The sequence below is a fragment of the Paenibacillus sp. FSL W7-1088 genome, assembly GCF_037969855.1.
In the GTDB taxonomy this organism is placed as follows: Bacteria; Bacillota; Bacilli; order Paenibacillales; family Paenibacillaceae; genus Paenibacillus.
The window spans coordinates 115,344-173,014 of sequence record NZ_CP150216.1; the positions used below are offsets into that span (position 1 = coordinate 115,344).

At 48.2% G+C, this 57,671-nt stretch carries 45 protein-coding genes, 10 tRNA genes, 3 rRNA genes and 1 other RNA gene (2 of these 59 cut by a window edge); 57 read left to right on the plus strand and 2 right to left on the minus strand.

Annotated elements, in window-relative coordinates:
- Positions 1-1,789, minus strand: partial view of a PBP1A family penicillin-binding protein gene (locus tag MKY42_RS00555; protein ID WP_339847970.1) — the 5' portion only. It extends 290 nt beyond the left edge of the window; the window shows 1,789 of its 2,079 coding nt (coding positions 1-1,789); its start codon is at positions 1,787-1,789; the stop codon falls past the left edge of the window.
- Between the two features lie 298 nt (positions 1,790-2,087).
- Here MKY42_RS00555 and speE point away from each other — a divergent pair, with 298 nt between their 5' ends.
- The 7 genes from speE to argS all read left to right on the plus strand — a co-directional run bounded on the left by speE (position 2,088) and on the right by argS (position 10,427).
- Positions 2,088-2,915 carry a polyamine aminopropyltransferase gene (gene speE, locus MKY42_RS00560; RefSeq protein WP_090905341.1) on the plus strand — a complete coding sequence of 276 codons (828 nt, stop codon included), beginning with the start codon at positions 2,088-2,090 and terminating at the stop codon, positions 2,913-2,915.
- 14 nt (positions 2,916-2,929) lie between these two features.
- A complete protein-coding gene (gene speB / locus MKY42_RS00565; RefSeq protein WP_062329643.1) occupies positions 2,930-3,799 on the plus strand; it encodes an agmatinase in 870 nt (289 codons plus the stop codon).
- Positions 3,800-4,875: 1,076 nt separating this feature from the next.
- Positions 4,876-6,063: a hypothetical protein gene (locus tag MKY42_RS00570; RefSeq protein WP_090905337.1), complete on the plus strand. Its 1,188-nt coding sequence runs from the start codon at positions 4,876-4,878 to the stop codon at positions 6,061-6,063.
- Positions 6,064-6,279: 216 nt separating this feature from the next.
- A complete protein-coding gene (locus MKY42_RS00575; protein WP_090905335.1) occupies positions 6,280-7,761 on the plus strand; it encodes an alpha-N-arabinofuranosidase in 1,482 nt (493 codons plus the stop codon).
- A 77-nt stretch (positions 7,762-7,838) separates the two neighbouring features.
- Complete coding sequence (locus MKY42_RS00580) at positions 7,839-8,060, plus strand: DUF6171 family protein (protein ID WP_339847975.1); 222 nt, start codon at positions 7,839-7,841, stop codon at positions 8,058-8,060.
- A 265-nt stretch (positions 8,061-8,325) separates the two neighbouring features.
- Positions 8,326-8,751 carry a DUF1934 domain-containing protein gene (locus MKY42_RS00585; RefSeq protein WP_063567645.1) on the plus strand — a complete coding sequence of 142 codons (426 nt, stop codon included), beginning with the start codon at positions 8,326-8,328 and terminating at the stop codon, positions 8,749-8,751.
- Entirely contained in the window at positions 8,748-10,427 is a 1,680-nt protein-coding gene (gene argS, locus MKY42_RS00590) for an arginine--tRNA ligase (protein ID WP_090905331.1), read from the plus strand. Before MKY42_RS00585 ends, argS begins: the two co-directional genes overlap by 4 nt.
- 244 nt (positions 10,428-10,671) lie before the next feature.
- Here argS and MKY42_RS00595 read toward each other — a convergent pair whose 3' ends face one another.
- A complete protein-coding gene (locus MKY42_RS00595; RefSeq protein ID WP_090905328.1) occupies positions 10,672-11,826 on the minus strand; it encodes a S8 family peptidase in 1,155 nt (384 codons plus the stop codon).
- Positions 11,827-12,290: 464 nt separating this feature from the next.
- Between MKY42_RS00595 and rpoE the strand changes: the two genes are divergently transcribed.
- The 50 genes from rpoE to MKY42_RS00845 form a co-directional block, all read left to right on the plus strand.
- Positions 12,291-12,866 carry a DNA-directed RNA polymerase subunit delta gene (gene rpoE / locus MKY42_RS00600; RefSeq protein WP_076292187.1) on the plus strand — a complete coding sequence of 192 codons (576 nt, stop codon included), beginning with the start codon at positions 12,291-12,293 and terminating at the stop codon, positions 12,864-12,866.
- 492 nt (positions 12,867-13,358) lie between these two features.
- Positions 13,359-14,963 (plus strand): CTP synthase, encoded by a 1,605-nt coding sequence (locus MKY42_RS00605; protein ID WP_090905326.1) that lies wholly within the window; start codon positions 13,359-13,361, stop codon positions 14,961-14,963.
- A 220-nt stretch (positions 14,964-15,183) separates the two neighbouring features.
- The gene (locus MKY42_RS00610; RefSeq protein WP_024628781.1) at positions 15,184-15,570 is read left to right on the plus strand and encodes a response regulator; all 387 of its coding nucleotides are present in this window, start codon (positions 15,184-15,186) and stop codon (positions 15,568-15,570) included.
- 260 nt (positions 15,571-15,830) lie between these two features.
- The gene (gene fba, locus MKY42_RS00615) at positions 15,831-16,685 is read left to right on the plus strand and encodes a class II fructose-1,6-bisphosphate aldolase (RefSeq protein WP_090905324.1); all 855 of its coding nucleotides are present in this window, start codon (positions 15,831-15,833) and stop codon (positions 16,683-16,685) included.
- Between the two features lie 149 nt (positions 16,686-16,834).
- Entirely contained in the window at positions 16,835-18,088 is a 1,254-nt protein-coding gene (locus MKY42_RS00620; RefSeq protein ID WP_063567653.1) for a UDP-N-acetylglucosamine 1-carboxyvinyltransferase, read from the plus strand.
- 469 nt (positions 18,089-18,557) lie between these two features.
- Positions 18,558-19,886 (plus strand): transcription termination factor Rho, encoded by a 1,329-nt coding sequence (gene rho / locus MKY42_RS00625; protein ID WP_090905320.1) that lies wholly within the window; start codon positions 18,558-18,560, stop codon positions 19,884-19,886.
- 98 nt (positions 19,887-19,984) lie between these two features.
- Positions 19,985-21,259, plus strand: coding sequence for a radical SAM protein (locus MKY42_RS00630; protein ID WP_339847989.1), 1,275 nt, complete (start codon positions 19,985-19,987; stop codon positions 21,257-21,259).
- A 103-nt stretch (positions 21,260-21,362) separates the two neighbouring features.
- Positions 21,363-21,560: a 50S ribosomal protein L31 gene (rpmE, locus tag MKY42_RS00635; RefSeq protein WP_024628775.1), complete on the plus strand. Its 198-nt coding sequence runs from the start codon at positions 21,363-21,365 to the stop codon at positions 21,558-21,560.
- 149 nt (positions 21,561-21,709) lie between these two features.
- Positions 21,710-21,977, plus strand: an RNA gene (gene ffs, locus MKY42_RS00640) — signal recognition particle sRNA large type.
- A 173-nt stretch (positions 21,978-22,150) separates the two neighbouring features.
- A complete protein-coding gene (gene dnaX / locus MKY42_RS00645; protein WP_090905316.1) occupies positions 22,151-23,911 on the plus strand; it encodes a DNA polymerase III subunit gamma/tau in 1,761 nt (586 codons plus the stop codon).
- Between the two features lie 48 nt (positions 23,912-23,959).
- A complete protein-coding gene (locus MKY42_RS00650) occupies positions 23,960-24,271 on the plus strand; it encodes a YbaB/EbfC family nucleoid-associated protein (protein ID WP_024628773.1) in 312 nt (103 codons plus the stop codon).
- 34 nt (positions 24,272-24,305) lie between these two features.
- The gene (recR, locus tag MKY42_RS00655; RefSeq protein ID WP_062329683.1) at positions 24,306-24,905 is read left to right on the plus strand and encodes a recombination mediator RecR; all 600 of its coding nucleotides are present in this window, start codon (positions 24,306-24,308) and stop codon (positions 24,903-24,905) included.
- A 285-nt stretch (positions 24,906-25,190) separates the two neighbouring features.
- Positions 25,191-25,466, plus strand: a complete 276-nt coding sequence (locus MKY42_RS00660) for a DUF2508 family protein (protein ID WP_256222566.1) — start codon at positions 25,191-25,193, stop codon at positions 25,464-25,466.
- A gap of 36 nt (positions 25,467-25,502) precedes the next feature.
- Entirely contained in the window at positions 25,503-25,772 is a 270-nt protein-coding gene (locus tag MKY42_RS00665; protein WP_090905314.1) for a pro-sigmaK processing inhibitor BofA family protein, read from the plus strand.
- Between the two features lie 362 nt (positions 25,773-26,134).
- Positions 26,135-27,686 (plus strand): 16S ribosomal RNA (locus tag MKY42_RS00670).
- Between the two features lie 102 nt (positions 27,687-27,788).
- Positions 27,789-27,905, plus strand: a 5S ribosomal RNA gene (rrf, locus tag MKY42_RS00675).
- Between the two features lie 37 nt (positions 27,906-27,942).
- Positions 27,943-28,019 (plus strand) — tRNA-Ile (locus MKY42_RS00680).
- 22 nt (positions 28,020-28,041) lie between these two features.
- A tRNA-Ala gene (locus tag MKY42_RS00685) sits at positions 28,042-28,117 on the plus strand.
- Positions 28,118-28,323: 206 nt separating this feature from the next.
- Positions 28,324-31,249 (plus strand): 23S ribosomal RNA (locus MKY42_RS00690).
- Together the 16S, 23S and 5S rRNA genes with 10 tRNA genes alongside form the textbook arrangement of a ribosomal RNA operon.
- Before the next feature lie 87 nt (positions 31,250-31,336).
- A tRNA-Ser gene (locus MKY42_RS00695) sits at positions 31,337-31,428 on the plus strand.
- A gap of 46 nt (positions 31,429-31,474) precedes the next feature.
- Positions 31,475-31,551, plus strand: a tRNA-Met gene (locus tag MKY42_RS00700).
- 9 nt (positions 31,552-31,560) lie between these two features.
- A tRNA-Val gene (locus MKY42_RS00705) sits at positions 31,561-31,636 on the plus strand.
- Positions 31,637-31,641: 5 nt separating this feature from the next.
- A tRNA-Thr gene (locus MKY42_RS00710) sits at positions 31,642-31,717 on the plus strand.
- Positions 31,718-31,726: 9 nt separating this feature from the next.
- Positions 31,727-31,804 (plus strand) — tRNA-Asp (locus MKY42_RS00715).
- A gap of 21 nt (positions 31,805-31,825) precedes the next feature.
- Positions 31,826-31,901: transfer RNA gene (locus MKY42_RS00720), tRNA-Phe, on the plus strand.
- Positions 31,902-31,910: 9 nt separating this feature from the next.
- Positions 31,911-31,996, plus strand: a tRNA-Tyr gene (locus MKY42_RS00725).
- Positions 31,997-32,003: 7 nt separating this feature from the next.
- Positions 32,004-32,076 (plus strand) — tRNA-Lys (locus MKY42_RS00730).
- Between the two features lie 163 nt (positions 32,077-32,239).
- The gene (locus MKY42_RS00735) at positions 32,240-33,436 is read left to right on the plus strand and encodes a helix-turn-helix domain-containing protein (protein ID WP_257031707.1); all 1,197 of its coding nucleotides are present in this window, start codon (positions 32,240-32,242) and stop codon (positions 33,434-33,436) included.
- 103 nt (positions 33,437-33,539) lie between these two features.
- Positions 33,540-34,664: a sn-glycerol-3-phosphate ABC transporter ATP-binding protein UgpC gene (gene ugpC / locus MKY42_RS00740; RefSeq protein WP_076292011.1), complete on the plus strand. Its 1,125-nt coding sequence runs from the start codon at positions 33,540-33,542 to the stop codon at positions 34,662-34,664.
- A 263-nt stretch (positions 34,665-34,927) separates the two neighbouring features.
- Positions 34,928-35,866, plus strand: coding sequence for an HPr(Ser) kinase/phosphatase (gene hprK, locus MKY42_RS00745; protein WP_063566521.1), 939 nt, complete (start codon positions 34,928-34,930; stop codon positions 35,864-35,866).
- A gap of 126 nt (positions 35,867-35,992) precedes the next feature.
- Positions 35,993-37,030, plus strand: coding sequence for a prolipoprotein diacylglyceryl transferase (lgt, locus tag MKY42_RS00750; protein WP_090904943.1), 1,038 nt, complete (start codon positions 35,993-35,995; stop codon positions 37,028-37,030).
- Positions 37,031-37,036: 6 nt separating this feature from the next.
- Positions 37,037-37,687, plus strand: a complete 651-nt coding sequence (gene ppaX, locus MKY42_RS00755; RefSeq protein ID WP_339848006.1) for a pyrophosphatase PpaX — start codon at positions 37,037-37,039, stop codon at positions 37,685-37,687.
- On the plus strand, positions 37,684-38,205 hold the full coding sequence (locus MKY42_RS00760; RefSeq protein ID WP_076292007.1) for a DapH/DapD/GlmU-related protein: 522 nt from the start codon (positions 37,684-37,686) through the stop codon (positions 38,203-38,205). The genes ppaX and MKY42_RS00760 overlap by 4 nt, the downstream gene beginning before the upstream one ends.
- 482 nt (positions 38,206-38,687) lie before the next feature.
- On the plus strand, positions 38,688-39,902 hold the full coding sequence (locus MKY42_RS00765; protein WP_090904949.1) for an ATP phosphoribosyltransferase regulatory subunit: 1,215 nt from the start codon (positions 38,688-38,690) through the stop codon (positions 39,900-39,902).
- Between the two features lies 1 nt (position 39,903).
- Positions 39,904-40,563 (plus strand): ATP phosphoribosyltransferase, encoded by a 660-nt coding sequence (gene hisG, locus MKY42_RS00770; protein WP_339848010.1) that lies wholly within the window; start codon positions 39,904-39,906, stop codon positions 40,561-40,563.
- Positions 40,564-40,705: 142 nt separating this feature from the next.
- A complete protein-coding gene (hisD, locus tag MKY42_RS00775; protein ID WP_339848012.1) occupies positions 40,706-42,010 on the plus strand; it encodes a histidinol dehydrogenase in 1,305 nt (434 codons plus the stop codon).
- Positions 42,003-42,632: an imidazoleglycerol-phosphate dehydratase HisB gene (hisB, locus tag MKY42_RS00780; protein WP_179262208.1), complete on the plus strand. Its 630-nt coding sequence runs from the start codon at positions 42,003-42,005 to the stop codon at positions 42,630-42,632. The genes hisD and hisB overlap by 8 nt, the downstream gene beginning before the upstream one ends.
- A gap of 3 nt (positions 42,633-42,635) precedes the next feature.
- Positions 42,636-43,256 carry an imidazole glycerol phosphate synthase subunit HisH gene (gene hisH / locus MKY42_RS00785; RefSeq protein ID WP_339848017.1) on the plus strand — a complete coding sequence of 207 codons (621 nt, stop codon included), beginning with the start codon at positions 42,636-42,638 and terminating at the stop codon, positions 43,254-43,256.
- Positions 43,257-43,603: 347 nt separating this feature from the next.
- Complete coding sequence (gene hisA / locus MKY42_RS00790) at positions 43,604-44,338, plus strand: 1-(5-phosphoribosyl)-5-[(5-phosphoribosylamino)methylideneamino]imidazole-4-carboxamide isomerase (protein ID WP_179262204.1); 735 nt, start codon at positions 43,604-43,606, stop codon at positions 44,336-44,338.
- A gap of 231 nt (positions 44,339-44,569) precedes the next feature.
- Positions 44,570-45,331, plus strand: a complete 762-nt coding sequence (gene hisF / locus MKY42_RS00795; protein WP_079344982.1) for an imidazole glycerol phosphate synthase subunit HisF — start codon at positions 44,570-44,572, stop codon at positions 45,329-45,331.
- A complete protein-coding gene (gene hisIE, locus MKY42_RS00800; RefSeq protein WP_179262202.1) occupies positions 45,324-46,052 on the plus strand; it encodes a bifunctional phosphoribosyl-AMP cyclohydrolase/phosphoribosyl-ATP diphosphatase HisIE in 729 nt (242 codons plus the stop codon). The genes hisF and hisIE overlap by 8 nt, the downstream gene beginning before the upstream one ends.
- A gap of 11 nt (positions 46,053-46,063) precedes the next feature.
- Positions 46,064-46,888, plus strand: a complete 825-nt coding sequence (gene hisJ / locus MKY42_RS00805; RefSeq protein WP_090904965.1) for a histidinol-phosphatase HisJ — start codon at positions 46,064-46,066, stop codon at positions 46,886-46,888.
- A 136-nt stretch (positions 46,889-47,024) separates the two neighbouring features.
- Entirely contained in the window at positions 47,025-47,972 is a 948-nt protein-coding gene (locus MKY42_RS00810) for a ribose-phosphate pyrophosphokinase (protein ID WP_090904967.1), read from the plus strand.
- A gap of 295 nt (positions 47,973-48,267) precedes the next feature.
- Complete coding sequence (locus tag MKY42_RS00815) at positions 48,268-50,520, plus strand: helix-turn-helix domain-containing protein (RefSeq protein ID WP_339848031.1); 2,253 nt, start codon at positions 48,268-48,270, stop codon at positions 50,518-50,520.
- A 447-nt stretch (positions 50,521-50,967) separates the two neighbouring features.
- Complete coding sequence (locus MKY42_RS00820) at positions 50,968-52,557, plus strand: extracellular solute-binding protein (protein ID WP_090904970.1); 1,590 nt, start codon at positions 50,968-50,970, stop codon at positions 52,555-52,557.
- 134 nt (positions 52,558-52,691) lie between these two features.
- The gene (locus tag MKY42_RS00825; protein WP_090904972.1) at positions 52,692-53,591 is read left to right on the plus strand and encodes an ABC transporter permease subunit; all 900 of its coding nucleotides are present in this window, start codon (positions 52,692-52,694) and stop codon (positions 53,589-53,591) included.
- A 70-nt stretch (positions 53,592-53,661) separates the two neighbouring features.
- A complete protein-coding gene (locus MKY42_RS00830) occupies positions 53,662-54,534 on the plus strand; it encodes a carbohydrate ABC transporter permease (protein ID WP_090904974.1) in 873 nt (290 codons plus the stop codon).
- Between the two features lie 52 nt (positions 54,535-54,586).
- Entirely contained in the window at positions 54,587-54,763 is a 177-nt protein-coding gene (locus tag MKY42_RS00835) for a hypothetical protein (protein ID WP_339848034.1), read from the plus strand.
- Positions 54,735-56,486, plus strand: a complete 1,752-nt coding sequence (locus MKY42_RS00840; protein ID WP_339848037.1) for a hypothetical protein — start codon at positions 54,735-54,737, stop codon at positions 56,484-56,486. The genes MKY42_RS00835 and MKY42_RS00840 overlap by 29 nt, the downstream gene beginning before the upstream one ends.
- Before the next feature lie 191 nt (positions 56,487-56,677).
- Positions 56,678-57,671, plus strand: the 5' portion of a protein-coding gene (locus tag MKY42_RS00845; protein WP_339848039.1) for a tetratricopeptide repeat protein. 740 nt of this gene lie beyond the right edge of the window; the window shows 994 of its 1,734 coding nt (coding positions 1-994); the start codon lies at positions 56,678-56,680; its stop codon lies off the right edge, out of view.

The following is a 57,671-nucleotide window of genomic DNA, read 5'->3' on the forward strand; positions in this document are numbered from 1 at the left end:
ATTGGGCAAACATAGGTGCCGCACGACGCCCGTCGGATGTGGAAATGGCTTTGCCTTGATCATAACCGACCCAGACAGCCGTTGAGAGCTCTGGGGTGAAGCCGACTAGCCAAGCATCCGTATTGGTCGTCCCTGTTTTGCCGGCGACAGGCCGTTTAATCGTTGCAGATACCCGATTACCCGTACCTCCATTTTCGAACACACTTTCCATCAACCGTGTTAATACATAAGCAGCAGCGGGTTCAACCACCCTCTCGGCCTTGGTCTGAGGTGCTTCATAGATGACTCGCCCTGCGGCATCCGTCACTTGCAGAATGGCTACAGGAGGTGTTCTTTGCCCACCTGCTGCGATAGCGGAAAATGCTGAAGCCATCTCCAATGGACTAACAGGCGAGGTGCCGAGTGCAAGGGAAGGTACCGGGCTCATGTTGCTCGTAATCCCTAAATTTTTGGCCATTTTCACCACTTGTTCAGGTCCGATCTGCATAATCGTATTTACCGCGTAGATATTGTCCGAAGCGGCGATCGCCTGTCTCAGATCAATCTCACCTAAATACTTATCACCGAAGTTACCGGGCTTATAGGTCTTGCGATCATTGTCATAATGAAACAGGGTCGGCTCGCTTTTAAACATGGACGCACTGGTGAGCTGTTTCGATTCCAGGGCAGCCAGATACATAATGGGTTTAAAAGCAGATCCCGGCTGACGTGTAGTCGCCAGTACATGGTTAATCTGATTGGTGCGGTAATTTTTGCCTCCCACCATCGCTTTGATATATCCGGTACGCGGATCGATCGATACCAGAGCGGTTTCGAGCTCGCTTTTGGCGTCCATGCCTTTGGCTACGGCGTCTTCCGCCGCTTTTTGTACACGCAGATCCAGCGTGGTGTATATATTCAATCCTCCATGATCCAGCATCGCTTCGCTGATCCCCAGCTCCTTGATAGCCAGATTCCGGATATAATCGCGGAAATAGGGTGCACTTTCTACGGTTTTGCGTTCACTTTCCGGCTTGAACGATAGCATTTCCTCATAGGCTTTATCTGCTTCCGCTTGCGTAATTTTGCCGATGTCAGCCATGGCATTCAATACAACCTTCTGACGATCCTTCGCGTTCTTCATATGATTATATGGAGAATAGTAGGTCGGCCCCTTTGGGATTCCTGCAAGCATGGCACTTTCGGCAAGCGTCAACTGTTTGGCGGATTTGCCAAAATACATCCGTGAGGCTGCTTCGATCCCGTAGGCGCCATGACCATAATAGATTTCATTGAGGTACATCTGCAGAATTTCATCCTTGCTGTATTTCATCTCCAATTGTGCCGTGTACATCGCTTCCTTGGCTTTGCGGGTCCATGTCTTTTCATGGGACAAATACAAGTTGCGCGCGAGCTGTTGCGTCAGTGTACTTGCGCCCTGGGACATCTGCATATGTTCCAGGTTGACGAGTACAGCCCGTCCCATTCCTCGGATGTCGAAGCCGACATGATCATAGAACTTGCGGTCCTCTACAGCAAGTGTAGCGTTGACCAAATCAGGTGAGATATCTCCCAACTGCACGGGTACCGAGTCTTTGCCGCCTGCCGAGAAAGTGGCAATGACTTCGCCCTGGCTGTCTAACAGCCTGGAATTGCGATCGGAGTCGGCCAGTGGCAGGCTGGTGGCGTATAGATAGACCAATGCTGCTGCCATGGCGATTAGGCCGAGAATAACGAGCAGAGTCAGGCTTTTGATGACTTTCCATATACGGAACCCGCGTTTGCGGGTCTTTTGGCTTGATTGGGTCATGGGACGGGCTCCTTTCTTTTCTTTCCAGTATGGGAATTCAGTGACACGGATATTCAATCCGCCTGTTTAACCGTTTAAAATATAGCTTTTTTGCAGAAAAAAACCGTTTTGCAGTATAAACGTCAATCGCGTATAATGCAAAAGGGTAATGAAAAGGTACAGTTCGGCACAACATACCATAAGCAAGGAAGGTCGAACAGTTCCCATTGTCAGTGCTTGGATTCTTTGATTAGTCAGACGCTATGTACGCTCTGGTCAATTTAATCTATATAAACTTTACGGAAAGAAGGTAGAGATTATGGAATTGTGGTTTACGGAGAAACAGACCCCCGCATTCGGAATCACCGCGAAGATTAAGCAGACCTATGTAAGCGAAAAGACGGATTTTCAAGATCTGGCTATGGTAGAGACCGAAGAATTCGGCAATATGTTGCTGCTTGACGGCATGGTCATGACGACGGTAAAAGACGAGTTCGTTTATCACGAAATGGCGGCTCACCCTGCGCTGAACACACACCCGAATCCGAAAAAGGTGCTGGTTGTTGGTGGCGGTGACGGCGGAGTTATCCGTGAAGTCATTAAGCATGCTGCTGTAGAAAAAGCAGTTCTCGTCGAAATCGACGGAAAAGTGATTGAATATTCCAAAAAGTATCTGCCCGAAATCGCCGGTAAGTTGGACGAGCCTAACGTCGAAGTGCTGGTGAACGATGGCTACATGCATATTATAGAGCATAAAAATGAATACGATGTAATCATCGTTGACTCTACAGAGCCTGTAGGTCCGGCTGCTCCGCTGTTTGAGCGCGGTTTCTATCAAGGCATCTATGAAGCGCTGAAAGAGGACGGGATCTTCGTTGCTCAAACGGACAACCCGTGGTTCAAAGCGGATCTGATCCAAAAGGTAAACAAAGACGTTAAAGAAATCTTCCCGATCGTACATGTGTACGGCTGTAATATTCCCACGTACCCAAGTGGTCTGTGGACTTTTACAATGGGTAGCAAAAAACATAATCCGCTTGAGGTGGACGAGACGCAGATTCCAGAGATGGATACGAAATACTACTCTCCACGTCTGCACAAAGCGGCGTTCGTTCTTCCTAAATTCGTGGAAGACCTTACGAAATAAGGAGGAATAATGAGATGAAATTGGATCAAGCTTATTCAGGTAACGTGTTTATTTGTAGTTCAGAGGATTATGAGAACTCCAAAGCGGTCATTTATGGTATGCCGATGGATTACACCGTCAGCTTCCGTCCAGGGTCCCGTTTCGGTCCTTCCCATATCCGTCAGGCTTCGGTTGGACTTGAAGAGTACAGCCCTTACCTGGATAAAAGCATTGTGGACATGACTTACTTTGACGCTGGGGATCTGCTTTTGCCTTTCGGTAACGCAGGACGCAGTCTCGAAGTCATCGGAGAATATATCGGTGGCCTGCTGGCTGACGGCAAATTCCCGATTGGTCTCGGCGGGGAACACCTCGTCACTTGGCCTGTTATTCAGCAAATGTACAAAAAATATCCGGACCTTATCCTGATTCATATTGATGCACATGCCGACCTTCGTGAAAACTATGAGGGCGAGCCATTGTCTCACTCCACACCAGTGCGTAAAGCAGCTGAACTGATGGGCGGCAAAAATATTTATCAGTTCGGAATTCGTTCCGGCTCCCGTGAAGAGTTCCAATTCGGACGGGAGAACATAAACTTCTATCCGTTTGAAGTGGCAGCTCCGATGAAGGAAGCTCTTCCGAAAATGGGTAACCGTCCTGTGTATGTTACAATCGATATCGATGTGCTTGATCCGTCTGCAGCTCCGGGTACAGGAACAGCAGAAGCGGGCGGCATTACATCCAAGGAACTGCTTGAAGCCATCCACATGATCGCAGGATCAGATGTAAATGTGGTCGGTTGTGACCTGGTGGAAGTGGCGCCGATTTACGATCCTACAGAACAGACACAAATTGTGGCTGCGAAGATGATCCGTGAAATGCTGCTTGGATTCGTGAAGTAATCGCAAAAAAACAGCGTCCTCTGTCTGCGTCAGGTTGAAGTCTGCGTAGGAGAGGGCTTTTTTTATGATCGTCTCCTGATCTTAACTTGTTGAACCTCATTTCTGGACTGTGTTATACTGACAACAACAGTAATCAGTAGTATATTAATTGATATATTACATTCGTGAAGTATATGGTGATCGGGTTCGACCATATACTAAAAAGAGTCTTCACCGCTACCAACGGTAAAGACTCTTAGGACCCCGAAAGGCTGTGAACTGCCACGGCGTGCATGAATTAAATATTGCGATTCAAGCGAAACCCACCGTCAGGCTGTCAACCTTATGAGGTGGGTTTTCGCTTGCTACGAAACTTTTTGCGCAACCAACGGTAAAGCTTACGGATACTCAGCACTAGACTGAGGATCGCAGCAATCCATCGGATTACATCAAGCAACGCCACAAGATTGACCATCGACGTCACCCCCTTTCGGGAAGCTGCGCCGTGATCAAGAAAACATCCACCGTTATTCAAAGTCCATAACACCGATTATAGCACGTACGTTCCTGTCTCTCTACCATTTGTTGTATATATAATTCCGCCCATGAGTTAAGCGAAAACACGCATTTGGGATGACTCTATCTTAATATTTATGTATAATATGGAAATAGAGGAAAGGAGTTATGTTATGCATGCAATCCGGGCTCAGTTGAGTATGTATCCCAAATGGTTCGTAGCGGTACTTATTATATTTACCATCAATCTTATATTAACAATGACTATGTTCATCAATTTAACGTTAATACTGGCTAATCTCGCCATGCTATATGCTGCCTTTAGCATCAGGACACTTAAATACAATAAATTGCATTTTGCCCTTTGCCTTGTTTTAAGTATCACTTTTGTGATCATTGCTTTTAAGGCATATCCCATCTAAATCAGCTCTTAGTAGAGATTCATGATGAACCACTCGTGCCCATGAGATAAAAGATGTGGGCATGAGTGGTTTTTTTATTGCAATAATGTCACGCGCGATAAACAAATTGTTACGTTAAATCCTGCAAAATAGGGTAAAAACATAGAAGGAGGTGTCACAATGACAACAAAGAGCAGAATGACATGGAAACGGATTGGCGCAATTGCACTATCGGTAACACTGGCTTGGGGATTGGGACCGGTACATACTCTACCCGGCGCTAACGCTGCATCCTCCCCCACATGTGGAAGTGGAGATCACGGATTAACGGCTACGTTGAAAAAAGGCAGTGGTGTGGAAGACCAACGACTGCAATTTACGGATATCGATTTTCTGAACAATACAACCGGACGGGCTGCTGGTGAGGGATTCCTCATTGGCACATCGAATTCAGGCTGTACTTGGCAGTCCATCTATACGGGGCAATGGCAGTTCACACAACTTGATTTCCCCAATAATGTGAATGGATTTGCATTGGCACAGGTGAAGGATTCTCCAACGACGTATCTCATCCGCTCAACGGATGGTGGTGCGCACTGGACACGGATGGATACGAAGGGCATACCATTTAAACGAATTGATTTTCGCAATAAAAACGAAGGCTTTGGATACACCTATAATGGAGCTTATTTGACGAAGGATGGCGGTGCAACATGGAATCGAATCTCCACACCAGCCAATACACGCGGAGCTGTGTTTGCGACTGAGAAGCAAGGTTATGCTATTGTAGTGGTTCCTGGTTCGGGTTACCGTATCATGCAGACAAGTAATGGCGGCAAGAACTGGACGCAATCGTTGAAAGTGGCATCAACAACCTGGAGTGGTGGAGACTTATACGCAAACGGTAACCAGGTATGGGCTCTTCTGTATGGCGACGCAGGAATGTCCCAGCAGTCATATTCTCTCTACGCGAGCGGGAATGAGGGCAAGAAGTGGAGACAGGTCTTTGCTCAATCCACAGCAGGTGGGGGCCCTGCCCCAGGTGCAAGCAGCACAGGGAATGGAAAAGGCCCCGCAGACCCAGGGGGTCACCCAGGGAACATGGCGTTGATTGGTAATCAGACGGCCTATCTCTCCGCAGGATCACCTGCAGCAGGCAAAGTGGGGATTGGACGTTCATATGATGCAGGTTCCACGTGGAAAAATATCGACCTGAAAGATCCAGGTTATAGCTCCCGCATTTCGTTTCCTTCTGCCAAAACAGGCTGGCTCGTCGTAACCAGCGACAATTCTCCTGCGATTTATGAGACGACAGATGGTGGAACAACATGGAAGCAAAAAATGTTATTGCCCGCTGAAAACGAGTAAATGGCGTCATGCCATGGAATAATTTCAAGGCGATTTCAATCTAAAAGGGTATAAATCTTAACTTATTTGGCCTGATGAGGCCAGCGCAAACAAACAAGTCTTTTCCGGACAAAAAAAGCCGGAAAGGGCTTGTTTTTGCTTAAATAAAAACGGTTGAATCCTGTTCGGAAACACGTTATTGTAAGCGATAACAATACTATTTGGGAGGTTGAAATTATGGTTGATGTTATTCTAAAGGCAGATTCGGAACAAGGATTAATAAATCGCAATATATATGGTCATTTCTCAGAACATCTGGGACGCTGTATCTATGAAGGCATCTGGGTGGGGGAGGACTCACCTATTCCCAATACGGAAGGTATTCGAAATGATGTGCTTACTGCGCTGCAAAAACTGCGTATTCCCGTACTTCGCTGGCCTGGCGGTTGTTTTGCCGATGAGTATCACTGGAAAGATGGCGTAGGTCCCAAAAGTGAACGCGCCCGGATGATTAATACGCACTGGGGCGGGGTGGAAGAGAACAATCATTTTGGCACGCATGAATTCCTGAGATTATGTGAGCTACTTGATACGCAGCCATATATCAGTGGCAATCTGGGCAGCGGCACGGTGCAGGAGATGCAGGAATGGGTGGAATACATCACGTTTGATGGGGAATCACCGATGGCGAACTGGCGGAAGAGCAACGGCCGTGAAGAGCCATGGAAGCTGAAATACTTTGGAGTGGGGAACGAGAACTGGGGTTGCGGCGGTAATATGCGTCCGGAATATTACGCAGATGAGTACCGTCGTTATGCTACATATGTACGCAATTATTCCGGGAATGAAATTTATAAAATTGCCTGCGGCCCCAATGACAACAACTATCACTGGATGGAGGTGTTAATGCGGGAGGCCGGTCGATTTATGGATGGAATCAGCCTGCATTATTACACCATTCCAACAGGTGAGTGGGCAGATAAAGGTCAGGCTACAGGTTTTGGAGAAGCTGAATGGTTCACCACATTGAAAAAGACGCTATATATGGAAGAGTTACTTGTGAAGCACTCCGAGATTATGGACAAATATGATCCTGAGGGCAGAGTCGGTATTATCGTAGATGAGTGGGGAACGTGGTATAACGTTGAGCCAGGTACGAATCCAGGGTTCCTGTATCAACAAAATACGATGCGTGATGCTGTACTTGCTGGGATCAATCTGAATATTTTCAACCAACACAATAAAAGAGTGCATATGGCTAATCTGGCCCAGATCGTTAATGTGCTCCAGGCGTTGGTTTTGACAGAAGGAGAGAAGATGCTGCTTACGCCTACATATCATGTATTTGATATGTATCAGGTGCACATGGACGCGCAGCGGTTGGAACTGAATTACGAGAGCCCTGGATACACTTTCGGGGAAGAGACCATCCCTCAACTGAGTATGTCAGCTTCTCGCAGCAATGATGGCGTTATTCATGTGACTGCGTGTAACCTTAGTCATACGGATGAGCTTGAAGTGGTTTGTCAGATTGAATCAACGGACGCTTCTGCTGTAACGGGACGAATTCTGCATCATGCCGATTATAGTGCATTCAACACATTTGAACAGCCGGATCGGGTTCAACCGGCGGAATGGAAAGGTATTACACTCGAAAATAACAAACTGCGTTTTGTACTGCCTCCGGCCTCTGTTGGTGTGGTCGCTATAAAGGGATAATCAGTATGGATTCATCCGTGCAGAGTAGAAGCGCTGGGAAACGGGAACCATGCAAGGGATGTAACGATCAATATGATGTGAAGATTAGTGAAGCCAAGATGGCCCGGCTCGTGGAGCTTGCCTCACGTTCACGTCCAGCCGTCGAGGATGCTGAATATGAGCGGCGTTTATCTACCTGCTATAACTGTCCAGGGTTACAATACGGTACAACCTGCCGTTACTGTGGGTGTCTCGTACAGGTTCGCGCCAAGCTGGTAGAGTCGACCTGTCCGTTTCCATATGAGCCGCGATGGACCTGATCCAGAATATATTTCTTTATTAATGAAGCAAGGCAGAGCTGCACTTTACAGGTGTGGCTCTGCTTTTTTTGGCGTTGATGGGCAAGAACTCTGAATTTGGATTTGAATTGAGCGGGTGAACTGGATATAGTTATACAGTAGAGTGTAGGATAGCGAGCTATCCGGGAATATGAGCGCGTATAGCGGCACAACAATACAGGAAGGGCTGTTCTCACCGGCCGTGCCTGATTTTGCGTCGCCTCGAATATAATGGAGGTTAACATTCATGTCGAACATGCGACCGGTTCAGATCCGGCTGCACAGCCGTTATGAAGGTGAAGATGTACTGCAGGAAATGCAGGGTGAAGCCGTGTTGAAGGGATCTGTGCTCTATGTTCGTTATGAAGAGCCACAGGCTGGACCCGAGGGCGGTATTACCCGAACAACATTGAAGCTGGGCGGACAATCCATCAAGATTATACGTCACGGCGAGGTGGAATCGGAGCAAACATTTGAGTTAAACCGCAAGCTTCCTGGTTTTTACCGTTCGCCGTATATGTCGTTTGCCTTGTCCACGCATACACAGGAGCTGGAACTTTCCATTCAGGGATTGAGCGCACGCGCAGCGTGGAGCTACGACTTTTACCGCTTTGACGAAGAATCCGGACATTTCGCGATTAGTTTGCATATACAGGAGGAACCAATTTCATGACACGTAATCCATTAGATACGATTAACGAACGGGTAAGTACAGCCATCGGCAATGCCATTGTTGCTGCTGGCATTGTTACGCAGGAGGATCTGCCGACCATCACCCTTGAAGTACCACGCGAGAAAACACACGGCGATCTGGCAACCAATGCCGCTATGCAGCTGACCAAGATTGCCAAGCGTAATCCACGCCAGATCGCAGAAGAGATTATTGCCAATCTCAACCTGAGTGAAGCTGGAATCGAGAAAGCGGAAATTGCCGGACCGGGATTCATTAACTTTAAGTTGGACAAGAGTTATCTCTACCCTGTGCTGGGGCTTGTACATGAGCAGGGTGAGAATTATGGAAGAATCAATGTTGGTGAAGGGCGCAAGGTCGAGATGGAGTTTGTCAGTGCCAATCCGACAGGCAGTCTGCATCTGGGCCATGCGCGTGGAGCGGCTGTGGGTGATGCGCTTTGCAACATCCTCGACTATGCGGGATATGATGTAACACGCGAATACTACATTAATGACGCGGGTAACCAGGTATTTAATCTGGCTCGTTCCATTGAAGCTCGTTATTTGCAGGAACTGGGCCAAGACGCAGAGATGCCGGAAGACGGTTATCACGGTGAGGATATCAAAGGGTTTGCCAAGGAGCTAGTGGCTGAGAAAGGCGATTCTTTGCTGTCCATGCATCCAGGTGACCGTGCAGCTTACTTCCGCGACTTTGGTTTGGAGAAAGAACTGGACAAGATCAAACGTGACTTGAATCGCTTCCGCGTCAATTTCGACATCTGGTTCAGCGAAACTTCGCTGTATGATAACGGAGAAGTGTTGCGTGTGCTTGACGAATTGCGTGATCGTAATGAAATCTATGAGCAAGACGGAGCAACTTGGTTGAAAACGATGCAGTATGGTGACGATAAAGAGCGTGTTTTGATCAAAAATGACGGTACGTACACGTACCTTACACCGGACATTGCTTATCACCGTGATAAATATGCCCGTGGATACGACACGATGATTAACATCTGGGGAGCAGACCACCATGGCTACATTCCACGGATGAAAGCGGCCATGCAGGCACTGGGCAACGATCCTGAGAAATTGGTCGTGCTGATTGCACAAATGGTGAGCTTGTTCCAGAATGGCGAGAAAGTGAAGATGTCCAAGCGTACAGGCAAGGCGGTAACGATGGAAGATCTGATGGACGAAGTAGGCATTGATGCCATTCGTTACTTCTTTACTATGCGCAGCATGGATTCTCATCTGGACTTCGACATGGACCTTGCGATTTCGACGTCCAATGAAAACCCTGTATTCTATGTACAATATGCTCACGCTCGGGTATGCAGCGTATACCGTCAGGCAGAAGAACAAGGCATTGAGCTGTTGCCATTGGCACAGATCGACCTTTCGAAGCTGACCACGGAACATGAATATGACCTTCTTCGCAAAATGGGTGAACTGCCTGAAGAAATCGCAACTGCTGCTACGGGATATGCGCCGCATCGTATTGTTCGTTATGTATATGAACTGGCATCCCTGTTCCACAGTTACTATCGTGCAGAGCGCGTCATTACTGAAGACGCGGGACAAACCCAGGCGCGTCTGGCGCTGATCGGTGCTGTACGCACCGTCATCGCAACAGCGCTTCGTCTGGTGGGCGTATCCGCACCGGACAAAATGTAATTCAAGCCCTGGCGGTGCACAACCGCCTGTGGCTTTGGCAAAAAGTCTCCATGCACCACGCCTGCAATGCAGCGTGGACATGGAGACTTTTTGCTGTGCCCGCGGCCGAGTTCATACGGCCCCGAGGCACCCAGAGCCAGCGCTGCCTGCCGCCGTGGGCAACCACCGTGAAGCATCACATCACGCAGCAGTGCTGCGCTTAGTGATGCTTCACGGAACGGCTCCCTGCGGCAGGCAGCGCTGGTTACCCTCCGCCCTCCTGCATCAGCTTGAGGGCGTCAATCTCGCCACCGCGTATTTTGCTCTTCGCGGTGGAGGTCTTGCGTGGGCGCAGCGGAACGGTCGCGCGCTTCACGAGCATTTTGATCTCGGCTGGCGACAGGCCGGGGTGCTTCGCAAGCAAGAGCGCTATGGCGCCACTGACGTGGGATGTCGCCATGGAGGTGCCACTCATCTCATGGTGCTTGCCTTGCACCCAGGAGGAGACAATTTTGTCCCCAGGCGCGTATACATCGACGTAAGCACCTCGGTTACTGAACGAGGCAATCCGCCGGTTTTTGTCGGTTGCCCCAACTGATATCGTTTGAGGATAACGTGCCGGATAATCAATGCTGCGGCGTTTGCCGTCATTTCCTGACGATGCAACAATGACAATCCCGGCCTGATAGGCACGGTTCACAACATCAAGCAATGCTTTGCTGCGCGTTTTCATGCCAAAGCTCATATTGATAATATCGACCCGATTGCGCACACACCAGTCGATGCCAAGCACAATGTCTGACACGAAGGCCGAACCATTATGGTCGAATGCCTTCACCGGATAGATCAGGGAGCGAGGAGCAACGCCAATCATACCTGCCATACTATTGGCTGCGGCAATGGTTCCGGCAATATGAGTGCCATGACCGTTATCATCATGAGGAAGTAGACTGCGGTTTAACAGATTGATTCCGCGTGCCAGCGAATAGCGAAGATCCGGGTGTTGATAATCGGCACCTGTGTCAATCACGCCGATTTTAATCCGATGTCCTGTGGATACGGACCATACTTTGGGAGCATGAATCTGTTTGACACCCCAAGGTATGCCCTGAGCACTGCTCGGTTTACTGTGAAGCGCGGTGGCATGAAGGGAGATGGGTACATCTTCTTCTACCGTAATCTCATCGCTGTAGCGAGATAACTGTTCTGGGTCATGCACCGGGGCGATAATGGAGCGGGCCAGCCGGGAAGAGCGTACCATACCAAGATCCGTAAATTCATTCCTCATCCGCGACAGTTCCACGAGGCAGGCTTCATATTGCTTCGGTTTGGCGAACCGGATCAGGTACCGCCGCCCCTGTTCTGGTTCGGGACGTTGCATTCCTTCAACCAATTGATGTAGAAAACCAGTATAGTCCATAATGGGCAGCCCCCTTCGGGATGAACATGCTGAGGTATTCTATGAATGCATTGATCCCGCCGCATGGGGAACCTGCCCTTTTTTTACAAAAAACACGTTCTCTTCGTGTCAAAACGGGCGCAGGGACATATGATGGATGGAGGGCTAGAGGGCTCTTGCGGGGACCCTGGTGAGGAGCGATCCTTCAAGGGTATACAGTCAGAAGGCGGAGGGGACTCCGTCTTTTTTATATGATGATGTTTTTTTTGCACAAAGGGTGATATGTCCCCGAGTTAGATGTCTCTTACGGGTCTGTACATTGCTCGTTTGAAGTCGCTTCTTGGAATTATGAGACATCCATACATAAAAACTTGCTTTTTGAGGCTAAATAGGTTTTACTTAGGTTTGTTAATGGATATGTTATACGTAACGTTCCAGTTCGTAGGGATATAAAGTGAATTTTGTGTGAGAGGAAGTGTCTGTCAGTGAGTACCTCGCTCAATTTGAAAATTGATAAAGAAAAGGTCAGAGAGATTCCTTTGGTGGACCTCGCCTTTATGGTGCTGAAAGCGGCCAATACGCCGTATTACTACCGTGATTTGATGAATGAGGTAGCTAAACAGCGCGGAATGACTGATGAAGAAATTAACGAGTTTATCGCCCAGCTATATACCGAGATTAATATCGATGGCCGTTTTGCTTGCGTCGGTACAAGTCTGTGGGGCTTGAAGCGCTGGTATCCGGTAGCTGGATCGGAAGATACGATGACGGGTGCGAAGCGTCCGCGCATCATCAACGATGAAGACGATGATCTGGAAGATGAGGACTTCGGGGAAGAGGAAGACAGCTACAACAGCGACGAAGACTTCGATAATTCTGACGATGATCAGGACGAAGATGATGATGACGATGATGATGACGAAGACGACATCTTTGACGAAGAAGATGGCGATGAAGAAGTTCTGGTTGAAGATGACGATTTGGAAGAGGAAGACCTCGATGAAGACGATGAAGAAGAGTCCGAAGACGAGGGTGAATTTGACGACGATTCCGATAAGTAGCAGTCATTTTTGACCTCGATAGTTTACCCGTTTTCCCCGCATAGTCAGCCTTGACAGCAGACGGGGTAACGGGTAAACTATTGCATGGGCTTATGAATGAGCGACAAAATATTTATGTTTTTTATAAAAAGTGCCCCGTCCTGCGGGAGTACTTTTTTTGTATTTTTAGAGGCAGAATTTTGCAAAATGATTTGAATTCCGCATGCTCCCGGCCAACAATCCGTGGTCTATTTTTGTATATCCAAAACACCAAATGGATCGATGCAATGATATCTATTTAGGGACAGGCCCGGTAGTTGGCTCTCGGAAGGTTTGCACCATTCTACGCTGTAGAACAACGTTGTTTACACACGGTCTTCGCATGAAAGAGCAGTTCGCAGATGCAGGGAATTTCTGCCATTGCTCTTTTTAACGATGATTACCTGGGAAACGGGTTACGATAATACCATATATCGCCTGAATTTCTGTACTTATATTAGGAGGGTAATAATAGTGACAAAGTATATTTTCGTGACGGGCGGAGTTGTGTCCTCCCTGGGCAAAGGGATAACGGCTGCCTCGCTGGGCAGATTGCTGAAAAACAGAGGGTTGAAGGTAACTATTCAAAAATTTGATCCATACATCAATATCGACCCGGGGACAATGAGTCCTTATCAGCATGGTGAGGTTTTTGTAACGGATGATGGCGCGGAAACGGATCTTGACCTTGGCCACTACGAACGTTTTATTGACATCAACCTCTCCAAAAACAGCAACGTCACGACTGGTAAAGTATACTCCTCCGTCATCAGCAAAGAGCGGCGCGGGGAATATCTGGGCGGAACGGTACAAGTCATTCCACACATTACGAACGAGATCAAAGAGCGCGTATTCCGCGCAGGACGTGAAGCGGGTTCGGATGTTGTTATTACGGAGATCGGCGGTACGGTGGGTGACATCGAGAGCTTGCCGTTCCTGGAAGCTATTCGTCAAATCAAGAGTGATGTAGGTCGTGACAACGTCATGTACATCCATGTAACACTTATTCCTTACATCAAGGCTGCCGGCGAAGTGAAAACTAAGCCAACGCAGCACAGTGTGAAGGAATTGCGCAGTATCGGAATTCAACCGAACGTCATTGTATGCCGTACAGAGTATGAGCTGTCCAAAGATATGAAAGCCAAAATCGCTCTCTTCTGTGACATTGATGAAAATGCCGTGGTGGAATGCCGTGATGCAGACACATTGTACCAAGTGCCTTTGAACCTGCGTGAAGAAGGTTTGGATGAGATTGTGGTAAACCACCTGAAGCTGACTACTCCTGCACCGGATATGAGCGAGTGGGAAGGGCTGGTTGACCGTATCAACAAGCTGCAGCATACAGTGGAGATTGCCATTGTAGGTAAATATGTAGCTTTGCATGATGCTTATTTGAGTGTTGTTGAATCCTTGTCTCATGCAGGATTTGCATCCAATGCTGATGTGAAGATTCGCTGGATTCACTCCGAAGATATCACCGATGAGAATGTGGGCGATCTGTTGCACGGCGTAGGCGGAATTCTCGTACCAGGCGGATTTGGTGATCGGGGTATTGAAGGTAAAGTATCTGCGATTCGTTATGCCCGTGAGAAACAAATTCCGTTCTTCGGTATTTGCCTGGGTATGCAGGTTTCCGTTATTGAATATGCACGTTCCATCGTTGGTTTGACTGGAGCAAACAGCTCCGAAATCAATCCGGCTACAGAGTTCCCGGTAATCGACCTGTTGCCTGAACAAAAAGATATCGAAAACCTGGGTGGTACAATGCGTCTGGGTCTGTATCCTTGTAAGCTTCAGGAAGGTTCCCTGGCAATGTCTTGTTATGATGATGAGTTGGTCTATGAGAGACACCGTCACCGGTATGAGTTCAACAATGAATATCGTGAAGCGATCGAAAAAGCCGGTCTGGTAATCTCGGGTACATCCCCGGATGGACGTCTGGTTGAGATCGTGGAGCTTCCGGGACACCCATGGTTCTTGGCAGTACAATTCCACCCGGAATTCACTTCCCGTCCGAACCGTCCGCAGCCGTTGTTCCGTGAGTTTGTAAAAGCTTCTCTGGAGAACGCTGGGAAATAAGTATTGATCATTAAGTTATAAATAAATGGATGTTCTTGGCAGCCGATAAGGGTGCCAGGGGCATCCTTTTTTAGTGCGTAAAGTTAAGCGAAAATGGTTTTTGGCATTTTGGGATGTAAGCAGGATTTCAATGGGTAAGGTAGAATACTTATCATGACGACTATGGGATTGTTATCCAGATTCAGACGTACATGCTTTCCTAATTCTAGGAGGTTACTCAGTGGAAAATAAAAAAGTGTTGATAGTTGATGACCAAAACGGTATTCGAATCCTGTTAATGGAAGTGTTCAGCAGCGAAGGATATAATACGTTCCAAGCGCCTAATGGGAAGATCGCCCTGGAGATAGTAAATAATGACAAACCTGATCTTGTGCTGCTTGATATGAAGATTCCTGGCATGGATGGCCTGGAAATTCTGAAACATATTAAGGAAATTGATCCGGATATCAAAGTCATCATGATGACGGCTTATGGTGAACTGGACATGATCAAAGAAGCTACGGATCTTGGAGCGCTCATGCACTTTACGAAACCGTTTGATATCGATGAAATGCGAGTGGCAGTCAATATGCAGCTTCGAAATGATACTGCGAATAAGTGCAGCTGAATCCTGTAGATACAGGATTTTTTTGCGTGTGAGGCTGTGAGAGTTTACGGGTGGGCATACAAGGTATTTCAGTCAGACATCCGGGGAATATTGGAAATGGGGACGTCATCATGCTGTGTCTATGAAAACTGTGCTGCAAAGCACAGCATTTTTGCAAATGCTTGTTTAGTATTTGACATGGGATGTGGTATAATAAGCCCGTATGTGATTTCGGCTAAAAACCATAGACACAACCCAACACCCCTAGGAGGATTGAAACCATGCCATTAGTATCTATGACAGACATGTTGAACAAAGCACTCGAAGGTAAATATGCAGTTGGTCAATACAACATCAATAACCTTGAGTGGACTCAAGCGATTCTTGCTGCTGCTGAAGAAGAGAAATCCCCAGTAATCTTGGGCGTATCCGAAGGCGCAGCGCGTCACATGAGCGGTTTCTACACAGTAGTTAAAATGGTAGAAGGACTCATTCACGACATGAAAATCACCGTTCCAGTTGCGATTCACCTGGACCACGGTTCCAGCTTTGACAAGTGTAAAGAAGCGATCGATGCTGGATTTACATCCGTAATGATCGACGGTTCTCACCACTCTATCGATGAAAACATCGCAATGACTAAAAAAGTTGTTGAATATGCACACGCTAAAGGCGTTTCTGTAGAAGCCGAAGTAGGTACTGTTGGTGGACAAGAAGACGACGTTATCGGTGGTATCATGTACGCTGACCTGAACGAGTGTGTACGTATCGTTAAAGAAACAGGTATCGACACATTGGCTCCGGCTCTTGGTTCCGTACACGGTCCTTACCATGGCGAGCCTAACTTGGGCTTCAAAGAAATGGAAGAAGTTCGCGATGCAGTTAACGTTCCACTGGTACTGCATGGTGGTACAGGTATCCCTAAACATGATATCGACAAAGCCATTTCCCTGGGAACTTCCAAAATCAACGTGAACACTGAGAACCAAATTTCGTTCTCCAAAGTGGTTCGCGAAGTGCTTGCAGCTAAACCAGATGCTTACGATCCACGTACATTCATCGTACCAGGCCGTGATGCAATCAAAGAAACCGTTAAAGGTAAAATTCGCGAGTTTGGTTCCAACAACAAAGCGTAATTTGTCTTTACCAGTTCCATACTGTGTAAGTGGAAAGAACACCGCCTAGCCGGTGTCTTTCCATTTTCACGCCTTATTTCTACATCGAAAGCCAACAGCACGTATTGCCGTTAACCGGCTGCAAAACACGTAGGGGGACATTAAGCTTTATGGAAAAATTGATGATTAGTGGCGGACGTCCGTTACAGGGAACTGTAACTATAAGCGGCGCCAAGAACAGCGCCATCGCGCTTATTCCTGCAGCATTGCTTGCCGAGTCAGAAGTCGTGCTGGACAACCTGCCGCTTTTGAGTGACGTGGCGGTTTATGCAGAAATTTTGGAGGAACTCGGAGCTCGTGTACACTGGGAAGGCAGTCAGATGAAGATCGATCCTTCCGATATTAAATCCATTCCCATGCCGAATGGTCCCGTGAAGAAGCTACGTGCTTCGTATTATATGATGGGAGCACTGCTTGGGCGTTTTAAAGAAGCAACCATTGGTTTGCCCGGGGGCTGCAACTTTGAGCCTCGTCCGATTGATCAACATATCAAAGGGTTTGAAGCGCTTGGCGCAACCGTAACGAACGAACATGGCTCCATTCATTTGCATGCCAAAGAGCTGCGCGGAGCAAAGATTTATCTTGATGTAAGCAGTGTAGGTGCAACCATTAACATCATGCTGGCGGCTACTCGTGCCAAAGGCTCTACAATTATCGAAAACGCGGCTAAAGAGCCTGAGATTATAGATGTAGCAACACTTTTGAATTCAATGGGTGCCAGCATCAAGGGTGCGGGTACCGAAACGATCCGCATTGAAGGTGTGTCGGAGCTTAAGGGCTGCCGTCATTCTATCATTCCGGACCGTATACAAGCAGGTACGTATATGATCGCTGCGGCTGCGACGCGTGGCGACGTTCTGATTGACAATGTCATTCCTAAACATCTGGAGGCTTTGACGGCAAAGTTGCTGGAAATGGGCGTTGGCATTGAAGAGCTCGACGAAAGTATTCGTGTCATTGGCAAACCGAGCTACAATCATGTAGACGTTAAGGCGCTCGTATATCCCGGTTTTCCAACGGATTTGCAGTCCCCGATGACTAGTGTATTGACACAGGCAACGGGTGTGAGTGTCCTGAGCGACTTTGTATATAGCAACCGATTCAAGCACGTTCCTGAATTGGTACGCATGGGTGCCAAAATCCGTGTGGAAGGGCGCTCGGCTATTATTGAAGGCAGTGCACTGAATGCGGCCAAGGTAAAAGCATCCGATCTTCGCGCCGGTGCCGCGCTGGTGATCGCGGGTCTCACCGTCAGTGAAGGTGTGACCGAAGTGACAGGCGTTGAATTTATCGACCGCGGGTACGATCATCTAGTAACCAATCTGCGTCTGCTAGGTGCAGATGTGTGGCGAGAAACCGATTAATTCTGTATTGTATGACGAGTTTTACGGTATTCAAATGATTATTTTGGCAGAACTGCATATCCTTTCAGTAATTGGGTAAACCTGTTTTAATAGAGTTCTCAGTCTCTCCGGGATAAGACGAAATGTTCCTGTTTCCTTTACCGGAGGGTCTTTTTTTGAGTCAGACTTCATATGGCTTTAAGAACATCATTTCCTTTTCCCCAAACCCCGGTTTTGTTTGAACTGCGCTCCATAGCCGGTCTGCCCGGATCGAACGCCTCATGTATTCGTGTTCACTCACTAGCGGATCTTGCCGAAAGTTGGCTATCCCGCCCGGAAACTTACACTCAAAGACAAGTATTTGCATTATAACGGTTACATTCCGTACAATGGACAGAAGAGAAATGCAGAACGATGCTGCTCTTATAGCCGGAACATCAAGCGAAACTATCCATTTCACGGACTTATTAATTGAATAGGTGGTTATTATATGGATCTACAAATTTCCGATTTGGAAGAAATGAAACTAACGGACCTCTACAAACTGGCCAAAAAATATCAAATTCCCTACTACGGAACTTTGAAAAAGAAAGAATTGATCTTCGCTATACTACGTGCGCAAGCTGAACAGAGCGGATTAATGTTCATGCAGGGTGTGCTCGAAATTCTACCTGAAGGCTACGGATTCCTTCGTCCGATCAATTACCTGCCAAGTACAGAAGACATCTACATCTCAGCCTCACAGATTCGCAAGTTTGACCTAAGAACAGGTGACCTCGTATCAGGTAAGTGTAGAACACCTAAAGAAAACGAGCGATACTTCGGTTTGCTGCAAGTCAACGCTGTGAATGGTGAGAATCCATCGGCGGCTGCGGAAAGACTTCACTTCCCGGCATTAACCCCATTGTACCCGCAGAAGAAACTGGTTCTCGAAACATCCCCCAACCATTTGTCCACACGCATTATGGATGTGCTCGCCCCGGTAGGTCTGGGACAGCGCGGATTGATCGTAGCACCTCCCAAAGCGGGTAAAACACTTCTCCTCAAAGAAATCGCCAACAGCATCTCAACCAACAACCCGGAAATTGAACTATTTGTTCTGTTGATTGATGAACGTCCGGAAGAAGTTACGGATATGTCGCGTTCGGTTAAAGGGGAAGTTGTGGCTTCAACGTTCGATGAGCTGCCAGAGAACCATATCAAAGTTGCGGAATTGGTACTTGAACGTGCGCTCCGTCTGGTTGAAGCGAAAAAAGATGTCGTTATTTTGCTGGATAGCATTACGCGTCTTGCTCGTGCATACAACCTGGTCATCCCACCGTCCGGACGGACACTTAGTGGCGGTATTGACCCTGCAGCATTCCATCGTCCGAAACGTTTCTTCGGTTCTGCGCGGAATGTGGAAGAGGGCGGAAGCCTGACGATCCTGGCTACAGCATTGATTGATACAGGATCACGTATGGATGATATCATTTATGAAGAATTTAAAGGTACGGGCAATATGGAGCTTCATCTGGATCGTAAGCTGGCCGAGCGTCGTATTTTCCCGGCTATCGATATTCGTCGTTCCGGTACACGTCGCGAAGAAGTGTTGCTGAGCAAGGAAGAACTTGATACAATCTGGGCGATTCGTAAAAATATGAACGATTCCCACGACTTTGTCGAAGGTTTCTTGAAAAAACTGCGTAATAGCAAGACGAACGCTGAATTCCTGGCGGCATTTGATACAGCTGGCAGCAGCAGTCCAACCAGCAACTCCGGATCGACTACGACTCGCCGCTCGCCAAGACAGACTGCGGCGTCCGGTACAACTACCTAGCATTACGTCGTTGATTTAACTCAAATTTTGCAGCGCTGCTGCTGATTAACAATATACTCGTCGTTTGGTTTTAACCCATTAGATGTGAGGAGAACATCATGTATTTAGTATACGCAGATGAAAAAGGTAATGTATTTGATCATCCTTCCCTGTACGGGTTGGCCCGCAGTGGAGATATGATCGTCGAAATTATGGAGGATGAGCTGATTCCTTTGCCGGAAGGTGCAACGCTGGTTGGACTGCCGAGTACACGCCCGATTGGTATGGACCCGGATACTGGCGAAATGCTTCCAATGCCTAGCGATACACAGGCGGTTGGGGCTTTGCTTCCGCAAGGGTTCACTCGGTTGTGTCTGCCGGGGTATGTAAAGACGGATAAAGAGTACAAACTGCCTTTGTTCGGTTACTCGGCTGTTGTGTGGAAAGATGGTCAGTTTTACGTCACTGCCCGGATGTCGGATCATCCAGATCAATGGAATCCGCTGAACTGTGATCGGGATGACGTACATGCGGGTGTTAAACGTTTAACGAAGCAATATCCTGAAAACCGTCTCTATACCCATCTGTCCAATTGTGCGCTCGGGTATGAATGTCTGACTTCGTCCAACACCTTCCTGAATCGTTGGGAAGGCGGAGTTCCAGTATCCTATTCCTGCAACGCAGGCTGTTTCGGATGTATTTCCGAGCAACCGGATGATAGTGGCTTCGTTTCTCCGCAGACCCGGATGAATTTCCGTCCGCGTGTGGACGAAATCGTTGAAGTAATGCTGGAGCACTTGAAGACGCCGGAATCGATTATCAGCTTTGGTCAAGGTTGTGAAGGGGAGCCTTCCACACAGGCCAAATTGATTATTGAAGCCATCCGTGAAGTGCGTTCCATAACCGACATGGGATATATCAACATTAACACCAATGCCGGTTTGAATGATCACATGAGAGGTATTGTTGATGCAGGGCTTGACCTCATGCGTGTAAGTACAATCAGCGCTCTGGATGACCACTACAATGCATACTACAAACCTCGCGGATATACACTGGCCAATGTAGAAAAATCGATGAAATACGCCGCTTCCCAGGGCGTATATACGTCGATCAACTATTTGATCTTCCCGGGAGTAACAGATCGTGAGGAAGAGATTGAAGCGATGATTGAGTTTGCTCGCAGAACCGAGTTGCGTCTTATTCAAATGCGTAATCTTAATATTGACCCGGAGAGCTATCTGGAATTGATTCCTCCGGCTCAAGGTGATATTTTGGGTATGAAGCAAATGATTGAGATCTTTGAGGAAGAGCTGCCTGATGTCGTTATCGGCTCTTACACGCATGTTCCCCCAGCTGGAATGGCACGTCCTAAACGTCTGATCACCTCTTGACAATAATGGATTGCAACCGGCATTAGGCCGTGTTATAATCTTCGATGTTGTGCCATTTACTCTGGGTCCGCTTGAGGCTCAGGGCGGAAAGAGGTGAAAGGTAATGAAAGCAGCAATTCATCCTAAATACACGATTGGTCAAGTATCTTGCGCTTGCGGGAATACTTTTGAGACTGGTTCGGTTAAAGACGGACTTCGTGTAGAGATTTGCTCCGCGTGCCACCCGTTCTTTACCGGTAAACAGAAGTTTATCGATGCTGGCGGCCGTGTTGATCGTTTCAAGAAAAAATACGGAATCTAATTCAGCAATTCCCTGGGGATTGTCTGTCTATTACATCCAAATCACCTCTGCCGTTCCGGCAGGGGTTTTTATATTTTTTTATGTGATTGTATTGCTGCCCTTTTCGCTCCGGTTGCAATTTAGACAACCTTAAGTTATACTATTTCTTACCGTGCTAGATGGGGAGGTAGCGGTGCCCTGTAACTCGCAATCCGCTACAGCGAGGTTGAATTCCTGCTAGAGGTTTTGTCGATGTGAGGTTTGGTCCCTTAACGTGGTGTTGACGGTTGGGTCCTCCGCAATGAGTACTCATGAACCTGGTCAGGTCCGGAAGGAAGCAGCCATAAGTGAGATCACTCTTGTGCCGGAGGGTCGCCTAGCCCGAGCTGTTGTTAAGGGGTGCCGCTTGGATCGCAAATATCGATAGCAGGTGCACGGCTTACCATTTAAATGTAGAGACCTTTGCAGTTGTATGTATGCAGAGGTCTTTTTGATATGTCTAAAAAAACCACGTATGATGAGTCAGATAAAGTTTGGATTCACCCCGGAATATAGTATAATGGGGGAACGACAAAGGACTCGAATGCGAAGTGGAAGGAAGGTAACGCATCATGGAGCATATCGCGTTATACCGGGCTTGGCGTCCCCAGTCGTTTCAAGATATGGTGGGACAACAGCATATTATTCAGACCTTGCAGAACGCGATTCGTGAACAGCGGACTTCCCATGCCTACTTGTTTAGCGGGCCCAGAGGAACAGGGAAGACGAGTGCCGCCAAGATTTTGGCCAAAGCTGTAAACTGCGAACGCGGGCCTGCGCCTGAGCCTTGTAACGAGTGTGAAGCTTGCCGCAGGATTACGACTGGCGCTGTGATGGATGTGCAGGAAATTGATGCCGCATCCAACCGTGGCGTTGAAGAAATCCGCGATCTTCGGGAAAAGGTGAAATACGCCCCGACTGAAGTCCGGCAGAAAGTGTATATTATTGACGAAGTGCACATGCTGACGACAGAGGCATTCAATGCGCTGCTCAAAACATTGGAAGAGCCTCCGCCACATGTGATGTTTATTTTGGCAACGACAGAACCCCATCGTCTTCCGGCAACAATTATTTCTCGCTGTCAGCGATTTGATTTTCGCAGAGTGTCTCTGGAAGAACAGACAGCACGACTTACGCTGATCTGTGAACAGGAAGGCATGGAAGCCGATCAGGACGCACTCCAGTATATTGCCCGTCTGTCTGACGGGGGAATGAGGGACGCACTCAGTGTCCTGGATCAGATCTCTTCCTTTACAGATGGAAGGGTGACCTATCAGCAGGTTATGGATATGACCGGAGGCATTCCTTCCGAACAGTTTGCAAAGTTGGCTGCTTCTCTGCTCAAGGGCGATGTAGGTCATATTTTGCAGATGATCGAAGGGTTCATGCATGAAGGTAAGAGTGCGGACAAGTGCATGGAAAATTTGCTTTATTATTTCCGTGATTTGCTTATGATTAAGATGGTGCCGGATGCCGATAAACTGACGGATCGGGTACTTAACCCCGAGTCGTTCCGTGATATGGCGGAATCATTCACCAAGGAACAGCTGTTCCAGATGATTGATACACTTAACCGGTACCAGAGTGAGATGAAATATGCAGTACAGCCGCAGACGCTGTTTGAAGTAGCTCTCCTTAAACTGTGCAGTATTCCTGCTCAAGGGGCGTCATCGGGTCAGATGGCGGGTTCGGCCGGCGCTGCTCCTGCTGTATCCGCGCCAGTGGATGGCGGGGAGATCAACCGACTGAAGCAACAGCTTGCTGAACTGGAGAAAAAGCTGGATCGTGCGCTTAAGAGCGGTTTGTCTGGGGGAGAGGCTGCATCAAGTGCTCCTTCACGCCCGGCAACACGAGCTCCGGTGTCGAGAGGCAATTCGCCAGCGAAGTTACCTGCACAGCTTGATCAGTATGTTGCACATAAGGGATCTCCTGAGTTTACGGAGGTTAGCAAGAAGTGGGGGCAGATCCTGCAGCGCGTCAAAGAAGAGAAAGTAACCGTTCACGCCTGGTTTATGGATGGTGAACCTGTATCGGTGCTGGAAGACAATGTTCTGGTGGCGTTTAAGAACAACATCCACCGTGAAACTACGGAGAAGCAGGCTAATCGCGAAGTGATTGAACGGGTGCTGTCTGAACAGCTTGGACGTTCAGCGCGTCTTGTGACGATGATGCTCAAAGATTGGACTGGAGCGATGGAAGGAGCTGCTGAAACGCCAAAGGAGGACTTTAAGCTTGAACCTGAGCATGAAGACGGCGGTTCAGGCAACAAGCAGCCTTGGATTGATGAAGCCATCCAGCTCTTTGGTGAGGACCTTGTAGTGATCAAAGAATAGATATACATGCGCCTGGCGCGATAACTATACCAAAGGAGATGAATAATCATGAACAACATGAACCAAATGATGAAACAAGTGAAGAAAATGCAGGAGCAAATGCTGAAGGCACAGGAGGAACTGGCGGACAAAACAGTCCAAGGTACTTCTGGTGGCGGTGTTGTAACTGCTGAAGTTAACGGACATAAGAAATTGCTGGCGATCACTATCAAGCCAGAAGCGGTTGATCCAGAAGATGTAGAAATGCTGCAGGATCTGGTTATGACAGCAGTCAATGACGCAATGACCAAAGCGGATGAAATTGCGAACCAGGATATGGGTAAATTCACAGGCGGTATGAAAATTCCGGGATTATTTTAATTAAAATTGATCCTATCAAAGGAGACGCAATCGATTGTATTATCCCGAACCGATAGCGAAGCTGATTGATGCTTTCACCCGTTTGCCGGGTGTTGGCCCCAAGACTGCGGCGCGACTAGCTTTTCATGTGCTTAACATGAAGGAAGATGACGTTATTGATTTTGCCAAAGCGCTCGTCAGTGTGAAGCGGAATCTTCATTACTGTTCGGTGTGTTGTAATATTACGGATACTGACCCGTGTCGGATCTGTCAGGATAAATCCAGGGATGTCTCGGTAATCTGTGTCGTTCAGGATTCCAAAGATTTGGTGGCTATGGAGCGTACCAAGGAATTTGACGGATACTATCATGTGCTGCAGGGTGCAATCTCTCCTATGGAGGGGATAGGTCCGGATGATATCCGTCTGAAGGAACTATTGACCCGTTTAAGCGATGAGCGAGTTAAAGAACTGATTCTGGCTACAAATCCGAATATCGAAGGTGAGGCCACGGCGATGTATATTTCTCGTCTGGTCCGTCCGTTTGAGATCTCGGTGACTCGGATTGCCCATGGATTGCCTGTTGGGGGCGACCTGGAGTATGCAGATGAAGTGACTCTTTCCAAGGCGCTGGAAGGGCGCAGGGAGATGAGATAGCTGTGCGTGTTTCTTATTAAGAGTATGCACCTATAATGATTGATATCTTAATTGAAAAGAATAGATAAGTTTGGATTACTTAGAGAGCCCTTTGGGCTCTCTTTTTTTGTTTTAATACTCTTTGAAATTTCGCTTAAATGTAAAGCCTCTCATTTCTACTGCTGTATCATAGAATTTCGTTGAGATTAAATTAACGATTCATTAAATTGTTTAGCTCAGTTCTAAGTTTGTCCTTTCCCTGATATGTATGAGAATATGTCGTGCTGATCAGGAGGGAGCGAGCTTATGTTTATATGGCGAAATATAGGAAGATCGGTGGAGAAGCGTGAAAGAATGCTAAAGGAGATGGAAGAGGAACAGATTTATTCAGATATACAGAAAGCCAAGGCAGAGTGGGAACGGGCTGTCAGACAGTTTGAAGAGGCGCAGGGGCAGGATGAGATTGATTATGCGATCTATGTGCTGGAGGCCGCGGAGCGTAAATATCAGATTCATTTGAAGCGTGCTAAACGTGTAGGGATTAATAAGGCAGTTATAAGTGATCGGGGAGTGAGCATGTAGGTGGAGGTGTGACATTCAATTATGGGGGTGTTAAGTATGAAGAGTCTTATATTAGGTAGTGTGCTTGTTGTGTCGTTACTAGGGCTGATAATCATCTTGTTTAGAAAACGGATTGGGCTATCCTTCTTTACATCATTCGGGATTCATCTGGTACTGGCTGCGGTGGGGATATATGTTGTTAATTATTCTGGTTGGATCACTGGAGCATACATCCCGCTGAACCCTGCCACAATAGGTACTGTAAGCATTCTAGGACTGCCGGGTGTTGGTTTATTATTGGGTTTGAAAATTTCTTTGTTTGGGTAGTTGACTCCTTCGATGTTTATATGGTACATTATATCTCGTTGCTTTGCTTGCTTGGTTAAATGCTTTTGACGAAATGATTGAGTTTGATAAGAACTCGAAAAAAGAATTTCAAAAAAAGCTTGACTGAAACAAACGAAGTATGGTATATTATAAAAGTCGCCGCTGAGAGAAAATGGTGATGAAAAAGCAAGGAAATTATTGAGTTTGATCTTTGAAAACTGAACAACGAGTGAGTAACGATCTTGCTTGCAAGATCAACGCTGAGAAATCGGTACACGTCTTCGGACGGTATGATTTCGAAGCAACAATGAGATTTTTAATCTCGTCAGTTTCAAAATGAGCTTATCGCTCTTTTCAATACTTTATTGGAGAGTTTGATCCTGGCTCAGGACGAACGCTGGCGGCATGCCTAATACATGCAAGTCGAGCGGACTTGATGAGAAGCTTGCTTCTCAGATAGTTAGCGGCGGACGGGTGAGTAACACGTAGGCAACCTGCCCTCAAGCTTGGGACAACTACCGGAAACGGTAGCTAATACCGAATAGTTGTTTTCTTCTCCTGAAGGAAACTGGAAAGACGGAGCAATCTGTCACTTGGGGATGGGCCTGCGGCGCATTAGCTAGTTGGTGGGGTAACGGCTCACCAAGGCGACGATGCGTAGCCGACCTGAGAGGGTGATCGGCCACACTGGGACTGAGACACGGCCCAGACTCCTACGGGAGGCAGCAGTAGGGAATCTTCCGCAATGGGCGAAAGCCTGACGGAGCAATGCCGCGTGAGTGATGAAGGTTTTCGGATCGTAAAGCTCTGTTGCCAGGGAAGAACGCTTGGGAGAGTAACTGCTCTCAAGGTGACGGTACCTGAGAAGAAAGCCCCGGCTAACTACGTGCCAGCAGCCGCGGTAATACGTAGGGGGCAAGCGTTGTCCGGAATTATTGGGCGTAAAGCGCGCGCAGGCGGTCATTTAAGTCTGGTGTTTAATCCCGGGGCTCAACCCCGGATCGCACTGGAAACTGGGTGACTTGAGTGCAGAAGAGGAGAGTGGAATTCCACGTGTAGCGGTGAAATGCGTAGATATGTGGAGGAACACCAGTGGCGAAGGCGACTCTCTGGGCTGTAACTGACGCTGAGGCGCGAAAGCGTGGGGAGCAAACAGGATTAGATACCCTGGTAGTCCACGCCGTAAACGATGAGTGCTAGGTGTTAGGGGTTTCGATACCCTTGGTGCCGAAGTTAACACATTAAGCACTCCGCCTGGGGAGTACGGTCGCAAGACTGAAACTCAAAGGAATTGACGGGGACCCGCACAAGCAGTGGAGTATGTGGTTTAATTCGAAGCAACGCGAAGAACCTTACCAGGTCTTGACATCCCTCTGACCGGTACAGAGATGTACCTTTCCTTCGGGACAGAGGAGACAGGTGGTGCATGGTTGTCGTCAGCTCGTGTCGTGAGATGTTGGGTTAAGTCCCGCAACGAGCGCAACCCTTGATCTTAGTTGCCAGCACTTCGGGTGGGCACTCTAAGGTGACTGCCGGTGACAAACCGGAGGAAGGTGGGGATGACGTCAAATCATCATGCCCCTTATGACCTGGGCTACACACGTACTACAATGGCCGGTACAACGGGCTGTGAAGCCGCGAGGTGGAACGAATCCTAAAAAGCCGGTCTCAGTTCGGATTGCAGGCTGCAACTCGCCTGCATGAAGTCGGAATTGCTAGTAATCGCGGATCAGCATGCCGCGGTGAATACGTTCCCGGGTCTTGTACACACCGCCCGTCACACCACGAGAGTTTATAACACCCGAAGTCGGTGGGGTAACCGCAAGGAGCCAGCCGCCGAAGGTGGGATAGATGATTGGGGTGAAGTCGTAACAAGGTAGCCGTATCGGAAGGTGCGGCTGGATCACCTCCTTTCTATGGAGAATCGTTTCCTGTAACGGAAACATTCAAATACGCAGCTTAGCTGCAAAAATTACTCACTCGTTGCTCAGTTTTGAGAGCTCAAACTCTCAAACGTTTGGTGGCGATAGCGAAGGGGTTCCACACGTTCCCATCCCGAACACGACCGTTAAGCCCTTCAGCGTCAATGGTACTTGGACCGCAGGGTCCTGGGAGAGTAGAACGCCGCCAAGCGTAAACCCATTACGGGTTTCAATATGATATATAATGTGGGCCCTTAGCTCAGTTGGTTAGAGCGCACCTCTGATAAGGGTGAGGCCGGTGGTTCGAGTCCACCAGGGCCCACCATGTATACCTTAAAATCTAATATGGGGCCATAGCTCAGCTGGGAGAGCGCCTGCCTTGCAAGCAGGAGGTCAGCGGTTCGATCCCGCTTGGCTCCACCAACAAGATTTTACAAGCTTGTTCTTTGAAAACTAGATATCGAAACGAAATTTTGCGATTTAGAACATTCCTTTTTAAGCTGAACTTGTGTTAAAACAAGTTTCAATAAAAACGGTAGATTGCATGAGCGAGTGATCGAAATGGAGCGACTTTTGGCTTTGGACGTAGTCCAAAACAAGCGGAGCGACAGCTCGAACACGAGCGGAATGGTTAAGCTACTAAGAGCACACGGAGGATGCCTAGGCGCTAGGAGCCGATGAAGGACGTGGCGAACAACGAAACTGCCTCGGGGAGCTGTAAGCAAGCTTTGATCCGGGGGTGTCCGAATGGGGAAACCCAGCTGGGGTAATTTCCAGTTACTCATAACTGAATACATAGGTTATGTAGAGGCATACCAGGGGAACTGAAACATCTAAGTACCCTGAGGAAGAGAAAACAATAGTGATTCCGTCAGTAGCGGCGAGCGAACGCGGAGAAGCCCAAACCAGAGAGCTTGCTCTCTGGGGTTGTGGGACATCTCACATGGAGTTACAAAGGAGCCGGTTAAACGAAGAGGTCTGGAAAGGCCCGCCAAAGAAGGTAAAAGCCCTGTAGTTGAAAGTTGGCTCTCTCCGAGATGTATCCCGAGTAGTGCGGGGCACGTGAAACCCCGTATGAATCCGGCAGGACCATCTGCCAAGGCTAAATACTTCCTAGCGACCGATAGTGAAGCAGTACCGTGAGGGAAAGGTGAAAAGCACCCCGGAAGGGGAGTGAAATAGAACCTGAAACCGTGTGCTTACAAAAAGTCAGAGCCCGTTTTAGGGGTGATGGCGTGCCTTTTGTAGAATGAACCGGCGAGTTACGTTCCCGTGCAAGGTTAAGGTGAAGAGCCGGAGCCGCAGCGAAAGCGAGTCTGAATAGGGCGATGTAGTACGTGGACGTAGACCCGAAACCGGGTGATCTACCCCTGTCCAGGGTGAAGGTGCGGTAACACGCACTGGAGGCCCGAACCCACGCACGTTGAAAAGTGCGGGGATGAGGTGGGGGTAGCGGAGAAATTCCAATCGAACTCGGAGATAGCTGGTTCTCCCCGAAATAGCTTTAGGGCTAGCCTCGGAAAACAGAGTCGTGGAGGTAGAGCACTGATTGGGTGCGGGGCCCGCAAGGGTTACCAAGCTCAGTCAAACTCCGAATGCCATAGACTTACTTCCGGGAGTCAGACAGTGAGTGCTAAGATCCATTGTCAAAAGGGAAACAGCCCAGACCATCAGCTAAGGTCCCCAAGTGTGTGTTAAGTGGGAAAGGATGTGGAGTTGCACAGACAACCAGGATGTTGGCTTAGAAGCAGCCACCATTGAAAGAGTGCGTAATAGCTCACTGGTCGAGTGACTCTGCGCCGAAAATGTAACGGGGCTAAACACACCACCGAAGCTATGGCTTGATGCTTGCATCAGGGGTAGGGGAGCGTTGTATAAGGGTTGAAGGTGTACCGTAAGGAGCGCTGGACATTATACAAGTGAGAATGCCGGTATGAGTAACGAAAAGATCAGTGAGAATCTGATCCGCCGAAAGCCTAAGGGTTCCTGAGGAAGGCTCGTCCGCTCAGGGTAAGTCGGGACCTAAGGCGAGGCCGAAAGGCGTAGTCGAAGGACAACAGGTCGAAATTCCTGTACCACCGTAAGCCGTTATGAGCAATGGGGGGACGCAGCAGGGTAGTGACGCGGACTGATGGATGTCCGTCTAAGCAGTGAGGCTGATGTGTAGGCAAATCCGCACATCGTTAAGGCTGGACTGTGATGGGGAGCGAAAATTATAGTAGCGAAGGTCATGATCTCACACTGCCAAGAAAAGCCTCTAGCCAGGTGATGGTGCCCGTACCGCAAACCGACACAGGTAGGCGAGAAGAGAATTCTAAGGCGCGCGGAAGAACTCTCGTTAAGGAACTCGGCAAAATGACCCCGTAACTTCGGGAGAAGGGGTGCCCCGGTAGTGTGAATAGCACGAGGGGGCCGCAGTGAAAAGGCCCAAGCGACTGTTTAGCAAAAACACAGGTCTGTGCGAAGCCGTAAGGCGAAGTATACGGGCTGACGCCTGCCCGGTGCTGGAAGGTTAAGGGGAGCGGTTAGGAGCAATCCGAAGCTGTGAACCGAAGCCCCAGTAAACGGCGGCCGTAACTATAACGGTCCTAAGGTAGCGAAATTCCTTGTCAGGTAAATTCTGACCCGCACGAATGGCGTAACGACTTGGGCGCTGTCTCAACGAGAGATCCGGTGAAATTTTAATACCTGTGAAGATGCAGGTTACCCGCGACAAGACGGAAAGACCCCATGGAGCTTTACTGCAGCTTGATATTGAATTTGGGTACGATCTGTACAGGATAGGTGGGAGCCTTTGAAGCGTGAGCGCCAGCTTGCGTGGAGGCACCGTTGGGATACCACCCTGATCGTATCTAGGTTCTAACCTGGTACCGTAATCCGGTGCGGGGACAGTGTCAGGTGGGCAGTTTGACTGGGGCGGTCGCCTCCTAAAGAGTAACGGAGGCGCCCAAAGGTTCCCTCAGAATGGTTGGAAATCATTCGAAGAGTGCAAAGGCATAAGGGAGCTTGACTGCGAGACCTACAAGTCGAGCAGGGACGAAAGTCGGGCTTAGTGATCCGGTGGTACCGCATGGAAGGGCCATCGCTCAACGGATAAAAGCTACCCTGGGGATAACAGGCTTATCTCCCCCAAGAGTCCACATCGACGGGGAGGTTTGGCACCTCGATGTCGGCTCATCGCATCCTGGGGCTGAAGTAGGTCCCAAGGGTTGGGCTGTTCGCCCATTAAAGCGGTACGCGAGCTGGGTTCAGAACGTCGTGAGACAGTTCGGTCCCTATCTGTCGTGGGCGTAGGAAATTTGAGAGGAGCTGTCCTTAGTACGAGAGGACCGGGATGGACGTACCGCTGGTGTACCAGTTGTTCCGCCAGGAGCACCGCTGGGTAGCTATGTACGGAAGGGATAAGCGCTGAAAGCATCTAAGCGTGAAGCCCCCCTCAAGATGAGATTTCCCAGTATGTAAGACCCCTTGAAGACGACGAGGTAGATAGGCTGGGGGTGGAAGTGCAGCAATGCATGGAGCTGACCAGTACTAATCGGTCGAGGGCTTATCCAAGATATGCAGGTTATACATCGCAAAGTTCGTTTCGGATCTAGTTTTCAGGGAGCAATCCTTGTAAGCATTGTTCATGATTGTCTATTTGGAGAGATACCCAAGTGGCTATAAGGGGACCCTCTGCTAAGGGGTTAGACTGCGTAAGCGGTGCGAGGGTTCGAATCCCTCTCTCTCCGCCATCTTTACCTAAGATGGACAAGCAATCAAGATCAATATTATTAATATGGCGGTGTAGCTCAGCTGGCTAGAGCGTACGGTTCATACCCGTGAGGTCGGGGGTTCGATCCCCTCCGCCGCTACCATATTACCCAGGAGGCTTAGCTCAGCTGGGAGAGCATCTGCCTTACAAGCAGAGGGTCGGGGGTTCGATCCCCTCAGCCTCCACCATATACGCCGGTGTAGCTCAACTGGTAGAGCAACTGACTTGTAATCAGTAGGTTGGGGGTTCAAGTCCTCTCGCCGGCACCATTAATGCCTGGAACCGTGGTGTAGTTGGCCTAACATGCCTGCCTGTCACGCAGGAGATCGCGGGTTCGAATCCCGTCGGTTCCGCCATTAATCTAAAAAATTAAATAAGGCTCGGTAGCTCAGTCGGTAGAGCAGAGGACTGAAAATCCTCGTGTCGGCGGTTCGATTCCGTCCCGAGCCACCATGTAATCCTGGAGGATTAGCGAAGTGGCCAAACGCATCAGACTGTAAATCTGCTCCCGTACGGGTTCGGTGGTTCGAATCCATCATCCTCCACCAGTTTTTCGAGTCATTAGCTCAGTTGGTAGAGCACCTGACTTTTAATCAGGGTGTCGAAGGTTCGAGCCCTTCATGACTCATCTTTTAAGAAAGAGTGATTGATCATTAATTTGATCAATCACTTTTTTTTGTTATAGATAAATAAATTATTAATGTGGAAACCTATGATAACGACTGAAAAAGGCGATGCTGCGCAAGATATGATAAAATAATAGAAAAAAGCAGAGTGGTGGCGTTCATTATATGAAGCTCATACCTGATCTAAAACAACAAATTGAAGCAATTATAGGTACTACATTGGACGAATCCGTGATAACTATAGAAGAATGGAATCAATATGGATCAAGCTCAACTCACCGTAGAACGGTCCCAGTGGCTCATAATACTCTTACAAAAGAAGCCGAAGGTTTCATGCAGGATGATGAGATGATGGATGGTTTGGATACGGATGTAAGCAGTTGGTGTATAGGAGACCGTATCTATTTTAAAGTTGGGATGAACGAGAAAGAAGGTACTGTTTTATATTGGGCATGCTCTGTTAATGCCGTTACGCTGGAAGTACAGCGTTTAATTGAACTTCTCATTAGTAGTCATAGGGAAGCGCTAGATGAAGAACAGCCAGTGATTTATGAAAACGATAGAGAACAACAGCTTGCTGAATTGGGACAATGGCTTCGGAAGCAGATCGAGCAAAAAGTCCAGCAGGAACCCATTCCGGATCATTATTCGCTGGATGGAGAATTGAACACAGAGAAAATCCCATTTTTGCTGCAATGTGAGACACCTGATGCTCATCGCATACGTTCGAAGGAATTGAATAAGTTGCTCGAAAGTTACTTCGGAGAAGAAATTATACTGATTCCTGTAGGAGAGCAGGAGTGGGTTTTTCTAGGTGATGAACAGATTGTCACTGGCGAAGCTGAAGAGGATACAACAGAAGCCAGAAAGGACTTATTGAATGCCTTTTGTCAGGGGCTCTATGAATTGGTTGCCAGCGAGTGGGCGGGTGTGTTTCATTTGTCTGCATCCTTACCGTGTATCCCTGCAAAGCAGCTATCTCCTGTCACGGCACTTCTTCAAGAGAGTGTTCACTTGGGCAGGGCTTTCCATGTCGCACAACACATCCATCTCCCTTGGGATCTGCAACTCGAACGTTTGGTAGATAGCATTCCTGTGCAACAGCGTCTTCGTTTTATACAGGAAACGGGCAGAGGCACTGTGTTATTTAATGATAGTGAGGCACTGGCTACGCTGGAGACCTTCTTCAATCTCGATTGTAATGTCAGCGAGACGGCCAAGCGACTCTTCATTCATCGAAATACCTTGGTATATCGTTTGGATAAGATCAAACAGGAGATCGGATATGATGTCAGAAACTTCGAAAGTGCTGTTCTGGTGCGACTTTTATTGCTTATGTACAAAGTGACGAAAAAGCTTTGATATTTTTGTGCAGTTTGCGAATAGTCAAACATCATGTAAATGGGTTAATATAAAACTACAAAATGTATTCGATTACAAAATGATCTCTGAGGAGGCAACAATCATGGCTGGTGTACGTTTAGAGCATATTTTCAAAAAATACCCGGGTTCTGATAAAGCAACAGTAGTTGATATTAACCTGGACATTAAAGATAAAGAGTTTCTGGTACTGGTAGGTCCGTCCGGTTGTGGTAAATCAACAACACTGCGTATGATCGCAGGCCTTGAGGAAATTTCTGAAGGTAAACTCTATATCGGTGACCGTGTCGTTAATGACGTTGCTCCTAAAGACCGCGATATCGCGATGGTATTCCAATCCTATGCCTTGTATCCGCATATGAGCGTATACCAAAACATGGCGTTTGGTCTGAAATTGCGTAAAGTGAAAAAAGATGAGATCGACAAACGTGTACGTGAAGCAGCTAAAATCCTGGATATCGAGCATTTGCTTGAGCGTAAACCTAAGGCATTGTCCGGTGGTCAACGTCAGCGTGTCGCTCTGGGACGTGCGATCGTCCGTGATCCACAAGTGTTCTTGATGGATGAGCCTCTCTCCAACTTGGATGCCAAACTGCGTGGTCAAATGCGTGCTGAGATCACTAAACTTGCGAAACGTTTGGAAACAACTGTTATCTACGTAACGCATGACCAGATTGAAGCAATGACAATGGGTGATCGGATCGTTGTTATGAAGGATGGTATCATCCAACAAGCAGCTTCTCCGGAAGAGCTTTACAACCACCCTGCTAACTTGTTCGTAGCTGGTTTCATCGGTTCCCCGACAATGAACTTTATCTCGGGTAAATTGGCTGAGCAAGGTGCTAGCCTGCATTTCGTAGCTCCTGGTGTGGACGTTGAAATCCCACAAGGTAAAGCACAAGTGCTGAAATCAAGAGGATACATTGGCAAAGAAGTCATTCTGGGTGTTCGTCCAGAAGACATTCACGAAGAGCCAGTATTCCTGGAAGCATCCCCGAACTCTGTATTCTCTACACACGTAGACGTAACAGAGAACCTGGGTCACGAAATGCTCCTCTACTTGAGCGGTGTAGGTAACGACACTACAATCGCACGTGTAGACGGACGTTCCAACACTCGTGATGGTTCCACAGTTAAAATGGCAATTGACATGAACAAAGTTCATATCTTTGACAAAGAGACTGAAGCAAACGTTCTTCTTCAAGACTAATAGTACTGAGATTCATCGGTAACGATGGAATCTATCAGTTAATGCAATTATACATTGTAATCTGAGCCCCTTCCGTTATTGCTGGAAGGGGCTTTTTTACTCTTAAACGGGTGGAAGCCAAGATTGCATTCATCCCGGAATTCATTTAAGATTATTTGAAGGTTAGATGCTGTAACAAACAACATGAATGCGCTATTAAGGCAATGGAATGACGCTTATGCTGATGTACATAGAGGGCAGCGAATGCTGAAAGGAAGAGACAAATGGCGAAAAAAGTGAAAGTATCTGAATTGGTACAACAGTTCCAGTTGGAGGTTGTTTCTGGATCTCACGGACTGAAGAGAGTCATTACTGTAGACGATTTGAACCGTCCTGGCCTGGAAATGGCCGGTTATTTTGAATATCATCCACAAGAACGGGTACAGCTGCTTGGTCGAACAGAGCTGGCCTTTTTTGCAATGTTGCCGGAAGATGAGCGCCGTGATCGGATGCAGCGCCTTTGTACGGAAGAAACGCCATGTATCGTAGTAACCCGAGGACTTGAAGTGCCACAGGAACTGATTGACATCAGTGAAGAACAGAACCTGGCCGTGCTTCGCAGCAACATGGCTACAACGATTCTATCCAGCCGGATTACTGGATTCCTGGAGAAGAAACTAGCGCCTACAGCAACAATTCACGGTGTACTCTGTGATGTGTATGGTGTAGGGATGTTGATCACGGGAAGCAGCGGCATTGGTAAGAGTGAGACTGCACTGGAACTTGTGAAACGTGGTCACCGATTGATTGCCGATGATGCGGTAGAAATTCGTCAGACATCAGACTTCCAGCTGCATGGAACTGCACCAGAATTGATCCGTCACCTGCTTGAGATCCGTGGCGTCGGCATCATCAACGTAATGACATTGTTCGGTGCGGGAGCGGTACGTAATAACAAACGAATTACACTGGTTGTTCGTCTGGAAGCTTGGCAGCAGGATAAACAATATGATCGTCTTGGTCTGGATGAAGAGACGACTCGCATCATTGACACAGATGTACCACTTGTAACGATTCCTGTTCGTCCGGGACGGAACTTGGCTGTTATCATTGAAGTAGCGGGAATGAACTATCGCTTGAAACAGATGGGTCTGAATGCTGCACTGCAATTTACGAACAAGCTGACAGCAACGATCTCTGAAGATATGGAAGACATGGACTAAGAAGAGAAGGACCTATTATATGATTAAAGGCCAATTGATGATGTGTTCTACTTCTGTATAGAGTGGTGGAGACATGCAGCAATTGGTCATGCTTGTGAATGAGTCAATTTATAGGAGTGTGAATGAATGGATACATTATTACTGTTGAACCCGATTGCGTTCTCCATCGGAGCGTTAAAGGTTCACTGGTACGGGCTTATACTCGGTACAGCGGCACTTGTAGGTTTGCTGCTTGTCATCCGGGAAGGCAAACGGTATAACATTCCGCAGGAAGTGTTCATGGACATGGTTCTGCTTGGTGTGCCTTCTGCCATTATCGGTGCCCGCATATACTACGTGGCATTTCGATGGGACGATTATAAGGATAATTTGTGGGATGTCTTTAAAATATGGAATGGTGGTATCGCCATATATGGCGCACTGATTGGTGCAATCATATGTGCAGTCATTTTCTTCCGTCGTAAAGGGTATAATTTCTGGCGCATGGCCGACATCTGTGCACCTGGATTGATCGTTGGACAAATGATCGGACGCTGGGGTAACTTTGTAAACCAAGAGGCCTATGGTGGTCCTGTAGAAGAATCATTTTTGAGAGACAAGCTTCATTTGCCAGACTTTATCGTTAATCAGATGAATGTGGAAGGTGTATTCCATCATCCTGCATTTTTGTATGAATCGATGTGGAGTCTTGTTGGTTTGGTCATCTTGCTGGTGCTTCGTCGTCAGAAGTTTCTGCGTGCTGGTGAGCTGTTTATGTCCTATTTTATCTGGTACTCGATCGGTCGTTTCTTTATCGAAGCGCTGCGTACCGACAGTCTGGGATTCCAGGCTCCTCAATGGGTTGCCTCCATGGTTAATGGATTATGGTCACCGATGACAGCTATGGGCTTCGAGCAAGGATATCTTGATCCAGCCTATGGTAACGTAAGAATTTCGCAGCTGCTGGCTATTGGGATCATTATTGTTGCGGTAGTCTTCATCGTCGTGAGAAGAATGACAGGCAAGGCAAATGTACGTTATAGTGATCCGATTGTATCTTCCAAGGTTCCTTCAGAATCATCGGATGATATGGTGCACACAGGCCCGGTTGCAGGCAAAGAGGACACGGTAACTCCAGTCTCGACCAAAGAGGATCTGAAGCAAGCTGAAGAGAAAAAGGAGTAATGCAACATGATTGACACGGTTTTGTTTGATCTGGATGGAACGATTATTGACACGAATGAACTAATTATCAACTCTTTCCTTCATGTAATGAAGGATTTGCAGTTATCTACCCCTTGGACACGCGAACAGATCATTCCTCATATGGGGGGGACACTGGAGAATCAGATGCGTACGTTCTCTGGGAAAGAGGACGTTGCGGAGTATGTCAAAGGATATCGGGCTTATAACGACGTTCATCATGAGGCGATGGTTCAGCCGTTTCCTCACGTTATTGAGGTCATTGAAGCTCTTCATGAGGCAGGAATCGTGATGGGTGTTGTCACGACAAAGATTCGTCCATCTACTCTTAAGGTGCTGGAGCGTTTCGACCTGTTGAAGTATATGAAATCGATTGTGACAGTTACCGATGTAACCCATCCCAAACCGCATGCTGAACCGGTTCTAAAGGCGATCGAAGAGTTGGGTGCAGATCCGTCCAAAACATTGATGGTGGGTGACAGCCCAGTCGATATTCAATCGGCACAGAATGCGGGTGCGCTTGCGGCAGGCGTAGCCTGGTCCCTTAAGGGAGAGACCGTATTAAGCGGATATAACCCGGATTACATTTTGCACGACATGAAGGACTTGCTTAAGCTGATTGAAACGGAACGTTCATGAGAAAAGTAACCCGCTATCCCGTAGAAGGCCATAACGCACTTTGGCATATCTATAAGACTGTGAGTCCGTGGAAAGGCGTGCGCAATTTTATCTGGATTCAGTTGTCACGGTACTGTCCGATTCTATCGGTCAAGAACTGGATCTATCGTCGCATGCTTGGCATGAAGGTGGGTAAACATACGGCGTTTGGATTGATGGTGATGGTTGATGTTTTCTTTCCGGAGAAAATTACGGTAGGCGAAAATTCCGTCATTGGTTACAACACCACGATCCTGGCTCACGAGTATCTTATTAAAGAGTACAGACTCGGTGAGGTAATTATCGGGGAAAATGTACTGATCGGTGCAAATTCAACCATCCTGCCGGGTGTGACCATCGGAGACGGTGCGGTTGTAGCTGCAGGTGCAGTCGTTCATAAGGATGTAGCTCCGGGAGCTTTTGTAGGCGGGAATCCACTTCGTGATCTGTCTCGCTCCAATGCTTCAGCAGAGGAGATTGTCATAAAGGCTGATGAGTAATGATTTTGGGAGACGGCCTGCGGATATATTAGAAAAGATTATCACAAAGAATACACGGACGAAAATTAACCTGAATGGTTCAGTCAGGGAAGAGCAATAAGTCGAACGACTGGAGTAAGAAAGCTGCTGATGGCAGCTTTTTTCGTATACAGATAATTAGACTCATGTTTAGAAATGGCATCAAATTGGAGGATGTAGGACAAGCACCCCAAAGGGGCTGTATTGTTGACGATGGATGGTCATTCATGTTATCATATCCCATATCCTTTAGTTTGTTAGCACTTTACCATGTTAAAGAAATAGGACAGAAGTTAAGTATAGTTAAGCATCAATGAACATGTACTAAACATTTTTTGAAAGCTGCCTGGCAGCAACGATAAGAATTCAGGTTACAAGATAGAACGGGGATTTACACTACATAAATCCTGTTGAAATAGAACGTCTACCAATCTTAAATTACTGACTCGGGGTGAATAATACCAATGTCCAAACCAAAAGGCTTTGAAAAACCGACAGGTTTTCGTGACTATACACCACATGTGGTGACCAAGCTGCGAACCATTGAGCGGAATGTACTGGAATGCATGGAACGCTGGGGTTACCGTCAAATCATTACGCCAACGATTGAATACTACGATACCGTAGGTGTAGCGAGTTCCACATCGGATCGCAAGTTGTTTAAATTATTGAACAGTCGCGGGACTACGCTGGTACTAAGATCAGATCTGACAGCTCCGATTGCACGGGTGGTCTCTTCTCTATTGAAGGATGAGCAGCTTCCTCTGCGTCTGTCCTATCATGCAAATGTGTTTCGTTCCATTGAAGAGGAAGCGGGGCGTGAGGCAGAATTTTTCCAAACGGGTGTAGAGCTTGTCGGTGATGATTCGCCGGAAGCAGATGCAGAAGTTGTAGCACTTGCGATCGCTTCTTTGCAGGCAGCGGGTGTATCTTCCTTTAAAATTGCGATGGGTCATATGGGATTTCTGAACGGATTACTGGAAGAAGTCATTCCGGGTCAAACGGTACAACAGGAACAGTTGAAAGAAGGATTGCTGGGACGTGATTATGTCGGCTATCGCCAATCCATTGAAGCATTGAATCTAGAACCGAAACTGAAGGAGCAGCTTGAAGCCATTTTGCGTCTGCGTGGCGGTAAAGAAGTATGTACACACGCAGCAGAGCTGAGTTCAAGTACTGAAGCAGCACAGTCCATTGCGCATCTCTGTGCAGTATTCGAGGTGTTGGAAGCGTATGGTGTCTCTGAGCATGTATTGATTGATCTGACGATGATTGGTGATTTCTCCTATTATACAGGCATGACGTTTGAAGGGTATGCGGCAGAGCTAGGATCCCCGGTATGCAGCGGTGGACGATATGATAATCTGTTACAGCAGTTTGGCCGTTCATTACCGGCTACAGGGTTTGCACTCAAAACAAACCGGATTATCGATGGTGTTCATGGAATTACGATGGAAGAGAAGAAGCCTGTCCTTATTCAATATACTTCGGAACGCCGGGCAGAGGCTCTAACGGAGGCGGCGAGACTACGCAGCATCGGTCAAAATGTAGTCACGTCTCTGCTTTCGGAAGATGAGGCAGAGGTAAGTGTAACAAAAGTTGGTGCCATAACTGGTGGGAAGACGATTCAGAATGAACAGGTTATCACGTTCGCATCTGAAGAAGGAGGAGGACGCTGAGATGTCGGATCTTTTGAAGGTAGCTATGCCGAAGGGCCGAATCTATAAGAAAGCCTCCAAACTGTTCCGCGAAGCAGGGCTTGATATTCCGGTAGACGTGGACGATACGCGCAAATTGGTTATCGAAGTGCCGGAAGCGGGAATGGAGTTCATCATGGCGAAGCCTGTAGACGTGCCAACGTATGTGGAGTATGGAGTAGCGGATATTGGTATAGTGGGTAAAGACGTTCTGCTTGAGGAAAATCGGGACGTATACGAATTGTTGAACCTGGGAATCGCACAGTGTCGCATGTCTGTTATTGGACTACCGGACTGGACGCCTGGCATTCAGCAGCGGGTTGCAACAAAGTACCCGAGGATTGCCTCCCAGTATTTCCGCGAGCAAGGACAGCAGGTGGAAGTGATCAAACTGAACGGTTCCATCGAACTGGCGCCACTGATCGGTCTGGCTGACCGGATTGTCGATCTGGTAGAGACGGGTCAGACGCTGCGTGAGAACGGACTCGTGGAGATGACGGGTATTCTGGATATTACAAGCCGCCTTATTGCCAATCGGGTCAGCTATCGGATGAAGAACGCACGGATTCAGGCATTATGCGATGCTCTCCAGCAGGTTATTCCAGCCTCGAATGAGGTGTCGGCAGGAATTTATCGGGGGTAAATGCGGCGTATAAGAATGTATCTTGCACGGTGGAATGAGTTCATTCATCTGCAATTGATCATATAGAACATATGGGCATTAGTGGTATTAAAGAAATTAAAATTTCACAGGCATTACTAGGACGGACAGGGAGGATGTACGCATGAAAATTGTACCTGCACGGGAGTTTGATCTGAAGCGGGAAGTCGAATACGGTACAACGGAGCAAAATGAAGCGGTACGGCGCATTGTCAGCGACATTCGCCGGGAAGGAGATGCGGCACTGCTGCGTTACACAGAGCAGCTGGACCGCACGAAACTGACGGCTGCGGAGCTTCGCGTGCCGCAGGAAGAGCTGCAGGCAGCTTATGCAGCCGTGGAGCCTTCCTTCGTGACGGCGATCCGTCAGGCCGCCGCGAACATTCGTGCGTTTCATGAGAAGCAGAAACGCAACTCATGGATGGATTGGCAGCCGGACGGCAGTCTGCTGGGCCAGGTGATCCGGCCGCTGAAGCGGGTCGGCGTGTATGTACCTGGCGGCAAAGCAGCGTACCCTTCGTCAGTGCTGATGAATGTGATTCCGGCACAGGTGGCTGGCGTGCCGGAGATTGTTTTGGTGACGCCGCCGTCAACAAACGGCGGCGAAGGCATTAACCCGTACATTCTCGTGGCTGCTGCGGAAGCAGGCGTGAGCGAAATGTACCGGGTTGGCGGCGCTCAGGCGATCGCCGCCCTCGCTTACGGCACGGAGAGTATTGCCCCGGTCGACAAGATCTGTGGACCGGGCAATATTTACGTGGCGCTCGCGAAGCGCGAGGTGTACGGCGCAGTCGATATCGATAGTATCGCCGGGCCGAGTGAGATTGTGGTGCTCGCCGATGATACGGCGAATCCGGTGTATGTCGCCGCAGACCTGTTGTCGCAGGCGGAGCATGACGAGATGGCATCGGCCATTCTCGTCACGACCTCGGCCGTGCTGGCGGAAGCCGTGCAGGCCGAAGTGCAGCAGCAGCTGGAAGTGCTGCCGCGGCGCGATATCGCTGCTGCTTCCGTGGAGCAGCATGGCGCGATTATTGTGGTCGATTCCATCGATGAGGGAATCGATGTGGTGAACCGGCTCGCACCGGAGCATCTGGAGATTATGGTGCAGGAGCCGATGGCTTACGCTGGCCGGATCGAGAATGCTGGAGCAATCTTCCTCGGCCCGTATAGCTCGGAGCCGGTAGGGGATTATTTTGCCGGACCGAATCACATCATTCCGACAAATGGAACGGCCCGTTTCAGTTCACCTGTGGACGTGGATGATTTTATCAAAAAATCGAGTTTGATCTATTACAGCAAGGAAGCGCTGTTCCAAAATGGAGCGGCTATTATAGAGCTTGCCCGGAATGAAGGGTTCGAAGGACACGCCCGTGCGATCGCTGTACGGTTAGAACAGGAAGGAAAGGCGGAATCGGATAATGGATAAGCAGGATAATGGTTTGGACCTTCAGAATAAGGGTGCTGTACGTCAGGCAGAGGTAGACCGCAAAACAAATGAAACGAACATTCAGCTTTCTTTTGCTGTAGATGGAACCGGGGAATCCGAGATTGAAACGGACGTACCTTTCCTGAATCATATGCTCGATCTGTTCACAAAGCATGGCCAATTCGATCTGAACGTACAGGCGCGCGGCGATGTTGATATTGATGACCACCACACGGTGGAGGATATCGGGATCTGTTTGGGACAGACTCTTCGTGAAGCATTGGGTGACAAGCGGGGCATCAAACGTTATGCTAGTGTATTTGTGCCGATGGATGAGGCTCTCGCTCAGGTAGTCATCGATGTCAGCAACCGCCCTCACTTTGAGTACCGTGCACAATATCCTTCTCAGCAAGTGGGCAGCTTCTCGACCGAGCTGGTACATGAGTTCCTGTGGAAACTGGCGCTGGAAGCGCGCATTACCTTGCACGTTATCGTGCACTACGGACAAAATACACACCACATGATCGAGGCGATCTTCAAAGCACTGGGACGTGCACTGGATGAGGCAACAACGATTGATCCACGTGTAACGGGTGTGCCTTCCACGAAGGGAGTGCTGTAGACGATGGCGATTGCAATTGTCGATTACGGTATGGGGAACCTGCACAGCGTCGGCAAAGCGGTCGAACGTCTTGGCTACGAAGCGCTGGTCACAGGTGACCGGGATGCGATTCTTGGTGCAGATGGTGTGATTCTGCCGGGTGTAGGTGCATTTGGCGATGCCATGGTGCACTTGCGAGAGAGTGGATTGGACGCTGTGGTGAAGGAAGCAGCAGCTGGACCAACACCGCTGCTCGGGATCTGTCTGGGCATGCAGCTGTTGTTTAGCTCAAGTGAGGAGCATGGCGAGCATGAAGGATTGAATGTTTTACCGGGTAAAGTGGTGCGATTCGCACCGGGAGAATTAAAGGTTCCGCATATGGGTTGGAATCGTTTGCAGTTCCTGCACCCGGAAAATCCGCTATTCGCGGGGCTTGAGGCAAGTCATGTCTATTTTGTCCATTCATATCATGCACGTACGGACGTAGAGAGCGATCTATTGGCAGTAACGGATTACGGACATCCGGTTACGGCGATTGTTGGCAGAGGCTCCAATTTCGGCATGCAGTTCCACCCGGAGAAGAGCGGAGAGCTGGGTATGAAGCTGCTTGGAAACTTCCTGGCATTGACGGAATCGAAGGCGTAACCATAATTCGGGATCATATGATTTTTTAATTTCATCCTTATAAAATAATACGTAACCAAACTTATATAAAATCTAATCTATATAAATTGAACTAAACATTTACACGATAGCGGAGAGGACAGAAAAAACCTGAAGAAGCGGAGCTAAAAGTTTTCTGAAAGAATGCTGCATCGGAAGCATACGCTACGCCTTTATCCCCGGATTTTTCCCCTTTAAATAAGGGATTCAAAATAAATCTGGGGATAACAGCGATCGGAAGGTTGTTCTGTCATCGGAGTGGCAAGTGTAAATATTCTTTAGTTTCAATTTATATAGAGACAAATATGAATATATTCAGGAGGCCTTGTATGTCATCTTTTATCATATATCCGGCAATTGATATCCGGGACGGCAAATGTGTAAGACTGGTGCAAGGAGATTACAATCAGGAGACGGTATATAACGATGACCCGGTTCAGGTTGCTCTTTCCTGGGAAAAGCAAGGTGGTACATACGTTCATCTGGTGGATCTGGATGGTGCAAAAGCAGGTCATCCCGTGAATGATGAGCTTATTGGGCGCATTGCTTCGGCCGTGAACGTGCCTGTTCAGGTCGGTGGAGGTCTTCGCACAGTGGCTGATGTAGAGCGTTTGCTGGGTCTCGGTGTGAGTCGTCTGATTATCGGAACAGCTGCGATTGAAGATCGCGCTTTTACAGAAGAAGTACTGGGACGGTATGGAGACAAAGTAGCTATTGGTATCGATGCACGCAACGGCTATGTGGCGACACGTGGATGGCTGGAGACATCGGAAGTTCAGGCCGAGGTACTGGCGAAGGAACTGGCGGCATTCGGTGCCCAAACCTTCATCTTCACAGACATCTCCCGTGATGGCATGATGCAGGGTCCTAACGTGGAAGCGATCGTGTCTCTTGCGAAGGCAAGTGGCCGTACAGTGATTGCTTCCGGGGGCGTAAGTGTTATGGATGACCTGCTTCGTTTAAGCAAGCATGCGGAAGATGGTGTTGGAGGAGCAATCGTAGGAAAAGCACTGTATACTGGCAGTATTGATCTGTCCGAAGCGGTGAACGCGGTTAATAAATAATAGCGGTACTATATAAGCTCAAATAAACATTTGCACGATAACAGAGAGGATAGAAATAACCTGAGGAAATGAAACGTTCACCTTTATCCCCGAATTTTCCCTTTAAGCGGATCGAGAAATCTGGGGATAACAGCGATCGTAAGGCTGTTCTGTCATCGGAGTGACTAGTGTGAATGTTCTATAGTTGAACTTATACAGGTATGCGATAATCGGATAGAGAGGAAGAGGAGCATGCTGGCAAAAAGAATCATTCCTTGTCTGGACGTAAAGGACGGCCGGGTTGTCAAAGGCGTTAACTTCGTCAATCTCCGCGATGCGGGTGATCCGGTGGAGCTGGCGGCGCTGTATGACCGCGAGGGTGCGGACGAACTGGTGTTTCTCGATATCTCCGCTTCTGTGGAAGGCCGCGAAACGATGGAAGAAGTGGTGCGGCAAACCGCAGGCGAGATCGCCATTCCTTTTACCGTAGGTGGAGGGATCTCCAAGGTGGAAGACATGAAGCGCATTCTGCGTGCAGGAGCGGACAAGATTGCGGTAAATACAGCGGCTGTGCTTAATCCTCAGCTGATTGCAGACGGGGCACGCCGCTTTGGCTCCCAGTGTATCGTTGTTGCAATTGACGCCAAGTATAATGAGGCATGGGGCGAATGGGAAGTGTATACGCATGGTGGACGTAAACCTTCAGGGATTAAGGCGCTGGAGTGGGTTAAACAGGCGGAGACCTTAGGCGCTGGTGAAATTCTGCTGACAAGCATGGATGCGGACGGAACGAAGGACGGATTCGATCTGAAGCTGACCGCAGCGGTATCCGAATCGGTACGTATTCCGGTCATTGCCTCAGGCGGTGCGGGCAAGGAATCCCATTTCTATGATGTGTTCACGACAGGCAAAGCGGACGCAGGTCTAGCAGCAACGATATTCCATTACAAAGAAATCGCCGTTCCGGCGTTAAAACAACATTTGAGAGAGCAAGGGGTGGAGATCCGTGACTAACGTAAGCAATGAGATCAAGGAGCAGTTATCCTTGGAGCAGGTTGTAGAACACATTCGCTGGAGCGATGGTTTGGTACCTGCCATTGTGCAGGATGCAAAGACGCGTCAAGTTCTGATGATGGCTTATATGAATCGGGAATCGCTGAAATTGTCACTGGAATCCGGTGAAACGTGGTTTTGGTCGCGCTCGCGTCAAGAGCTGTGGCACAAGGGTGCAACTTCAGGTAATGTACAGACAATCACTTCCGTGAAGTACGATTGTGACGGCGATACCTTATTGGTTGAGGTAAAACCGAATGGTCCTGCTTGCCACACCGGAGCGGTGACGTGTTTCCATAATGAAATCGTGGGCTTGCCAGAACAATCGGCTGACCAGACCTCAAGTGATTCTAGTGCAGCGACTTCAAGTGCTAGCTCCGAAAGTCGTTTTGAAGTACTGGCTGAACTGGAATCAGTCATTGCAGAGCGTGAACGCGAGCGTCCGGAAGGCGCATATACGACGTACCTGTTCGATAAAGGCGTTGATAAAATTCTGAAAAAAATCGGTGAAGAAGCGTCCGAGACGATTATCGCCGCCAAAAATAAAGACAATGACGAGCTTCGTCTTGAGGTCAGTGACCTGATGTACCACTTGCTCGTTCTGTTGCAAGAGCGCAAGCTGCCGCTGGATGACATCATGTCAGAGTTGAGCCGTCGCCACGAGCGGCCTCGCCGCGATTAGGAGGCGAGCCTGTGCTTATAGACTATCATACACACCATGAGCGGTGTGGTCATGCGGTTGGCAAGCTGGAGGCTTATGTGCAGCGTGGGGTAGAGATTGGCCTGTCGCAGATCGGGCTGTCGGATCACATGCCCTTGCTGCATGTAGACCCCGCTCAATATTATCCTGAGATGGCCATGCCGATGGACGAGCTGCCGCGTTACGTGGAAGAGTGTTTCTCTCTGAAGGAGCGCTACCGTGGTCAGATCGATGTACGTGTCGGCCTTGAAGGCGACTATATTGAAGGCTGGGAGACGGAAATCCGGGCCATTATTGAGCGGTACCCATGGGACTATGTGATTGGATCAGTTCATTTCCTCGGGGAATGGGACATTACGGATTTTCGCCAGACCCATCATTGGGAAGGGAAAGACGTATTGGAAGTTTATCGTCAGTACTATGATGCTGTGAGCAAAGCAGCAGCGACGGGAATGTACGATATTATGGGTCACACGGATGTAATCAAGCGCTTTGGCTTCACTCCGGCACCAGAGCAGACTGAAGAGCGTATAGCTCTGGAGAATGCAGCGCTGCAAGCTATCGCGAAAAGTGGCTGTGCCATGGAGCTCAATGCATCAGGATTATCGAAGCCATGTGCAGAGATGTTCCCTGGTCGCCGGATGTTAATGGAGGCCATTCAATTGGGGATTCCGCTGACCCTTGGCTCCGATGCACATGATCCGCTGAAGCTGGGCGATTATCTGCCTGAGGCCGAGGCGCTCCTGCGTGAGCTGGGCTGTACGGAGGTAGCCGTTTTTGAAGGCCGACAGCGCTCGTTCCTTTCTTTAAATGTATAAGGCAGTGGAGTATAATGAGGGTAGGAAATAACCTTTTTAGAGGTAGTTCAAAAGGTACTGAAAATCGTTTTTTTTGAACATTCACTTTTAGACTGATAAAGGATTATATTGGGACTTCAACCCTCGGGAGGGCATTATGCAGCATTCGTTACGTATTTTTTCCGGTTCATCGAACCCTAAGCTGGCAGAACAGGTATGCGACAAGCTGGGTGTACAACTAGGCAAGATCAAACTGTCCCGGTTCAAGAGCGGAGAAATATACGTTCACTACGAAGAGACGATCCGCAACTGTGATGTGTTTCTGGTTCAATCATTATCTCATCCAATCAATGAGTTGTTCGTTGAACTGCTCGTCATGATTGATGCAGCCAAAAGGGCTTCTGCCCGTACGGTAAATATTATTGTTCCTTACTACGGATATGCCCGTCAGGAACGCAAGTCTGCTCCGCGTGAGCCGATTTCGGCCAAGATGGTTGCGGATGTGTTAACTACGGCCGGAGCGAACCGGGTAGTAACCATTGATCTGCATGCAGCAGCAATTCAGGGATTCTTCAATATTCCAGTCGACCACATGACATCATTGGACCTTATTAGTGATTATTTGCTGAGTAAAGGGATTGAAAATCCGGTGGTTGTCTCCCCTGATGCGGGACGAGCATCCATGGCGGAGAAACTGGCGAATCGTCTGGATTCTCCTTTTGCCATTATGATCAAAAAGCGTCCAAGCCACAACGAATCCATCATCACACACGTTATTGGGGATGTTGAGGGTCGGACCCCGATTATTATTGAGGATCTGATCGATACCGGAACGACAATTCTCAATGTTGTTGAAGGGTTGAAGGAGCGAGGCTCCAAAAACGTATATGTATGCGCAACACATGGTCTATTCTCGGACGGAGCGCTAAGTAAGCTCAACCACCCGTCTATAGCCGAGGTGGTGGTTACAGACTCCATCGCACTGCCGGATGATCATCCCGAATGCTTCAAAGTGTTGCCTGTAGCTCCAATGCTTGCTCGTGCTATACGCATTATTGTGGATGGCGGGTCTATGGCGACGTTGTTCAAGGATTCAGGGATTTAATCATACTGTACAGACTTGCGCGAATCCAGGTTTACGGTACCGTGTTTGAGTAGTTTGCTGCTCAGCACGGTTTTTGTTTTTTTATGATAATGGATTAGGGTAGAAATGCGAGGAGTTAAGGAGAAGGAGAAAATCGATTCCTGTCTTGCTACCTGGAGGCTTGTGCTATAATAACTTAAAATTGATTTAGTAGCTGCGTGTATGGGGATTCCAATCCCAGAGATGTAACTGATGTGAAGAACAGTAGAACCACGGCTACTATACAGCGGTGTCGTGGAGTGAGGAGTGGGGTCTATTGTCCCGGACTTGGTATTATCGTTTACTGTTTTCTTATTTTCCTATTTTCTTTCTTACCATGACCGTACTCATTTTTATCGCTTTTGTTTTCATTAATGACATCTCCAGGGAAGAAACAAGGAAAGCAGACCGTATCTCCTCCAGCTATTTGGTGGACAGTCTGGACCGGACGATCCGGGATATTGAGCTGTCGGTGATGGAAGCGGTGCAGAGTGAGCAGGCCTATAAGTATTATTTTAATAGCCAGAACCAGGTAGGCAAAGAGACCGTGTATAGCATTGCACAAAGCTTGCGTGAGCTGACGAGTTCCAACCCTTGGATCCAATCGATTTATTTGTATGACAAGAAAAATGAAAGCGTTTTAACCTCGAGCGGCTCCAAGGATGTAGACAGCTTTTCAGACAAGGCGTGGATCGACCGGATCGAGTCCGGTTCCCTTACTTCAGGCTGGCAGCCTGTAAGGGAATACGATGCAGGAGTTAATCAGCGTACGCCTATTCGGGTGTTGACGGTGAATAAGGACATGCCCTTGCCATTCGGCTCCGATGGGGTGCTTGTCATTAATATCAAGATGAGCAGCATCGAGCAGAGCATTGATAGTATGGTTAATGGACAGCTTTCTTTCATGAGTATTCTTGACCGTGACGGTCAGGTTGTTTACGATGCGCATTCAGATCGTGAAGGTGCTTTAGAAGGACAAGAGCTGAACACCCTTTCGCTGGAAAGATTGGGTTGGACGATCTCCAGTGGGATCAAGAAGGGGAACTTATATGGTTGGGTCTCGGTGGTTTCCTATGTATGGGTGATTATTGCGGTTGTTACCGTCATTTGTGCAATCGTCTATATTATCTACATCACTCGCCGCAACTATAAACCCATTCAGATTATCATGAATCGGATTGAGGCCCATCAGATTCGGGTGCTGGAACAATCCGGATCTCGGACCGATGAGATGAAATTGATTGATGGCGTGTTGGAGAACCTGATCAACCACATGATGGATTCGGACAAAAAAAGCAGGGAAAATGTGCTTCTGCAACGCAGCAAACTTTTTAACGATCTACTGAATGGAGAGAATTTGGATCATGCAGTAGAGCGACTAAAAGACCTTTCCCCGTTAACTGGTGTGGATACTTCGTCATGCTTCGCCGTTGTGGTTGGTGAAATCAACCGATACGAGAAGGGATTCCAGGAACGCTTTACGAGAGGTGAGCAGAATACGCTCAAATTTGCGTTAATGAATGTGCTGCAGGAGCTCTCACGCAATGCGGGCATGCAATGCTGGACGGAATGGGTCAGCTCGGATCAGATTGCAATCCTTTTCCTGTCCACAGACGGCAGCCCGGATATGACTGAGCAGATTCGCTTAGTTGCGGAGGAATGCCGATCCTGGGTTGAGCAGAATCTGCGTATATCATTGAGTTTCGGAATCGGACCGATTGCAGAGGGCATCAAGGCCATTCGTGAATCATACGCGGCGGCTGAGACTGTGATGCACCGCAGATTGCTGAGGGACGGTGATGTGGCTCTGGCCGGGTATGGAGATACCCAGCAGCAGCTGCTTGATACCTATACGTATTTGCAAATGATCGCTGATTTTGTTAAAAGGTTTCGGATGTCGAGCAGTCAATGGCGTGATCAGCTGGAGGAGATCTTCGCTGCTTTTGAACGCGATAAGCTGCCAGATGATGAGATTCACTCCTTGATTCAGGCGATGCTACAGATGCTCAGCCGGGAAGTAGCGGTCATGTCTGAACAGCTGCAGGAGAAATTATCGGAGGAAAACATAAACAAGTGGTTGATGCTGATGAAAGAAGCGGAGACACTTGAGGGTGTCAAAGACATTCTTTTTGATGACCTGACGGACCTGTTCAGAACTTATGTGTCTGTAACTGAAACCAAGAGCTATAAAGCGATGGTCAATGAAATGAAAAACTATATCGAAGAACAGTTTGCGAATCCTGATCTTTCACTGAAGCATCTGAGCGATCGATTCCAGATTACCGGCAAACATGCGAGTTATTTGTTCAAGACAGAGTTCAATATGAAGTTTGTAGACTTCCTTACCGAATTGCGGATGAAGGAAACGGAGCGTCTTCTGCGGAGTACGGATCTTTCCATACAGGACATTGCCTTGAAGGTGGGGTATGCCAATGGAATTACCTTGGGACGTGTATTCAAACGGGTTGAGGGTATTACACCAGGAGACTATCGCCGTATGAAACGTGAACATCACGATCCCGAGTCGTAAGCACAGACTTAATATGCGATTACAATATGGCAAGCAATAGGGGTGGAATTCATACGGACTTCTCTCAGGAGAAGACGTGTAGAAGTCCACCTTTTTGCTGTGGGTATAACCTCAAATTCCGGCTGGAGGCCTGTGCTTATGCAAGAACCCCCTGGTTTAGGCCCATTTTAGGCCCTTTTACGAATATAGGCAGTATATGAAAATGGTTTATTGTATCTGATTACAGTTGAACCGGAGAGGGGAGCGCTTGAGTGACGACGACTGCAGGCACCGTGGGCATTAACAGAGTAGCGAAGAATATAGTCAGTCTGCGAAAATCGTCACAGGAGATAAACTATTATCCATATGTAAGCGTTTACGAAACGAGTTTATTGCAAGGGTGCGCAAAGATGTGGAATACTCTGGGCAAGCTTTAAACATTCACGCATAGCCAAAGGGGATGACAAAATGACAAGAAAAGCAACCAAAGGGAGTCTCAAGAAATGGATGGGTCTGGCGCTTACGATGGTAATGGGCGTTTCACTGCTTGCGGGGTGCTCGTCTGCATCAGATCAAGAATCAGCAGAAGGTGGCACATCAGGCAGTGGTGAGCGCGTTACCTTAAAGGTGGAGATATTCGATCGTGGTAACAGCCCTTCGCCGTACACCATCACGAACAACTATCTATCTAAAATGATTCAGGAGAAGTTCGGCGACCCCAATAACATTGATGTGCAGTTTGTACCCGTTCAGCGTTCAGAGGAAGTCACCAAACTGAATGTCTTGATGGCGAGCAATACAGATGTCCCCGATATTGTCTTTGTCTATGACTCCAGCGTGTTTTACCGCTATGCCCAGCAGGGCGGACTGACGGATGTTGGTGAACTGATTGATCAGTATGGACCAAACCTGAAGAAGTTCCTGGGTGAAGATACATTGAAATTCGGGCAAGTGGAAGGGCAACAGTTCGCCGTACCGGGTAAACGTGCAATTACAGGTAGATATAGCTCTTATATTCGTCAGGATTGGCTTGATAAGCTGGGATTGCCGGTGCCAAAAACCACAGATGAACTTTATACCACTTTAAAAGCCTTTAAAGAGAAGGATCCTGGCGGACTTGGCAGCAAAAACATCCCAATGGGTATGGCACTTGCACCGGCTCAGTTCGAGACACTGATTTATTCGTTTATCAAGCCGGTAAGTGGAGATCTGACTTATGGTCAACGTTATGAATTGCCTTTGCATGAAGGATTCAAAGATTCGATGAAATTCCTGAACAAGCTCTACAATGAAGGACTGATCAGCAAAGACTTCAGTTTGGATGAAGATAAAACACAGTTAGGTAAGGACATACAGAATGGCAACGTAGGTTATTGGTCTGAAGATGTCGATGCCATGTTCTACGGAGACGGTACACTGGATAATTTGCGCAAAAATGTGGACGGCAGCGAAGTACTGCCGGTTGATGTATACACGAATCCGAATGCAGATAACAAACACATCAAGTCCCGCTACGGAACAAACGGCATGTATATTATGATTCCGAAGAGCAGCAAACGTTCTGTGGAAGCCATTAAATATTTGGACTGGATGGCCTCCGGCAACAACCTGATCGATATCTACAGCGGTGTGGAAGGGGAGAACTATGATCTGGTAGATGGCATTCCGGTTGTGAAGGAAGATGCTTCCCAGGAAGCGAAGGATCGTTTGTTCAACGCAGGGGATACAGCGATTATCTCGAACGGTAAAAATATTGGCGATCAGGCAACGAATGAAAAAGCATGGATTCTGGGCTTTCCGCAAAACAACCAGGATTTGTTAAAACAATCGATTGATATCGCCAACACGGACACGGTAGGACCTATCATCTTTGACAAACCGATTGAGGCGGAGATGAAGTACAGTACAGCGCTCAAAGACAAGCTGAACGTCATCATTGTTAAAACCGCGATGGCGAAGCCTGAAGAATTCGACGCGGTATATGAACGGGAAATGAATGATTTTATGTCCCTGGGCGGCACAGAGCTGAAGAAAGAGCTTGAAGAAGCCTTAAAGTAACTCACTGCAAATTAAACCATCTTATTCTTTCATGATTTGAGACAGATAACCCATACGACTGCTTAACTTTGAAAGAAACCTGTGCCGCCGGCTTGGCGGCACTGCCGTTTCTTTGTTGATAGGAGGAAACCGACATGACCTTCACATACTTGAAAAGGTATTGGCAATTGTACGCACTGATTTCCTTGCCCCTCATTTACTTTTTGATTTTTCGTTATGGACCGATGTACGGTGTGCAGATCGCCTTTAAAGACTTCAACCTGTTTCAGGGTATCAGCGGCAGTGAGTGGATCGGTTTCGATGCGTTTCGTGAGGTATTTGGGATGCGAGACTTCTACACCACATTACGCAATACCTTTATGCTGAATTTTCTTGATCTGATCGTTTCGTTCCCTGCTCCAATCATACTCGCCATTATGCTCTATGAAGTTCGATTTAAGTGGTTCAAAAAAATATCGCAGACGATTCTGTACATTCCTCACTTTATCTCGTGGGTCATCATCGGGGGGATTGTATACCAATTGTTCGGCAATCAATCCGGTATGGTTAACGGAGTACTGGAGAGCATAGGCTTAAATCCGATCCCATTTTTGACAGAGAAAAATCCTTGGCTTGTTACGTATCTGTTCACAGGTGTCTGGCAAAGTGCAGGGTGGGGAACCATTTTATATCTGGCCGCATTAACCGGCGTGAACAGGGAATTGTTTGAGGCGGCGGAGATTGATGGCGCAACGCGGCTGAAGAGAATCTGGCATATTACGCTGCCAAGTATCAAACCAACTATTGTCACCTTGCTTATTCTTAATCTCGGACATATGGTCAGCATCGGTTTTGATCGTCCTTATATTATCGGTAACACGGCCGTTCGTGAATATTCGGATGTACTTAGTACCTTTGTATACAGGGTTGGTCTTGAATCAGGACAGTACACGCTCGCAACTGTTGTTGGATTGTTCCAGGCCGTTGTGGGACTGATCTTCGTACTCGGCTCCAATTATATTTCGAAGAAGGCAACCGGTGAAGGTATTTTGTAGATATTTAAAGAATGAAAGATACGCCAATCGGCTTATTTGTATAGACCATCAGTAAAGGAGTTGTGCGCAGATGAGTGAACGCACTTCGAACCGGATTTTTGATATCGTTAATATCTCCTTTATCACCCTGTTTGTTATATTCTGTCTGGCTCCATTTCTGCACACGATTGCGATATCGTTCAGCTCAAACCGGGCAATTACATCAGGTGAAGTGACCATATTCCCCAAAGAGTTCAATTGGGATGCGTATATTCAGGTGTTCTCTGATCAGTCGATGATCTATTCACTGGGTTATACAACTGTTCTTACGATCGCCACTACAGTGCTGTGTATGCTATTCACGCTCGCTGCGGCTTATCCGTTGACCAAGAAAAAATTGAAAGGTCGCAAGCTCTTCATGTATGTGATCATCATTACGATGTTTTTCAGCGGCGGGATCATTCCCGAGTACTTGCTCATTCGTGACCTGCACTTGCTCAATTCGGTTTGGGCACTGATTCTGCCGGGTCTCGTAAGTCCGTTTAACCTGATTATCCTGATATCGTTCTTCAGGGGTATACCGGAAAGTCTGGAGGAATCGGCAGAGATTGATGGTAGCTCACATATTCATACGCTCTTTAAAATCATCTTGCCCTTATCCATGCCTGTGCTGGCTACTTTGGCTCTTTTCTATGCAGTTGGACGCTGGAATGGCTTTCAGGACTCCCTGATGTACATCAATGATCCGAAGCTGTACCCACTACAGCTGAAGCTCTTCCAAATGGTACAGAATAACATGGTTAGCGAGCTTACACAGATGGAGGGGGCGAACCGTACACCTTTAACTCCGGAAAGTCTCAAGGCTGCCACTGTTATCTTCGCAACCGTACCGATCCTGCTTGTCTACCCATGGCTGCAAAAATATTTTGTTAGCGGTGCCATGCTTGGGGCGGTCAAGGGTTGACGTAAGGGGCATAGGGCTTACGTGATTAGGGAGTCAACAGATCGAAAATTTTATGGCGACTATCTACGATAAGAAACCTGTATTTACTGTCGGCAAGATGAACTGCCATGTTAAAGGATCTGCTTGTATTCCGGCCGAATCAGGAAGGGAAACCGCAGATCGTGGCACACGGCAAATGCATTCGTTTGGAGGGAATACACATGTACAGGCAACTGGTGGACAGCAATGACAAAGCGGTGCAAAGAGGCATATCCCGGCAGGTGCTTGACCCGGATAGCCGTTATTATGGAGGAACGATTGATCCCTCTACAGGTATTGCCTGGGTTAACCACACGACCGGAACACCTACGGATATGTGTTACTGGGGAGCGGCAATCGCAAATCCGGATTCGATCTTTTACCGGGATGAAGATCTGTTAAATCGTCTGCAGCTTGCATCGGAGTACGTACTCCGTAATCAGCATGGAGACGGCTCAATCTCCCCCGGTTGGACCAATTCCCATTCTCCGCCGGATACTGCATTTCTCGTCGTGGGATATGCCCAGTTATATCAGCTTCTTCAGCAGCAGGATTGGGAGCCACTGCAATCTGTGCTGAATAATATGCGCCTGTTTCTGGAACGAACTGTTCCGGTCTTGCTGACTGGAGGCTGTCATACGCCGAATCATCGCTGGGTGCTATGCGCGGCGCTCGGTTTCCTGCATCAATTGTTTGACCTGGAGGAAGCTGTGCAGCGTGCAGAGCAATGGCTGGCTGAAGGTATGGATATTACGCCTGATGGGGAGTGGACTGAACGAAGCAACGGAATCTACAGCGCGGTTAGCGACATCATGCTGATTCATGCGGCACGCCTGTTGAACCGTCCCGAATTGCTGGACCCGGTGAGACTCAATCTTCGTATGATGGTGTATCTTGTACATCCAACAGGTGAGGTGGTTACGGATTACTCAGGTCGCCAGGATCTGGGGAGCGTGCATGATTTATCACCGTATTACTTGCCGTATGCCATTATGGCCCGGTTAGACGGTGATCCGATCTTTGCCGGCATGGCCGATTGGGCGGGAGAAATGTTAACAGATCCCGGCGTCTGCTCGGTCAATGCGCTCGTCCGACTGCTGCTGGAGCCGGAGCTTCAGCAGGCACGTAAAGCACGCGATCAGCTGCCTGAGCGGTACGAGATCATACTGAATGAACGATTTGTGCGGGAGGACTATTTACAGCGAGTGGATTCGGCAGGTCATCATGGACACATCTCGCACAGCCGGTTGCATACGGACTTCGGCGCACCTGTAGCACGAATTCGTTCCGGTAATACAAGTGCGACTGTAATGACGGAGGTGCCTTCCTTCTTTGCCCTTCGTCATGGTGCCGTACGTCTGCTGGCCGTTCAGTTGGCCTCCTATTTCAATCCAGGATATGTGCCGATGCAGCACATGTCCCGATTGCCAGCAGGTTACTGTCTGACGGGCGAACAGAAGAAAGGCTATTACGGTCCGATCCCGGATAGCCAACTGCCTGAAACGGCGAGAACAGCCATCAGTCCGTGGTATTTATTGCCTCATCAGAGTCGATCGCTCACCCATGAGCAGACATTCCATGTACAGACGGAAGTACTACGAACGGAAAATGGCTGGACACTGAAACTGGCAGGAGAGCAGCCGGAACAGATTATGGTGCAGCTGTCTTTCGTGTTCGGAAGCGAGGGCGAGCTTTCCCATGGGGAATTGCTTGAGACGGATGAAGGCCATTATCTGTGGAAGAGCGGCACATTGCGTTATTCCTGTGGAGATGACTGGATTGAGCTGACTGGTGGAGAGGTAGGACATTTGGCGGCAACCGTACGTGAGGCGAGGTTGCCTGATAAGTGTAAGGTTGTGCTGGTTAACTTTATGACTCCTTTTCACAAGACGGTTAATATCTCTCTTTCGCCATCCATGGCCTTGAAGCTTTAATTCTGTGAATCTCTTTATAGGAAAGAGTACAAGAAGCAAAAGATGACATTTCATTCGAAAGGGATGAGGGGGTGTCATCTTTTTTGCGCATTTTTGGCATAAACGACATGAAACTACATATTGAGAAGTGGGCCTTAAGATGTGGTATACTGGAGAGTATGAATGAAAGCAAAGAGGAGGTGCCTTGGAAGATGAAGGGCAAGCTACTGCGGGCTGAGGGACACCTTGCCAATGTAATACCGATTCACTTGGATGCTTCTTTCTTTTTTGAGAGAGCTGTCCGCTCGCTGGACCGTAATCACGTCGACAAGGCATTAAAATATTTTCGTAAAGCTGTTGAATATGAACCGGAAAATCCGGTGAATCATTGTAATATGGCGGGTATATTATCAGAGAAGGGGGATTACGAGGCTTCCAATGCCGTTCTTGCACATGTGCTCGACGTGGTAGATCCGTCCATGACGGAATGTTATTTCTACATGGCGAACAATTATGCGAATATGGATCGGTTTGAAGAAGCTGAGCAAGCGCTTGTTACGTATTTGGAGGAGGATACCCAGGGGCAGTTTATGACGGAAGCCGAAGAGATGATGGAGCTTCTGTACTACGAGCTGGATCGACCAGCCAAACTGAACCGGATCAAATCACGTAAGGGTGTCGTTGAACACGATCAGGCGCGAGAATTGTTGGAACAAGGGAAGTTTGCACAGGCGGCTGAGCTGCTGGAAGGTATGTCACCTGATTATCCTGATTATTTGGCTGCTCGCAACAATTTGGCGCTTGCCTATTATTATATGGGGCTGTTTCCCAAAGCGAAAGAGACGATTGCCGAGGTACTGGAGCAGGAGCCAGGTAATTTGCATGCACTGTGTAATCTGGCGATCTTTCACCAGAACGAGAATCGAGTCGACCAAGTGCTGCTTCTGATCAAAAAATTGCGTGTTATCGTGCCTTTCCAGCACGAACAGGTCTACAAACTGGCTACCACGATGGGTATCCTGGGACAACATGATACGGCTTATGTACATTTCCGTCGCCTGTTGAAGGATGAAGAGACCGCTGCTGATCCGGCTCTTGCACATTATGCGGCAGTCGCCGCTTATAATACCGAACGTTACGATTCCGCTGAACGTCTGTGGCGCCATGTGGGCAAGCTGGACCCAGGTTCGGAAGTATCCCGGTACT

Bases quoted from the DNA above. Each gene is read 5' to 3' on its own strand.
- hprK (WP_063566521.1), top strand. From the start codon at position 34,928: ATGGCGAAAAAAGTGAAAGTATCTGAATTGGTACAACAGTTCCAGTTG.
- rpmE (WP_024628775.1), top strand. From the start codon at position 21,363: ATGAAAGCAGCAATTCATCCTAAATACACGATTGGTCAAGTATCTTGC.
- MKY42_RS00575 (WP_090905335.1), top strand. From the start codon at position 6,280: ATGGTTGATGTTATTCTAAAGGCAGATTCGGAACAAGGATTAATAAAT.
- MKY42_RS00820 (WP_090904970.1), top strand. From the start codon at position 50,968: ATGACAAGAAAAGCAACCAAAGGGAGTCTCAAGAAATGGATGGGTCTG.
- lgt (WP_090904943.1), top strand. From the start codon at position 35,993: ATGGATACATTATTACTGTTGAACCCGATTGCGTTCTCCATCGGAGCG.
- MKY42_RS00810 (WP_090904967.1), top strand. From the start codon at position 47,025: ATGCAGCATTCGTTACGTATTTTTTCCGGTTCATCGAACCCTAAGCTG.
- hisH (WP_339848017.1), top strand. From the start codon at position 42,636: ATGGCGATTGCAATTGTCGATTACGGTATGGGGAACCTGCACAGCGTC.
- MKY42_RS00765 (WP_090904949.1), top strand. From the start codon at position 38,688: ATGTCCAAACCAAAAGGCTTTGAAAAACCGACAGGTTTTCGTGACTAT.
- MKY42_RS00830 (WP_090904974.1), top strand. From the start codon at position 53,662: ATGAGTGAACGCACTTCGAACCGGATTTTTGATATCGTTAATATCTCC.
- hisB (WP_179262208.1), top strand. From the start codon at position 42,003: ATGGATAAGCAGGATAATGGTTTGGACCTTCAGAATAAGGGTGCTGTA.
- MKY42_RS00735 (WP_257031707.1), top strand. From the start codon at position 32,240: ATGAAGCTCATACCTGATCTAAAACAACAAATTGAAGCAATTATAGGT.
- MKY42_RS00595 (WP_090905328.1), bottom strand. From the start codon at position 11,826: ATGGACTATACTGGTTTTCTACATCAATTGGTTGAAGGAATGCAACGT.
- rho (WP_090905320.1), top strand. From the start codon at position 18,558: ATGGATCTACAAATTTCCGATTTGGAAGAAATGAAACTAACGGACCTC.
- MKY42_RS00630 (WP_339847989.1), top strand. From the start codon at position 19,985: ATGTATTTAGTATACGCAGATGAAAAAGGTAATGTATTTGATCATCCT.
- ppaX (WP_339848006.1), top strand. From the start codon at position 37,037: ATGATTGACACGGTTTTGTTTGATCTGGATGGAACGATTATTGACACG.
- MKY42_RS00665 (WP_090905314.1), top strand. From the start codon at position 25,503: ATGAAGAGTCTTATATTAGGTAGTGTGCTTGTTGTGTCGTTACTAGGG.
- hisD (WP_339848012.1), top strand. From the start codon at position 40,706: ATGAAAATTGTACCTGCACGGGAGTTTGATCTGAAGCGGGAAGTCGAA.
- ugpC (WP_076292011.1), top strand. From the start codon at position 33,540: ATGGCTGGTGTACGTTTAGAGCATATTTTCAAAAAATACCCGGGTTCT.
- MKY42_RS00585 (WP_063567645.1), top strand. From the start codon at position 8,326: ATGTCGAACATGCGACCGGTTCAGATCCGGCTGCACAGCCGTTATGAA.
- hisF (WP_079344982.1), top strand. From the start codon at position 44,570: ATGCTGGCAAAAAGAATCATTCCTTGTCTGGACGTAAAGGACGGCCGG.
- MKY42_RS00840 (WP_339848037.1), top strand. From the start codon at position 54,735: ATGTACAGGCAACTGGTGGACAGCAATGACAAAGCGGTGCAAAGAGGC.
- MKY42_RS00760 (WP_076292007.1), top strand. From the start codon at position 37,684: ATGAGAAAAGTAACCCGCTATCCCGTAGAAGGCCATAACGCACTTTGG.
- fba (WP_090905324.1), top strand. From the start codon at position 15,831: ATGCCATTAGTATCTATGACAGACATGTTGAACAAAGCACTCGAAGGT.
- hisA (WP_179262204.1), top strand. From the start codon at position 43,604: ATGTCATCTTTTATCATATATCCGGCAATTGATATCCGGGACGGCAAA.
- MKY42_RS00570 (WP_090905337.1), top strand. From the start codon at position 4,876: ATGACAACAAAGAGCAGAATGACATGGAAACGGATTGGCGCAATTGCA.
- MKY42_RS00660 (WP_256222566.1), top strand. From the start codon at position 25,191: ATGTTTATATGGCGAAATATAGGAAGATCGGTGGAGAAGCGTGAAAGA.
- hisG (WP_339848010.1), top strand. From the start codon at position 39,904: ATGTCGGATCTTTTGAAGGTAGCTATGCCGAAGGGCCGAATCTATAAG.
- speB (WP_062329643.1), top strand. From the start codon at position 2,930: ATGAAATTGGATCAAGCTTATTCAGGTAACGTGTTTATTTGTAGTTCA.
- argS (WP_090905331.1), top strand. From the start codon at position 8,748: ATGACACGTAATCCATTAGATACGATTAACGAACGGGTAAGTACAGCC.
- speE (WP_090905341.1), top strand. From the start codon at position 2,088: ATGGAATTGTGGTTTACGGAGAAACAGACCCCCGCATTCGGAATCACC.
- MKY42_RS00835 (WP_339848034.1), top strand. From the start codon at position 54,587: ATGGCGACTATCTACGATAAGAAACCTGTATTTACTGTCGGCAAGATG.
- MKY42_RS00650 (WP_024628773.1), top strand. From the start codon at position 23,960: ATGAACAACATGAACCAAATGATGAAACAAGTGAAGAAAATGCAGGAG.
- MKY42_RS00620 (WP_063567653.1), top strand. From the start codon at position 16,835: ATGGAAAAATTGATGATTAGTGGCGGACGTCCGTTACAGGGAACTGTA.
- MKY42_RS00825 (WP_090904972.1), top strand. From the start codon at position 52,692: ATGACCTTCACATACTTGAAAAGGTATTGGCAATTGTACGCACTGATT.
- dnaX (WP_090905316.1), top strand. From the start codon at position 22,151: ATGGAGCATATCGCGTTATACCGGGCTTGGCGTCCCCAGTCGTTTCAA.